Origin of the sequence: Eisenbergiella porci (assembly GCF_009696275.1) — a bacterium.
Lineage (GTDB): Bacteria > Bacillota > Clostridia > Lachnospirales > Lachnospiraceae > Eisenbergiella > Eisenbergiella porci.
This window is the reverse complement of record NZ_VUMI01000007.1, coordinates 56,732-114,402: the sequence shown is the minus strand read 5'-3', so window position 1 is coordinate 114,402 and position 57,671 is coordinate 56,732. Positions and strand designations below refer to the sequence as shown.

Genomic DNA, 57,671 nt, shown 5'->3' with positions numbered 1-57,671 from the left:
GATAACCGATATTACCTGAAGCATTTGTTCAGTGGTGAATGGAACGGATCCGGCTGCATCTTTCTGGACAGCAGAAACAGAGCGGATTTCTCAGACCGGCACAGCATCATCTATGGGCATCATATGAAAAATGGCAGCATGTTTTCCGGGCTTACGGAATATAAGCAGCAGGAGTTTAATGATTCACATTCTGTAGCTTTGCTGCTGACGCCGGATAAAAATTATGAGATGGAACTTTTCGCCGGATATGTGGCCAGTGTCCAGGATAAAGCCTGGGAGTTGGCTTTCCCCTCAGACCCAGATTTTACAGAGTGGCTGGATAAGACAAAAGAACGCTCATGCTTTACCAGCGGAATTACTCCGGCAGTCACAGACCGGATCCTGACGCTCTCCACCTGCAGCTACGAGTTTAACAATGCCAGGATTGTATTATTGGGCGTGCTAAAGCCGGAAGAAAAACAGAATAATTGATCGAATCGGGGGAATGCTATTACGAAAAAAGGTGCATTTCCCCGATGATTCGTAATGAAAATTATCTGCCCCTATATCAAGTGCAGATTACATTTCGTTTCCATAGCAAATGTTCAAATTCTGGTCGGGTTATGATAAATAAAGAGAGGAAACTATGTGGCAATTAACTTTTTTTGCGTTTTTAATATCTTTTTGTATATTTGCAGGAGTCATGGTGCGTGAGCCCAGATCATTATGGAGTGGACTGACATTCTAATTGTTATGGACACTGCCAGGGAGATGAATTATCAGCCAGGCAAAAACCAGAAAAAGAATCAGAAGACAGTTCGCAAAAGCGATGGCTTCCGTATTGGTGTGTTCTGGAACCTGCATTACATGGGGGGCCTTTTGGGCCAGTTCTATTCCGGATTTCAGGAGACGGTAAAGCAGTATCAGATAAAAGTGGAAATCGTTCTTCAGCCCTTTGAATATGATCATCTGAATGCTTTTGAGGATGCATTTTCCGGAAGGCAGTACGATGGAATTATTATAGGCGGCCTGTCGGAAAAGGACAGCGATTATCTGAGAGAGAACCTGTTTGAGATGCCGATTGTATTGATTAACCAGACATTGGAAAATTACAGCAGCGTTTATGTTGATGACTATCAGACCGGAAGACAGTGTGCGGAACTTTTTTACAAAAACGGGCATGAGCGCGCGGGAATTGTGTTCTCTGAAAACCGCAGCGCCGCCAGTGTTCTGCGGTATAATGGTTTTGCGGAGGAGTGCAGGAAATGCGGCATACAGCTAAAGGATGAATGGAAAGTATCGGGACCTGGAAACGGGATTGGCGGCTATGAAGCGGTAAAACAAATGCTGCAGTGCGCAGAATTGCCAACTGCCCTTTTTGTACAGACAAGCAGGATGAACAGCGGCATTCTTGCGGCGCTCCGTGATGGAAATATTGCGGTTCCGGGGCAGATGGAAATAATCGCCTATGGGGACGGAGATTTCAGCCAGTATCTTTACCCCACCGTAACAGTGCTTCATGTGTCGGTTTCGGAGATGGCGGCGAATGCCATGCATCTGCAGCTGACAATTCTGCAGAATGATCTTCATATCACCCTTTCCAAGCTGCATGTGACGAAATTGATTTATGGAGAAAGTTTTCAGAAAAAAACAGAACGGCAGGATCCGTAAACTGCTGTATCGTAAGATGTGAATGAAGCCGAAGGGGCGGAGCGCCCCTGAAAATGTTCCCGTATCAAGCGGCGGACTATCTGAAGATAGCGTCGCTTTTTATATAAACCGATGCTAAACTTTAGCAAAATTATTTGCCAAAACACCGGTTATGTTGGCCGCCAAAGTTAGGAGGAAAATACTGCTGCCCGCCAGAGGGCAAATTTCTAAAGAAATTGTATTTTTCTCCGTAAAACAAGGAGAAATAGGACATGGAAGACAAAAACAGTAACAATATGTTGAAAAAAGCAGTAGCGGAAGAGAGGCTGAAAGCGGTTCCCTTTTTTGAAGATGCACCCTGCTATCCGGTGGAAGAGCTGGTCCGGATGTGGCGTTTGGGACGGCAGCTTGAAGCGGAAACAGACAATAAAAACTGTATGGCACAGCTTCGGGAATTTTGCATGCTCAGGGATTCTCTTCAGAAAAAAGAAAATGCACCGCAAAGGATTTATCTGTGGCCGGATGGCAGGATGCCGGTTATGACGGAATACGAGGATAATTCAGAATGCAGATATAACCATAATCCGGACTTCAGGCCGTATCTCTATGAAATGCTGTTGCCGGAGGGCAAGGAGCCAAAGGGCGCTGTTGTAGTTTGTGCCGGCGGGGATCATGGAGATTGTGTCCTGAGTGAAGGATACCAGACCTGCCTGGATTTCAATGAGATGGGATATCACAGTTTTCTTCTGCTGAACCGTACTAACAGACGTCCCTGGACAGGGCAGGAATGCGGTGCGGATGTTGCAAGGGCAATCCGCATGATCAGGGCATCTGCCGGGCGCTATGGAATCAGGGAAAACCAGGTGGCCTTTGCGGGCTTTTCCAACGGCGGCCTGACCGGGGAAGCCTGTATCCGGTATTATTCCGGAACACAGAGAACGATGGAACATTTTCCGGATTACATGGAAGATGAACTGGACAGATACTATGGGGCGCCGGACGCTTTTCTGTGTATTTATGGTCCGCGTTATAAAGGGGCTGCATTTGATTATACAAATGTGGTGTATCCTCCCGTCTTTTTTGCAGTGGGAAGGGAAGATACGGCGCTGGATAACCTGAATGCGGTTCTTCCGGATCTGCTGGCCCATGGCGTGGAAATGGAGGTACATACTTTTGCCGGCGTACCCCACGGGCAGGGCGGAATCACTATAGTGGGAGAGAAAACGTATCCTAATTTCAAACTGTGGCTGCAGCTGGCGGATGCGTTTCTGCAGGATGTATTTCAAAGGCAGAGGCAAAAGTAAAACGAAGTAAAAGGGCAGAGGAAGGCTGAACTGCTGCAGGAAAATGACAGGGCAATGACAGAATAATAAGTAATGACAAAATAATAAGGTAATAACAGGATAAGGAAGGATAAAAGGAAGGATAGAAGGAATGCAATTAAACAGCAAGCTGAAATTATATTTGGGAACATCGGAATTTTATAAAAGGATGGGAATCATAGCTGTTCCCATTGCCCTGCAGAGCCTGATTTCCATAGGGGTCAATATGATGGATACCGTAATGCTGGGGGCGTTGGGGGAGGTGGCGTTGTCAGCCTCGTCCCTGGCCAACCAGTTCATTAACATCTACCACGTATGCTGTATGGGAATCGGCATGGGGGCTTCGGTTATGGTGGCCAGGTTCTGGGGGATGCGGGATTCCCAATCGCTGAAACAGTCCATTACCATCATGCTCCGATTGTGTATTGTATTCGGCCTGCTGTTTATGGCGGCTACGATTCTGGCGCCTGGGGCATTGATGCGGATTTACACACCGGATCCGGACATTATCAGGGAAGGAATCCGCTATTTTAACTGGTCCGTGCCCACCTATCTTTTGCTGGGGCTGTCGCTTACCTGTACGATTGTGCTAAGAAGCGTGGGGCAGGCAAAAATACCGGGATAAAAATATTGGCTATCGGGTAAAGGATCTGTTGATGGACTGCCATGGGCTGGTGAATGAATTCTATGCAGGCGATCCGCTGCTTTACGGTTTTAGGAAGGAAACTGCCCATATTCCCATGCTGGTAGGTTCCGTATTCGGAGAGATGGCTTCTTTTGTTCCGGGAAATGCTGATAAGAAGAAAATGCCGGAGGAAGCGGAAATAAGGGGCGTGGAGGAGGTGCTGGGAGCCGAAGCAGCAGCTTTGCTGATTCCCCTGTTTAAACAGGCATATCCGGAAAGACATATCAGCGATCTTACCCGTATGGATTACATTTTCAGGAATGGCATACATAAATATATCCGTATGAGAAGCGGACTCAACCAGTGTACCTATTCCTACATGTTCAACCACGATATGCCCATCGAAGGCGGTTCCACGCCCTGGCACTGTGCTGATATTTCATATGTGTTCCACAATACGGAGTTTGTGCCGTCCGCCCAGGAGGAATGCGCGGAGAAACTGGAAAAACTGATTTTCGATACGGTAATGGCATTTGCACACAGCGGTAATCCGAATCACCCCGGGCTGCCTGAATGGCCGGCAAGCACGCCTGAGAAAGAACAGACTATGGTTTTTGATGTAAAGCCGAAGCTTCGCTGTAACTATGATCATGAACTCATGCCATTATATAAGAAGTATTTACAGCCGGTATTTGAGAAAAACAGGGCTAAAATTACGGAGAAGGCCCAGCATTAGAATTAGCCAGATTGAATATGCAAACATCCGGGCAGGGTTTATTTCCTGCCCGAATGTTTACTGGGCTGTTTCGGGCAAATTTATGCGGAAGAAATTGCGGCGCTGAACATAGAACCTTCTGAAAATATGAAGAAGCTGACAATAGAGCATGCCCTGATGATGGCAAATGGAATGTCTGTACAGCCGCCGTCAGGGGAAGAGCTCCTTACCAATTATCTGTCATCTGACTTTGATCATGAACCCGGGACCAGATTCCTGTATAATACCACAGGTTCCTGTATGCTGGGAGCTGCCGTGGAAAAAGCAACGGGGAGAAATGTAAGAGAATATCTGACAGAAGAAATTTTGAATAAAATCGGTGTTGAATCAGATAAGCTGGAGTGGATGACTTTTCATAAAAATCATATCCATGCGGCGCCCGGTGTTGCTTCCAGCACGGAAAACAACCTGCGGCTGGGTATGCTTTATCTTCAAAACGGACAATGGGACGGAGAGCAGCTGATTGATCCGGAATGGATAAATAAAGCCACTACGCGAAGAATCCATACGGAAGTAATCAATAAAGAATCACATTTGGATAATGGCGCAGGTTATGGCTATCAGCTGTGGATTTGCCCTGAGAAAGATACGTTTAAGTTTGCGGGTGGCCATGGACAGGATGTGATTATGAGCAGAACGAATGATCTGACAATTTCAGTTAACCAGTCTGCTGATGACGGAGGCTCCCGTGCGGAAAATGAGATCATAAGTAAATATCTGCTGCGTCCGACGCTTCCCTCAGGGGCGCTGGCAGAGGATGAAGAAGGCTACCGGTTATTGTGTAATTACATTAGTACCCTAAAAGTTAAAAAACGCAAAAGCAATCGCATTCCGGAGAATTTAAACCGCTGGAACGGTATATATCGCGTTACCTCCGGGGCCTTTCATATAAATACGGAGCTGCGGCTGGTGGATGACAACAATGTATATACGGATTTTTATGATCACGAAGATGTAAATGTAAAGGAAGTTTCCATATATTATAAATAATATGCTTGAACTGGTTTTTGATGATGGGACATACAGGACATGTATCCATGCTTATCTGGACGGAGAATTGAGGCCCGTGTACAGCAAAGGAGCAATTCCAATCTATACATGGACGGTATCTACGGCCTTTGCTGATGCAGAGGAACTGGTAGTGGAAACAAAATTCCTGCAAACCTGTTTCTGGACGAAATTAATTTTCAGCGAAACTAAGGATGGAAAATATAAAGTACAGGTATATAAGGAACGCCTTCATGAGGATAATCCATACATTTATCTTGAAGCGGAACTGGTAAAAACGGAAAAATGGACAGGTTGAATTACACCTGTCCTTTTTCATGAGATAAAAAAAGAAAACATAGCATGAATAATAAACGGTGCAGTGTAGGGACGAATATGGTATTATAATTAATAAAATCCGTAAATATTAAGGTGACGGAATACCACTGAAAAAGAAAGGAAGATACAAATATATGGATATCAATATCAAACGAGACGGCCTGACCCTGCGGGGAAGACTGGAGCGGCCGGACACGGAAAGCAAATGTCCGGCAGTCATCATTTTTCATGGCTTTACCGGAGATTTGGGTTATGAAAGGGACGGACTTTTCCAGGCATTAGCAGACATGCTGACAGAAAACGGAATTGCTGTGGTACGATTTGATTTTAACGGGCATGGTAAGAGCGATGGCAGTTTTACGGATATGAATGTCCTGAATGAAATTGAGGATGCCATAGCAATTCTTGAATATGTGAGGAAGCTGGATTTCGTGACGGAAATCTATGTAATCGGACACTCTCAGGGAGGTGTGGTTGCAGGCATGCTGGCAGGTTATTATCCGGATGTGATTCATAAACTGGTCCTGCTGGCTCCGGCGGCTACGCTGAAGGATGATGCGCAGAAGGGTGTCTGCATGGATGCGGTTTATGATACGCAGCATATTCCGGATACGGTATGTGTGGGCGGCGAACATGTAGTGGGCGGCCATTATTTCCGGATAGCAAAGCTGCTTCCGATTTATGAAGTGACCGGTAATTACCAGGGACCTGCGTTGGTAATTCATGGCATCCATGATGCGGTGGTTGATGCATCTGCAGCCGTCCGGTATCATGAATGTCTGGAAAACTGCAGGCTGGAGCTGATGGAAGGGATTGATCATGGGCTTCAGGGGGATGAGTATGCGCAGATGGTTAAAGCTGTAGTTAATTTTCTGTGTACAGAATAATTATCAGGATAGTTTATATTAACTGATGCGCTTAAAGGAAGGCTGAAAGAATACGCCATATCCTGTTACAGCTACGGCTGCTGTCAGCCGCTGCCTTGCCGGATTGGCGCCCGGCCTTCCAACAGGATTGTGGGTTCCCGGCACCCTGCATCACTCCGCAAACACCAAATAATTACAATATGACATCATGTGGCAAGATGCCCGGATTCAAAGACAGGCGCATCTGCCCTCTCAGGAATCCGGCCGCGGTGTGCCTGACGTACCTTCGCCCTGTATTCGGCGAGCAAAGCCGGGAGCTCACCCCATTCCTCCAAATGGGCATTGGAGGTAAGCTTTTCTTCCTGCAGATGGGCCTGGATTACAAGATTATAGTATAACTGGGTATCCACATGCTCAGAATGGCATACTTTTGTCAGCAATTCTGTTATGCCCTTATACTTTTTCATCAGCTGCCTGGTTGCCATGGCACGCGTATAAGGAAAGAGCAGGCAGTTGATTACATATGCGACGGCAATCCCCGCCACTATATATCCGATACGAATAAGAAAAATATTTCCAACCGCCTGAAAATCAAAAGCGCTCATAAACACCGCGCCGCCCAGCGCGCCGATAGTAGAGCATGCAAAGGTTTCCGTATAATCCGTAAAATAAAAAGAAAGATAACCGGATAACATCATAACTGCAGTGCGTCCTGCGGAGGAAGGGATAAATGTGTAAATAACGACTGATAGCAGTCCTCCAATCACTGTAGCAAGGAATCTTTTTTTCATTTTCACGGGAACATCATCCGCGTAGGGAAGTGATACGGATGCCAGAGTAAACAAAAGCCATTTTCCATGCGGAAGTGCAAGAAGCTGCACCAATAATGTGGCGCAGGATAAAAGCAGTGCGATCCGCAGCGCATAGACTGCCCTCACCGGACTTAAATCCAGCGCTGCCTGGAGCCGTACTTTAAGTGAAAGAGCTGTTTTTCTGTAGTGTGTCCGGCTCTGGGGATCAGTCATATGAAGAAGGCGGTCCCGGATATAAACAAAGCTGTTATAAAGAAGCCGGGCAGTCTTATCATCTTTTAATTCATAAAACAAAGAAGTCTCCAGAGAAGGGAGAACATGGCCTTCCTGCTGAAGAAAAATACGCATCTGGTTCAGCAGCCTGACAATTTCTGAAAGAAATATTTTATCCTGCCCGGATAATGTTTCAGGAAACTCCTGTATCAGGATCATCAGATGCTCTAGTCCGCGTCCTGCGTCTATCATGGAAAAACCGGCATCGGAAACACATAAGGTTTTTTTCCTCCGCTCATAGACTGTCCGGCTTAAACGGCATAATTTGTGCCGCATGGCGGAAAGATCCGGCTTCTGCGGATTTCCGGCTGTCCGCTGTGATATATACTGACAAATATCATCAATCATTTCTGTTAAGACATCCCTGGCAGTTTCCTGCACACGTTTTCTTCCCATAACCCATTGATAGAGCATAATTGACACGGCGCCAGCGAGCATTCCGAGTATTCTCATGGGAAGCTGCCCGGCGTGTACAGGCGAAATAAAGATGAGAAACAGGTATGACAGAATATAAGGAAAATATATGTGATTGGAATATTCATAAGTAAAAGCATATAGAATCAACAGCAGCGTAAAAAAATTAATAAGAAAGGAAAATAAGGCGGGGAGGGTGGTGACCAGAAAGGTAGCGATACCCATCCATACCAATACTGCTGACTGGAGGAACAGATGCTTTACCGGAGTGGCCGTAAGGTCACGTACCATTGATGCAGACATCATAATAGTGAAAATGACAGCTACTATAGAGTTTTCAGGCCCGAATATCAGGGGAAAAATATTTACATAGGCAATAATAAAAATGAAACTCAAAGTACTGTGGCGGAAATTGCTTCGAATTCTTTCTGAGATTCCTGACAGTTTCATAATTACAGCATCTCCTTTATAATGGGTTTATTTATGGAAGTATGATTGACTTTTCGTCTTTTTAAAAGTAGAATAGAGAAAAATTGTAACATTTCTAAAAAAGTCATATTTTGTTTACTAATTTCTTAGAATATCACTGCGGAATTCTTTTGTCAACATGGAGCGAGGAGAATGGAAACGGAGTAGAGGGAATGGAAACAGAAAAAACTGCGGAAAAATTTGTACAGAATCTGCTTTTGGTCATGCCGGTATGGAATTCCAAACTGGTCCGGCCGTTTAAAGACAGCCTGAATGGAGAAATGAGCCTGGAAACCTATTATTGCCTGGAAACCTTAAAGTCTCTGGGAGTGGTTACGATGACAGAACTGGCGCAGCATTTGAAGGTTCCCAAGCAGCAGGTGACGAAACTGGTTGATAATCTGTATCAATACCAGTTTGTAGAACGGGCACATGTGGAAGGTGACCGGAGAAGGATATCAATTCGCCTGACTGCGAAAGCGGTTGACTATCTTGATGAGTATTACCTTAAGAATACGGCATTTATCCGGATGCTGGAAGAAAAGCTTACGGAGGAAGAGCTTCTAAGCCTTAACGATGCTATGCTGACGCTGAAACAAATCTTGCCCGAGCTGAAGTAGAAAGAGTACGGGAAGGTGAAAGAAACAGTGAAAAAATTGCGCTGGTAAAAACCAATTTGCTTGTATGCACCGTAATTATTCTGGGCTTTGCAGTCGCCTCGCTGATTAGCTATCACTCCAATCAGGGGTTATTTAAGCAGGAAACGGAAAATGTATCCAATCTGACTGCCGAGGGAATTTATCATAAGATTGAATCCATTTTTACAAAGCCTGTCAGTATTTCGCTTACCATGGCAAATGACAGCCTTCTGAAACAGTTTTTGTCGGAAGAAGCCGAGCGGAAGGACGAGAAGGAGTATATTGCAACCCTGCAGAACTATCTTCGTACATATAAAGATAAATACGGCTATGACTCTGCCTTTCTGGTATCAGCCGAAACAAACCGGTATTATAATTTTAATGGTGTTGACAGGGTCCTTTTCCCGGACAATCCGGAAAATGAATAGTATTTCAGCCGGCTGGATTCAAATCAGGAGTATTACCTTAATATAGACAATGATGAGGTCGCCACGGCGGATAATGACATCACAGTCTTTATCAACTGTAAAATCAGGGATGAACAGGGAAAAGTTATGGGTGTGGTAGGTGTGGGCTTCCGCGTCAATTACATCCAGTCCATTTTCAGGGACTACGAAGAACGGTATCACATAAAGGCATTTCTTGTGGATGATGACGGGACGATTGAGATTTCCACATCCCAAACAGGATATGAAAAGACAGAACTGTTTTCGGACATCGGCTATGCGCAGCTGAAAGAGCAGGTGCTTGAGGGAAAGGAAGATACAATGACCAACGAAGAACTGAATACCAAGCTCTATGAAAAAATGTTTGCGAACAGGAACAGTTCCGGGACTGGCTGCTCACCCAGCCGCTTGCAGAGATTTTGAACCATGCCTATGAATATACGGTGCGGGAGGACATTCTGCTGTCTTTGGAATATCACGATCTGGAGGATAAACAGGCCATGGCGCTCTTAAAATCTCCCCATCCTTTGAAACAGACCTTTACCCGCTGGGAGAATAAAGAAACATCCTATATGGAAAACATCTGGGATACCGTCCAGGAGCAGGCCAAAACGGCTGAAACCAGGCAAAGGTCCAAAGCACAGAAGGAACGGTAATTGCACATTTGTCATTGCACTGCGGGACAGGTATAGTATAATAAAAATCGCAGTGAGGAGTGATGATGAATGGACGATAACTACTGTTTGCTTCCAGAGCGTATATCTGAACAGTTTTCCGAAATTGACAGCGATATTGTGATGGATCTATCCGATGCCAACCCGGAATATGCCGCCCTGAAAAGGCAGATGAAGGAGCTGCTTCACTAATATCCTTTTATAGACGGTCTGCAGGAAAGCGATGGAGAATTTCATTGTTCAGCCGAGGAACATGAGATTTTGAAAAAATTCATCCGGCTGTATATGCAGGCCGACAATATGGAACGGGAGCACATCTACTTCCGGGGGCAGGCAGACGCGTTTGCCTATCTGAAAAAGATCGGCGCTTTCAAAACAGAATAATGGATCAAGACGGTGTAGAGCAATCTGCACCGTTTTTACATAGTATCTGCATATATTACAAAGAAAAATATGCAGAAAAACTGCCCATGGGATTGATTATCTGCATATAAAATGGTAATATTATATGCAGATATGAATGGAGGATGTGCCATGAAAAGATTTGATTATTCTTTTTTGAACAACGGATTACTCCCGGCGAATCTGGTCAACCTAACTTCCAGTATTGCTTCGTTAAAAACAATGGCGGGAGTTCGCAAGGATGAATACGCACAGATTTTTACTGAACTGGAATCCATTGCTAAGGTACAATCAGTTAAAAGCTCGAATGCCATAGAAGGTATCGTAACCAGTGATGAGCGTATCCATGCCATCGTCAACCAAAACAGCGCCCCCTTAAACCACAATGAGGCGGAGATTGCCGGGTATAGGGATGCGCTGAATACGATCCATTTGAGTTATGAGCACATTGACTTCCGTCAGAGTGATATTCTTAGGCTACACGAGATGATGATGTCCATTGCGGGATATGAATATGGCGGCCAGTATAAAACCGATGACAATGTGATTCTGGAAGTAGACGCCCATGGTCAACAACGGGTTCGTTTCCGGCCAACACCTGCAGCAGAAATACACCAGGCGATGGAACAACTGGAATTAGCCTATATGGCGGCCAGAGGCAACGCCAATATCAACCAGCTTCTGCTTATCCCCTGTGTGATCCTGGATTTTCTTTGTATCCATCCGTTTCGAGATGGAAATGGGAGAATGTCGCGGCTGCTTTCCCTGCTTTTACTTTATAAAAATGGATATGATGCAGGAAAGTATGTTTCTTTTGAGGAACAGATCAACAACTATAAAGCCTACTACTATGAGGCCTTACGGCAATCTTCCGAAGGCTGGGCCGAAAACGAAAACAGCTATTTCCCATTTATAGAGAATTTCCTTTCTACGCTTTATATGTGCTATAAGGAACTTGATAAACGCTTTGCTGTTGTCCACGGAAAGAAAATCACAAAGAAAGCCCGCGTGGAAGCCACTGTATTGAATAGCCTTACTCCAATTTCCAAAGGCGATATTTGCCAGATACTTCCCGATGTCAGCCCAACCACAGTAGAAGCTGTGTTGGGAGCTATGGTGAGAAACGGCAGCATTAAGCGGATCGGACAGGGGCGGAATACGCGGTATATTAAAGCATAGAGGCAAACAAGATTTTGAATTTAGGTGAATACTGTGAATATGATTTCAATTAAAGAAATTATGCATTTAGTAGGATTGAAACAAGAGGGCGAATACTGGGATTTCAAAAAAAGAGTGATATAAAAATAAACCCGACTTATTACACGATATTATATGTATGGCAAACAATCTTTCTAATCATGATGGGCTTATTGTCATTGGTATTGATGAAGAAACCGATTATTCTATTTGCGATGTTACAAACGACCCCAACAGAAGAAAAACGCAGGACATCGTTGCATTTTTGAGAGAGAAAAAATTTGCTGGAGGTATTCGTCCAACGGTATATGTGCAGCCGCTTTCTTTTAGGAAAAGTGAAATAGATGTTATTGTTATTAAGAATGATCGTAACACTCCTTATTATTTAACAGAACAATATCAAGGTGTATTTGCCAACAATATTTATGCTCGGATAATGGATACCAACACTCCTAAAAACTCGTCAGCCGATATAAATATAGTCGAAAGACTTTGGAAAAAACGATTTGGCATTGACGCAGCCGCTTTTGACCGTGCATTGTTGTTTTTACAAACTCCTTGTGATTGGGTGGATTCTGATGACGGTAAAAAGTTTTATAAATATGCTCCTGAATTTACAATAGAAGATATTTCTGCAGAAGAATATCGAAATGGTTACGAATTTTATTTGTTCAATCAATATGATTCTTATCCTCGGTGGTACGACATAAATATTTATCATCATCAAACTTTACCGGACCGATGGAATTTCTTTATACAAAGAGAGCTATCATAATTGGGATATTTCATATAATATTTTGTTAAAGATTCAATCGAATATATAGTTCATCTGTTTTATATTACTGATGGTATGGACGAGGAACGAATTGCACTACAAAGATTTTTTGAATGTGTACTTGTTTTTGAATCTGAATTTGAAAGGATGAAATTCAATGATTTTGTCATATACAATGTTGACGTATTCAGCGATCGACTGCCCCATTTTCCTGATTTAGAGGATTATAATATGGACGCATTCAAAAAAGACTACTTACAATCTCAACTTTTGCAACAAATGTTAAAGGATTTCAGAAGTTAAAGGAGGCTATGTTTATGAGCGAATCATTTATTCCAGCATCGGAATTTGAAACAGCGAGTAACGCTGTCAATAATATTTTAGGACAGCCTGTTGAAGAAATAGAAATTACAGACATATTGCCCCCGCTTAACGATATATCTGATTCAAATAAAGTGTTTAAGGGAAAACTTTCTGTTCTATTTGTAGATATGAGAAAATCCACCGATTTGACAGATGAATTGAAATCTAAAAAAATGGTGAAAGTTTATCGCTCATTTATTCGTATCGTTATTCAAGCGATTCGGTATTCGGGCGGATATACACGACAGTTTGCCGGTGACGGAATTATGGGAATCTTTCAGGATAGTAATGTGGATGATCAGATTATTTCTTCGTCTTATAAAGCCACAAAGGCAGCAAGATACATACATACTTTGATTGATTATTGCTTAAATCCTGCTTTGAAAAAATCAATGGATATTTGCATTGGCTGCGGTATCGGTATTTGTACTGGCACAATTATGGTTACAAAGGTCGGAATGCGCGGAAAAGAAAGTGACGAAACGGCCGAAAATGAAACAGGTATAGTTTGGGTTGGGTCAACAACAAATTACGCTAACCGCTATTGTGGTCTGGCACACCCTTGTGAAATATTTATTGATGAAAACACATATTCAGAAATTGAGGACTCAGAAGTATGGACTAAAACAAGCCGAACAAAGGGCAGTAAAATTTTTGAAGGATATACGGTCAGCGAATATTATCTGTCACTACCGGAAGAAATCACAACAGAAGCAGTTAAGGCAGATAAAGAGAATGATTCTGAAACTTCATTTATACAAGAAATTTTTGCTGAAACACAGGAAAAAACTCTGTTGCTCGTTGATGAGATCAGTAAAAAATCCGCAGAACTATCAGTTGCGTTAGAGAAAATCAAGCAACGGGAAAATCAAGTGATCGCCCGTGATAATGATTCTCGTAAGGAAAATATTAGATTGCAGCAATGGCAAAGTAGATTAAACTCCATGCAGGCAGATGTTGATCGTAAAGAGCAAGAGAATAAAGAGAAAGAATATTCTTTACATATGAGTATTTTTTCACAGACATTCTGCAAGGATAATCTGATTAAGCTATATGGAAAGGATTATTGGCTTGAACTGATTCAAAAGATGTATGAATTAGGAGCAAAAATTGGTAAATCAAAACTTCAAGTTGAAATAGATTTAGACTGCTATCTCGTTGACATATATATGTGTTTTACTATGTATGAAGAAGCGTACAACATCTTATGTATCCAAGCTAAATATTCAAGTTGGTTGAATTTACGGGTGTTTGAAAATGTAGTAAGGGAATCTGGGCATTGGATAGCGATAAAAGAAATTCTTGAAAAACGAGTTTACGAGAAAAAAGATTATCGAGAATGTTTAGATAAATTGAAATCTATGAGTTATTGAGGTGAATATTATGGAGAGTAAAAGAACACAAGAAGAACTTACAGGTATTCTCGATAGAAATACGGCGTGGATAGAAAATTGTGATTCTAAGACATCAATTATATTGGCTGGATTTGGCGTTATAGTCGGTATTCTTCTCGCTACTGATTATGCGTCCAAATTTGTAAGCATATTTCGTTATATGATAAACAATGTTAGCTTTTGGTCTGTTGTTTATCTGATTTTTTCTGTTTTTGTAATATGTCTTATATTTGCTGGTTGTGTATGTTGGATTAATGTGTTATTCGCAAGAATAAATCTCAATGAGTTTTCTGATAGGGGTATTAAATCCGACTCACTTATTTTCTTTTCTTCAATAGCAAAATATAACACCTTATTGTCGTATAAGAAGCACTTAGAGAAATGTGAAATAGAGCAGTTAAACGATGATTTAATCTCTCAGATATATATCTGCTCAATAATTTGTGATAAGAAATTCAAATATTACAAGCGTGGACTACTTCTTACTTCAATAGGCTCATTACTCTTTGTGACGCTGTTTGTTATCGGACTAATCATTACATAAAAAAGAAAATTTTAAATAGCCGAGAGGTTTTCTTTTCAGAGCCCCTCGGCTTTTTTCCTACCTGAAAAGGACAGCCCCCTTTACATAGTCAGCTACCCCACGCGGGCAGCAAATTTATGGCTATGGAAAGGGGGCTGTATTTTTTATGTCATTTTACGACTCAGAAACCATCGAACGGGCGCGGCAGGTGGACTTGTTCACCTATCCGCAAACCTGCGAGCCGCAGGAACTGGTTCATGTTTCAGGGAATATCTACTGTACCAGAGAACATGACAGCCTGCGCATTTCCAACGGGAAATGGTGCTGGTTTTCCCGTGGGATCGGAGGTTACAGCGCGCTGGACTATCTCATCAAGGTCAAGGGGTGCTCTTTTTTGGAAGCTATGGAGGCCGTTACAAATGGAGCCGCTATTGCTCCGACTTCCCATGCGTTTATTTCCAGAGAAGAAACGCCGAGACACCTGCTGTTGCCACAGGCTGCCCCCGATAACCGGGCCATGCTGGATTATCTCAAAGGCCGTGGAATTTCCATGGAAGTGCTTGACTTCTGCGTTCAGACCGGGCGAATTTATGAGAGCCGGAACAAGGGCCATGGAAATGTGGTATTTATCGGCTTTGATAAAACCGGAAAAGCGCGGTTCGGCTGTCTGTGCGAGATTGGTGAAGCACGGTTCCATGGAGATTTAAGCGGCAGCGACAAGCACTATTCCTTTGCCCTGCCCGCCTGCATGGAGAACCCGGCAGTTCATCTGTGTGAGTGCGCCATTGATGTCATGTCATACGCCACCCTCTGCGAGCTGGACGGGATTGATTGGAGGCGGAACAATCTGCTGTCTTTGGCCGGGGTGTACCAGCCGAAGAAAAAGATGGAGGAAAGCAAGCTGCCGGTGGCGCTTACCCGATTTTTGGAGGATCACCCTCATGTAAAAACGGTCTATCTTCATCTGGACAACGATACGGCTGGCCGATTGGCGGCAAAGGCAATCATGACGGTGATCCCCAAGGAGTACGAGGTCAAAAACCGCCCGTCGCCCAGGGGAAAGGATGTGAACGACTATCTGTGCAACCGGCTGGGGATTCCCATCCGTGGCGCGAAAGGAAAGGAGCAAGAACGATGAAGGAATACGATGTTACCATTCAAGAGACGCTGGAAATGACGGTTTCTGTGGAGGCGGAAAGCCGCGAGGAGGCCCGCCAGATGGTGGCCGACCGCTGGAAGAACGGTGAATATATCCTGGACGCGGACAGCTTCAAAGAAGTGGAGTTTTATCCCAAGGGCCGCAGCCGCGACCGGGGCGAGCGATGAATTGTTTTTTCGGGCGTTCGGTATTCCCCTAAGAAAAGCAGACTTTCCCATGAAGCGTATCTGCGCCACCTGATAAACGGCGTAGTTTCCCAGAACGCACCGCCCCCGGATTACTTTGATTTTATGCGTGAGCTGCACAGCGTGGGAAACAACCACAACCAGATCGCTCAGAAAGCCCATGTGCTGGGCGTTATGGATGAACGCCGCTACGATGAGGAAATGCGGAAGTTCGACCAGCTTGTCCGGGACATCACAAAGGCTGTGATCCTGCCAAAGTCTATGGAGTAAAGCTATGGCTACAACATCCATCTGGCGGGTGAATGGCTGACTGGGCAAGGTGCTCATCTATATCGAAAATCCGGACAAGACGGAAAACCCTGCTGTTTATGAGAAACAGGACATGGATGACAAATCGGTCCAGGGTCTTTCCGATGTGATCGAGTATGCCGTCCAGCAGAAGAAAACGGGAAAGGTTACGGTGGATGATGAGGAACTGCCCGTTATGCAGCAATTTGTTTCCGGGGTGAATTGCAGCCCAACCACCGCCCGCGACGAGATGGTGGCTGTAAAAAAGCGGTTTGGCAAGGAGGAAGGCACGGTAGCCTATCACGGCTACCAGAGCTTTGCGCCCGGTGAGGCTATTCCGGAAATGGCCCATGAGATTGGGCTGAAGCTGGCAAAGGCGCTGTGGGGCGAAAAATACCAGGTGCTGGTTGCCGCCCATTTAGATAAAGCCCACCACCTGCACAATCATTTTGTAGTGAACACGGTTTCGTTCTTGGACGGGATCAAGTATCACCGCACCGAAAAGGATTACTTCGATATGCAGAAGGAATCGGACCGTCTGTGCCGGGAATACGGCCTTTCCGTCATTGAACATCCCCAACGCGGAAAATCTAAGCACTACGGGGAATGGCGGGCCGAACAGGAGGGCCGCCCCACCTATCTCTCCCTTATCAAAGCCGATGTGGATACTGCCATCCGCCAATCTATGACGGAACGGCAGTTTTTTTATCGCTTGCGGCAGATGGGATACGACATCAAGGTGGGCAAGGACATCACAGTTCGTCCATTCGATTACCCCCGTGGACGCAAACTCATGCGAAACTTTGGCGAGGACTATTCTCTGGAAAATATCCGCAAACGGATTCTGGCCCAGAGCCGCCCGCAGCGGGAATTCAGGCCGGAGCCAAAACGGTGCAGACTTCATGGGGATTGGAAACAAGCCAAAAAGGTAACGGGTTTTCGCGCCCTTTACTTTCACTACTGTTATCTGTTAGGAGTGTTCCCACAAAAGCAGAACCGCCCGCCCAGGCGGGTATCTCATACTTGCCGGGAAGATTTGATCCGGGCGAAAGAGTTGACCGATGAGGCGCGGCTTCTTTCCCGCCGCCGTATCGATACCATGCAGCAGCTTACAGCGTATCAATCTGAGGCGGACTCCCAGCTTGCCAGCGCCGCAGAGCAGCGAAAAAGCCTCTATCGAAAACTGCGTACCAAGGCGGTGCTTGCCGATCCAGACCGGCAGGAACAAATACGGGCGGAGATCGAGGCTCTTTCCGCGCAGATCAAGGCCCTGCGCCGGGAAATAAAACTGTGCAGGGACATCGCGGCGCGTTCCCTCTCCCTCAAAGAGAAGATACGGGATGCACGGGAGGAACATCAGGATAAAAATGCGGAGAGAAACCGCCGGGAAGAACCGTTAAAAGGAAGGAGATGATTTGGCATGTATAACTCAGGCGAGGCAGCGGAGCAGATCGTGCGAATGAGTTTGGAGGGGACGGAATTTGCCCTGAAGATCACGGGCGCGGCTGCCAAGAATCTGGCCGCAGCCCTTTACACGATTTTGAAAGACCAGAAAAAGACCAAGGGGAAGGCGCGCATTGAAACCATGCTGCGGGAAAAGCGCCCGATGACGGTCTATACCATCAAGAAAGAAGACGCCCCGGAGTTTGCCAGACAAGCGAAAGGATATGGGATTCTCTATGCGCCCATTCCTGTTAAAAAGCATGATGATACCATCGACATTCTGGTATTCGAGGATGACGCGGCGAGAGCCAACCGTATCGTAGAGAAATTCAATCTCACAGTGGTGGACACCGCTTCGATCAGAGAGGATATTGAGAAGTCCCGTGAACAGCGCGGCAGTGAGCCAGCCGCTCCGGAACAGACCACCCCGGAAAAGAGCTAGGATGATAAACTTCTCGATGAGTTGATGGAGAAGCCGTCCCAAAAGGAAAAGGCACAGCCGGAAAACCCGGCAGCGGAGAAAAGCGCCCCTTTTGCTCCAGCGGAGGAAAAATCCCATCCGTCCGCGCCTATCTCAGAGAACAGCAGCAGATCCGAAAGGGGTACTTCTGATGGGGCGCAGAAGCCTTCTGTGCGCCAGGAGCTTCGTGATATTCAGGCCCAGAGGAAGAAAGAGGCGGAGGCTGCAAAGGTGGAAGAAGCTGTGCCCAGGAAGAAGCCTGCGCAGAAAACCACGCAGCACCAGCCGCCCAAGCCCAAAAAGAAACCCAAATCGAAAGAGAGGTAGTCTGTGAACAGCAGCCGCAGAAAGAGGCGGCACCGCAGAAGCAGGAAAGCCAAAAAGAGCGCCCCAAGCGCCAGTGGTGGCAGGTCCGCGAGGAAAAGCAAAGAAAAGAAGCCTATGCTACGCTGGATCGGGTATTTCATGAGTTTTCAGAGGGTCATGGTAATATGCAGGCATATCTGGATACGCAGAGCAGGTTCCCTTTCCACTCGGCGCGCAATGCGATCCTGATTGGAGAGCAGTTCCCATCCGCCCAGCGCGTGGGCGGCTATAAGGAGTGGGCTTCCCAGGGCATTGAGATTCTGGAGGAGGAAAAGCGCCTGCCAATCATCATTCTGGAACCGGGCAAGGCATACCGCCGCGAGGATGGCAGTGTGGGACAGAACTTCTATGCCAAGGAAGTGTTTGATATTCCCCAGACCACAGCGCGGGATGAGGCCCAGCCCCAGGTGAGCTATGATGACCGCCTGCTTCTAAAAGCGCTTATCAGTAATTCCCCGGTTCCCATCCGGGCGGTGGAGGAACTGCCCGTCCAGGGGCGCGGAGCCGTATTCGATCAGGAGCAGAACGCTGTCCTGGTGAAAAAAGGCATGGACGCGCCGGATATTTTCCGCTGTGTTTCTTTGGAGCTTGCCAATGTGCAGCTTTCCAGAAACAATGCCGGATATTCCCGTGAGACAGACGGGTATAAAGCCTATGCCGTCAGCTATATGCTCTGCCAGAGATACGGCGTTGACACAGGCGGCTACAACATTTCCCGGCTGGACAGCGTATTTCAGGGCAAAGACCCCAGGGAGGATTTCCCGGCAGCCCTTACGGATATGCACAATGCCTTTAAGGAGATCAACGGACGCATGGCCAGAAATATGGGGCTTACCCGTGTCGGCAAACAGAAACGGTGAAGGAGGTTTGAATGATGGAAAGACAGGATAAGGTTGTCCTCACCCTGGACAGTTACGAGCACGGCATTATGATCCGCGCCCTCAATGAACTGCGCAACGATATGCTGGAGGAACAGCGCGACCCCGGAGGACAGTGTAAAAACTGTCCTTATTTTTATTGCCGCTTACGGGCTGGGCATTGGCATTTATCTTTCATCCAGGCGCAACTACCGCAGGGGCGAGGAACACGGTTCCGCCGAATGGGGCGATCCGCGAGCCGTGAACAAGAAATACCGGGATAAAAACCCGTTTCAGAACCGCATTTTTACCCAGCATGTCCGCATGGGGCTGGACGGACGAAAACACCGCAGGACGCTCAATACTCTGGTCTGCGGCGGCAGCGGCGCAGGAAAAAGCCGCTTTTATGCAAAGGTCAATCTCTGCCAGGCGAACACCTCGTTTTTCATCCTGGATTCCTACCAATCCCCGCTGGACGATCTGTTTGAACGGCTGGAAATGCGTTTCCCCGACCATATCGCGGTGAAGTATTACAAGGACTACCGTTCCGGCAGCGCAAAGACCTTAAAATCCATCCAGATCACGCTTGCCTCACGGCTGGAGAAATTCAATCTTTCGTCGGTGGCAGCTCTTACCGCTACCGATGAACTGGAGCTGGCCAGCCTGGGAGAAAAGAAAGTGGCCCTCTTTGCCCTTATCCCGGACAATGACGGCAGCTTTAACTTCCTGGTGAGCCTTTTGTATGCCAGCACCTTTAAGGAATTGTTTTATTCCGCCGACCGTGTGCATGGCGGCAGCCTGCCCGTGCCGGTGCATTTTTTGATGGACGAGTTTGCGAATGTCAGTTTGAACGATGATTTTGACAAGCTGCTGGCAACCATGCGTTCCCGTAATATTTCCGTATCCATCATCATCCAGAATATCGCGCAGTTAAAGGCGCTGTATGAAAAGCAGTGGGAATCCATCATGGGCAACTGCGATGAGTTTCTCTATTTGGGAGGCAACGAATCGTCCACCCACAAGCTCATCTCGGAAAGTTATCTGGGCAAAAGCACCTTATGGCTGGACACCTACGGCAAGAGTGCCGGGCATTCCGGCAGCTATTCCACCAACAACCAGATCACGGGCCGGGAGCTGCTGACCCCGGACGAGGTGCGTATGCTGGACAACCGCCTGGCCCTGCTTTTTATCAGGGGCGAGCCGCCGCTGATGGATGAGAAATATGAACTGTTAAAGCACCCCAATGTAAAATACACCACCGACGGCGGCGCACCGGCCTACGCACACGGCGGTACAGAAAACGCGGTGGCGGGCATGACCATTGGCCGCCTTGCGCCGGGAGAGCTTGCAAAGCTCCAAGAGCCGGATACGACCTGTGAACTTCTGTCCGATGAGGACATGGAGAAAATCTTTCAATTCAAGGAGGAAAAGCAAAATGAAGCTGTTTAAGAAGGAAACCAAGAAGAACAAGGAAACCCACAGCTTGCCCATGGGCAAAAAGAGCCGGAGAATTTTTGTTGTTTACGCGGCGATGGTGCTCACCTTGTGCTGCGGCGCTACCACGGCTTTTGCCGCCGGGGACCCTCTCACGGTTATCAACAACCTGTCTGAATTTATTTTCGGGCTGATCCGGGCTGGCGGTATGATCCTGCTGGGCTTTGGTATCGTGCAGATTGGTTTGTCCCTCAAGTCACACGATCCCAGCCAGCGCGCTAACGGCTTTCTGACGCTGGCCGAAGGTGTTGTCATCACCTTTGCCAAGGAGATTTTGACCCTGATTACCGGCTGATTATTCCGGTGGAAAGGAGCCTGCTATGAATCTGAAATGCGAGTGCTATATCCACTCTTTGAAGCAGGGGGAGAAAAATGTGCTGGGAGAAGCCGCTATCCTCAAGCGCCTGGGGGATAACGACTACCTGGCCGAGTACAATGGTGTGAAATGCCACGCGATGTTCAACCCCTTTGTAGGGCGCAATTTTGTGGACGATGTGTACGGCATTGTCCACAGTTCGCCGGAGCGCGGTGAAAGGTAAAGTAAAATACGGCAGTACGGGGGCGGGCCGATGTGGTCCGTCCCTGGTTATGCCGGAAAGAGAGGAGGCAGCCATTTGAAAAAATATCAAATCATTTATGCAGACCCACCCTGGCAATATAAAGTCTATTCAAAAAAAAGGGCAAGGACGCAGTGCGGAAAGCCACTACCCGACAATGGCTCTGGAGGACATCAAACGCCTTCCAGTGCGGCAACTGGCTTCTTCAGACTGTGCCCTCTTTTTGTGGACGACGGTTCCCCTGTTACAGGATTGTTTCTCTGTCATGGAAGCCTGGGGCTTTATCTATAAAACTGTGGCCTTTGTGTGGATCAAGAAAAATAAGAAAGCCGATTCCCTCTTTTGGGGCATGGGGTACTGGACAAGGGCGAATGCGGAGCTTTGTATGCTGGCCACCGTCGGGCGGCCAAAACGCCGTTCCGCCAGTGTCCACCAGGTCATACTAAGCTCTATTGAGGAACACAGCAAAAAGTCGGATGTGGTGAGGGAACGAATCGTGGAGCTTTTAGGCGACCTTCCCTGCGTGGAGCTGTTTGCACGGAAAAAAACAGAAGGCTGGGACGCATGGGGAAATGAAATAGAGAGCGATTTTTCTATGCCGCCCGGCTTCGGGGGAATGGGAGGTGAGCGTTTTGTCCGATAACTGGGTTGTACAAAATCTGCAAAACGCCCTCGACACCTGGAACAAATATCTTTCGGAAATCTGGCAGCTTATCACACAAAGCCCGGAACAGTTTAAGGGCGGTTCCATCTGGAGCGTGATCGTCAATATTCATGACGCGGTGCGGGCTATTGGCCTGGTGCTTCTGGTGCTCTTTTTTGTGGTGGGTGTGATGAAAACCTGCGGCAGCTTTGCAGAGGTAAAAAAGCCGGAGCATGCCTTAAAGCTGTTCATCCGGTTTGCCATCGCCAAGGGGGTTGTAACCTATGGACTGGAACTGATGATCGCTCTGTTTAATATTGTGCAGGGCCTTGTCTCCACCATTATGAACGCCGCAGGGTTTGGGACCGCACAGCAGACGGTTCTCCCCCAGGAGATCGTTACGGCGGTGGAGGATTGCGGTTTCTTTGAGAGTATCCCCCTCTGGGCGGTAACGCTCATTGGCGGGCTGATCGTTACTGTGTTGTCGTTTATTATGATTATGACCGTCTACGGGCGCTTTTTTAAGATTTATTTATATACGGCCATCGCGCCGGTGCCTTTCTCCACTTTTGCGGGAGAACCCACCCAGAATGTGGGCAAGAGCTTTATCAAAAGCTATGCCGCCGTCTGTCTGGAGGGAGCCGACCGCGTGGTGCGCGAGATGATGGGATTATAAATAAGGAGGAAACCGAATGAGTTATCAAGTTTATGTGCTGCATTTGATTGACGGAACTACCATCCAAATGGCCGAAGATTACGACCTGCCTGTGGAAAAAGGAATCGTGGGCCAGTTCTCCAAGGCGGCGCAGGACGATGTTTTGACCGTAGGCGATCCGATTCTGGGTTTCACCTATATCCCGAAACGAAACATCGTTTATATGAAAACCGGTGATGTGATTGTGAGGTGAACTTATGGAAGTCAAGATCAACCGCGAAATCCGCAACTACACCGAATCTATGTTTTTCGGCTTGAGTATGCGGCAGTTTATATTTTCTATTCTGGCCTGCGGCGTTGCCGTGGGCCTTTATTTTCTCCTGCGCCCCTACTTTGGCGTGGAGACTCTTTCCTGGATGTGTATTCTGGGTGCGGCCCCTTTTGCCATGCTGGGGTTCATCACCTACCACGGCATGACGGCGGAACAGTTTATCTGGGCATGGCTGCGCTCGGAAATACTGGAACCCAAGGAATTCCGGTTTGAAGATAGAAACTACTACTATGCGGCTTTGAAAGATGTGATCGAGGGGCTGCAAACCGGGCGACCTGCCAAGAGACAGCCCAAAGGACCGAAACATCTCCACAAGCGGAAGGAGGAAAAACATGATTAAAACATTGAAAAACCTGTCCAAGCAGGAGAAAGAGCGATATACTGTTCCGAAAAAAGTGCAGGATGTGATCCCCGTCCGCCGTATCTGGCAGGACGGCATTTTTTTGAGTGGGAACAAGTTTTCCATTTCGGATATTAACTATCTGGTAGCCAGCCGGGAGGATAAAGAGAGTATGTTCCTCACTTATTCGGAACTGCTCAATTCGCTGGATTCCAGCGCGGTGACGAAAATCACCATCAATAACCGCCGCATGAACAAGGCGAACTTTGAACAATCCATCCTCATGCCGATGGAGGAGGACTTCCGGGACGAGTACCGCAGGGAATACAATCAAATGCTGCTGGACAAGGCCACCGGAGCCCAGGTGCTCTATGGCATTACCGGAGGGGACGGCGAGATCGTTACCATCGCGCTTTCCCAGGTGGGGAATGTCGGCGGCGAACCGTACTGGAGCTGGTATGGCTTTGGCAGCCGTATGGAATGGTGCGCCTACTTTGTGAGCTGGTGCGCGGATCAATGCGGCTATATTGAAGCTGAGGTTATCCCGAAATTTGCAGGCTGCGTGCAGGGTTCCCAATGGTTCAAGGACCGGGGGCAATGGCAGGATCGTAATTTTGAACCGTCTGCAGGGCAGATAATCTTCTTTGATTGGGAGGGTGATGGTGTAACCGACCATGTGGGAATTGTAGAGTGTGTGGAAAACGGAACGGTTTACACCGTTGAGGGCAATTCCGGTGACGCTTGCAGGCAAAACAGTTATTCCATCGGCAGCAGCGTCATTTACGGTTACGGCTGCCCGGCTTATTAACTCTCTCAAAAAAGAAACCCAGCCACATATGCGGCTGGGTACATAACGAAAAAGACAATCGCATATTTTCGTTTTTATTGTTTTTCGTATATAATAGATTGCGTATATAAGAAAAGTATGAAATAAAAAAACCTGAATTAGGACATTTCTGCAACATTTCAGCTTTAAGATAAGAGGTGCAGACGAAAAAGGAGAGGAAGTGAGTGCATGAGAAAAATATTGATTGTGGAGGACGATACCCTCCTGAACCGGACTCTGGGATATAACCTGGCGTCTGATGGCTATGAAATCACAGCGGCCTATAACCACAAGGACGCTGTTTCCCATTTGAAAGAAACCGAGTTTGATGTTGCGCTCCTGGACATCAATCTGCCGGATGGCAGCGGTCTTGATCTTTGCGAAGAAATCCGGGGGCGCGGCCAGCACACCTACATCATTTTCATTACGGCCAACGACAAGGAAAGCGATATGCTCAAAGGCTATGAGGCGGGCGGCGCGGACTATGTGACGAAGCCCTTTTCTGTGACAGTGCTGTGCAGGAAGGTGGCGGCGGTCTTTGCCAATCTGGAACTGCGCACGCCCCGGCACGATCTGTTTGACGACGGCTTTCTGAAAATCGACTTTTCCGAGCAGCGGGCGTCCCTTGCCGGGGAACCGCTGGACTTCACCCCAAAGGAATACCGCACCTTGTTCCTGTTTGTAAAGAATCCCCGGATTATCCTGACCAAGCGGCAGATTTTAGAGAAGCTGTGGGACATTGACGGGGACTTTGTGGACGAGCATACCCTGACCACCATCATCAGCCGTATCCGTAAGAAAATCGAAACGGACGAGCATAAGTATATCAAGACGACCTATGGCATGGGCTATCAGTGGATCGGCGGTGAGCAGGCATGAAGCTGGAAAATCTATCCGTCAAAAAGTTTCTGCGGCTCATTACGGTTGGCCTTCTGGCAACCTCTTTTCTGGTGCTGCTCTGCCTGTTTTTGGTCACGAAAAACCTGCGGGTAGTTTTGTACGGCGGGCTGCTGACCGCTGTGTTTCTGGTATGGGGCGGGATTTTCCTGCACTACTTTCAAAAGAAGCTGACATTGTTCACCGACAGCCTGTGCCGGACGCTGGATGACATGATGGACAGCGCCGCGCGGCCGGAAATGGACTATGAAGCGGAAACGCTGCTGGCGAGGATCAGCCACCGCCTGGAACGGCTCTACAACATCATACAGAAAGACCGGAATACCGTCGCAAAAGAAAAGGCCGTTCTGCAATCTCTGTTGTCGGACATTTCCCACCAGACCAAGACCCCCATTGCCAACCTGAAAATGCTCAATGAAACCATGCTGACCCGTCCGATCTCGGAGGAACAGCGACGGGAGTTTTTGCAGGCAACCGGCAGCCAGCTTGACAAGTTGGAATTTCTCATTCAGGCAATGGTGAAAACTTCCCGGCTGGAGGCCGGTGTGATTACGCTGGAGAAAAAGGACGCTTTAATAGAGGAAACTTTGGTGAACGCCATCAACGGGATTCTGGCTCCGATGGAGAAAAAAGGCATCGAACTGACCATAGATTGTCCAGAGGGATTGTCCATTTCCCATGACAGCCGCTGGACTTCCGAGGCGCTGTTCAATCTGCTGGACAATGCGGTGAAGTACACGCCTGCTGGCGGCAGAATCCATGTGTCCGTTCAGAATTGGGAAATGTACTGGAAAATTGATGTGACCGATACGGGCCGGGGCATCCCGGAACAGGAACAGGCTACCATCTTCAAGCGGTTCTACCGGGAAGAAGCGGTGCATGAGGTGGATGGCATCGGCATCGGTCTGTATCTGGCCCGTGAGATCATCACCATGCAGGGCGGGTATATTCTGGTGACTTCCGAGGTTGGGAAAGGTTCCACCTTTTCGGTGTTCCTGCCACAAGAATAGTCAAGCGGTGGCCTGTGTGGGTTGCCGCTTTTTAGCCTAAATTTTTTGGAGGATACTCTTGCTTGTTACGCTGCGTAATGAACTATACTGTAAATGGAGGTGTTATCGGAAATGGAAAAACATAATGCCATTCCACAAGGATATATGACTGTTGGTGAGCTGGCAAAAAAGATGGGAGTTACTGTTCGTACACTGCAACACTATGATAGAGAGGGATTGCTTCCACCATCATCTATCAGTGAAGGTGGCCGCAGACTTTATACAGATAGGGATGTTGTCAGGCTGCATCAGATTTTGTCACTCAAACATTTGGAGTTTTCTTTGGATGATATTAAAAATCGGGTGGTATCGCTTGATGATCCAGCCGAGGTTGCAAGTGTTTTAGCAGAACAAGCATTGGTCATACAAAAACGGATCGAGAATCTATCCGAAGTATTAAGAGAACTTCAGGCGCTGCGGGATGAAGTATTGCAAATGCGAAGTGTGGATTTTAAGAAGTATGCAGACATCATCGTAAACTTGGAAATGAAAAATGATTTGTACTGGATGATTAAGCATTTTGACAATCAAACACTGGACCATATCCGCCGTCGGTTTGACAAAGAAAGCGGAGAAGCATTTATGCAGAAATTCATGCAACTACAAAATGAGGCCATCGAACTTTCTGCAAACGGAATATCTGCTGCAAGCGAGCAAGGGCTACAATTTGCAGAGAAATATTGGGCGATGATCACTGATTTCACGGGCGGTGATATGAGCATACTTTCCAGATTGGTTGAATTTGGACAATTAGATTGTTTGGATCAGGATTGGAAAGAAAAGCAAGAGCTTGCCAATACGTTCATCGAGCCAGCACTAAATGCTTACTTTACAAAACTGGGAGTCGATCCCTTTCAGGAGGGTGCGAAATGAGTAGTGCGATACAAGTCAATGATTTGAAAAAAAGTTATGGAAATCATGTTGTCCTTAAAGGTCTAACCTTCAATGTTGAGCAAGGGGAAATATTTGCGTTTCTGGGAGTGAATGGAGCCGGGAAAACAACGACTCTGGAATGTATGGAGGGGTTAAGAAAGTATGATGGCGGAACCATCGCTATAAACGGCAAAATGGGAATACAGTTACAATCCGCTTCCCTTCCAGAACACATCAAAGTAATTGAGGCAGTTCGACTGTTCGCAAAGTGGAACAAAACAGCAATTAACCAGGCAATGCTGGCTGACCTCGGCATAAACGAACTGGCTAAAAAACAATATTTTCAGTTGTCAACCGGACAGAAAAGGCGGTTGCATTTGGCTCTTGCCCTGATTGGCAATCCAGATATTATTTTTCTTGACGAACCCACGGCGGGCCTGGATGTTGAAGGACGGATTTCTCTCCACAATCAAATCCGCCAATTAAAAAAGCTGGGAAAGACTATTATATTAGCCAGCCATGATATGACGGAAGTGGAAAGTCTGTGTGACCGGATTGCCATTTTGACAAATGGCAATATTGCCTTCATTGGAACGATTGAGGAATTGAATACCACCGTTGGGAAACATTACACCATTTCCATCCGAAGTGAGCAAGGTTTAGAAACTCTTGAATCGGACAATATAGGCGACGCCCTGTTAGGTTTGCTGAAATGCTATAAGGAAAAAGGGCTGACAGTTCAAGATATTCAAGTAAGCCGCGGTTCGCTGGAGCAGCATTTTATGAAGATTGCAAAGGGGGAATAAAAGTATGGCTGCGTTTCTGTATGGCGTATTGTTACAATGGAAACTGGATATACGGAGCAAAACCTTACTGATTACCTGTTACATAGTTCCGCTGTTGTTTTTTTTCATTATGGGGGGAATATTTACTTCTGTTATGCCAGATGCAAAATATACGCTGATTCAATCTATGACAGTGTTCGGCGTGACAATGGGCGCACTGATCGGTTTACCGCCTTCTCTGGTCGAAATTTACGGAGGCGATATAAAAAAAGTTTATTCTGCAAATGGAGTTCCAATGTATCTTGGCTTGATATTGACAAATCTTTCGGCCTATATTCATTTGTTCATTATGAGCATTATTCTATACATCGTTGCGCCGATTGTATTTGATGCTGTAATCCCGGAAAGCCCACTGTTGTATTTTTGCTCTTTGGCAATTTTTATTGCAGTATCACTCAGTATAGCAAGTATTATTGGATTAGCAGTTAAAGATCAGGCCAAAACTTCGATGTTTTCCATTTTGATTTTTTTGCCTTCAACAATGTTATCAGGAATTATGTTCCCGTCAGAATTTTTGCCACAAGCATTTATAACTGCTGGTAAGCTATTTCCGGCTTCGTGGGGATATTCGCTGATGTGCGAGAACTCTATGCGATTTGAAAATTTGCTGCCGCTGTTTATCATTTTAATTGCTGCGGTAGGCGTATGCGTTTTGTTGCTGAAAAAATTACAGTTGAAATAACAGGCAAGGTGAGATTTTCGGTGTTCCTGCCATAAGAGTAATCAAGCGGCGGCCTGTGCAGGCTGCCGCTTTTTTCAAAAAACATTGCAGCATAGATTTTAGGACATTTCTGCAACATTTGGGAGGTAGGCTTTTTACAAACAATGAAAGGAGTTAAAGTCACATGGCTATCACAAAGATGTTGATTCTCAATGCGATTCAGCTCTGCCTGCCGCCTATGATTGTCCTGGGTGTTTTCAAGTTCTTTTCTGTCCGGCATATCCGATGGGCAGCCGGAGTAGTGGCATTGATTGATGTTGCTGTCTTTCAGACACAGCTATTCTATTATGAGAGCATCTGGCTTGTGCTGTTCTTTTTGGTGATTCAACTGGCAATTACCGGCTTGCTTTCCGTTCGGCTTTACAAAAAATACTGTCAAAAATAAAATGTCCTAAAATTGAAGCAATTCAGTCCAAAACCAGATGGCATTTAGGACATTTCTGCAACAATTCAGTTTTAGACCATAATGGAAAGGAGATGGTAGGTATGATTTTACCATTTGAAAATGATACCCATAGGGTAGAACGGAAAATAGCGTATCATAGCTTGGCGGCAAATAAGCAAAGGAATTTTTTGAGTGGCATCATTATATTTGCTGCGGCTCTCTTGCTGTCCTTTGCTACGATCCTGTTGTGTAATGCCACGATAGACACACAGATTATCTCTCGTGTCAATAATGTGCAGGAAATGGTCGGCGTAATCTTGGGAATCGCTGTTGTACTGCTATTTACTGCGGGAATTGCAATCAAAAATATCATGTATATTTCCGTACTGCAACGCACACGGGAATTTGCACAGTTGAGAACCATCGGAGCGACATACCGGCAAATTAAAGCGATCATTCACAATGAGAGAAAGCAATTATCCCGAAAATTTATTTTGGGTGGTCTGCTTTTGGGATTCCTTCTTAATTGTGCGCTGCCCTTAAAACTGTATTTGGTTCCAAGCATTGCCTGTGCCATTTTCTCCGGTGCTTTTGTATGGTTTATTGTTTTCTGGTCATTCCGAACACCAGCCAAGATAGCCGCTTCTTTCTCTCCTATGGCGGCTCTGCGGGTGGAGCATTCAACAAGCATAGGCTCCAGAAGAAGCAAACACATTACTCCCAATGCCATTGCGCAAAAATATTTTTTCAGCAACCGGAAAAAGGCATTTTACACATTACTATCCCTCATATTAAGTGGCGTGCTTATGTTTACGGTATTTTCTGTCACTTCGGCTATTGATATTGAGGGACTTGTTCGCCAGTCATACTATGAGAATAGCAGCGTTTATCTCATGCTGAACTCAACTGCTGAAGAAAACTCCACTGCTAACTTGATGAAGAATAGTCCTTTTACAGAAGAACTGCGCGAGGAAATTGAGGCTATCCCTGGTGTATCAGGAATCTACCCATCAAAGAAGCTGGACTGTGAAATCACGGTTCCCGATCAGTCAATAAGCACTCAATTTGATATGTCCCTCATTAGCATCATCGGTACATCAAGTTTTGAAGGACAGTTAATCGAGGGGACGATGCCTTACTTACAAAACACGATTACCACCATTCCAGTAGTAATAAATCGTTCTTCACCTTACTATGAAGAAACCGGACTTAATTTGAAATTAGGGGATCACCTTTCAGCATCGGTACATACAGGCCAATCTATGAAACAGATGGACTTTTCTGTTTGCGGCTTCATTGAGAATAAGGATAAAGGCAGTGTACTCTATACTGCGTCTGAATACTTGGATTACATGGCAGAAATGAACTGTGATCTGGCGTGGTATATTTGCACGGACAACCAGCGAGATACCGCTGCTGTTGAGCAAATTAAAGCCCTTGTTACATCGGATAATCGTCTGGTTTCTTCTGCTTTTTCAGATGATTTGGCGGAAACAAACGCATACTTCCATAATGCAAAAATCATTATTGCGGCAGTATTGATGTTGATTTGCCTATTTTCCTTTATCAACTTGTTGAACACCTGCATTACAAATGCAGTCATGCGACGCCATGATTATGCGTTGTTAGAAGCTGCCGGCATGACAAAGGAGCAAATTCAACAAACGCAAAGTTCGGAAAATAGAATTTACTTTTCTGGCGGTTTGATTGGAAGCTGCATGATTGGGATACCGCTGGGGCTTTTGCTATGCAAGAAGATTGCAGAACTCCCTGGCTTGTCCTATATTTCCTATCAATTCCCGTGGGTGTTTTTGCTGTTGTATTTTGTAATTGTGTTTGCTGCAAATATCATCGTCACACAGTATCAGCAGAATTTCTTAACAAGATATTCCGTTGTAGAGCAGCTAAAAGCAGTAGAGTAAAAAGTTCGGAAATATCTCAAAATTGAAGCAATTTACTCTTGAATTAGAGCGTATTTAGGACATTTCTGTAACATCAGCGTTAGACTTCTTTTATCAAAAAATAGAAAGGCGGTATTCTTATGAGTATCTTGAAAACAACTGATCTGAAAAAATATTACGGCACTGAGCCGAACATTACCCGCGCTCTGGATGGCGTGACCTTTTCCGTGGAGGAAGGTGAGTTTGTGGCTGTGGTCGGTACATCTGGTTCCGGCAAATCCACCCTGCTGCACATGATGGGCGGTCTGGATACCCCCACTTCCGGCAGTGTGGTGGTTCGGGATAAGGAACTGGCGAAGATGAACGATGAGCAGCTTACCATTTCTCCAAACTGAGTGAAAGTGAATGGAGGGATTACCTGCATTACAGGAAGGTACAGGGCTTTAATGTTGTCCAGGTAAGCCTTTTCCCTCTGGATCATGACAATAGTGCGGATGAGAACGAATTGTTGCCGTTTATGAAAAATGAAGATGGCACTCCTGATTATTATGTGCGGAATGATGCTTATTTTAATAAAGTGGAAAAGATGATAGCTGTTGCAGCGGAATATGGGATTACAGTTGCACTTCACCTGGTTTGGGCGCACCATATTCCCGACAGCTGGGCGTCAAAGGGGCATGAGGAGCGGGCGATACCTGAAGCACAGCTTTATCCGATATACAGCTACGCAGTGGAACGGGTGAAAAAATATCATCCTGTTTATGCGATATCGGGAGATGTGCGTTTTGAAAATCAGGCTGTCACCGATTACTGCATGAAGGTGTTAAAAATTGTCAATGAACTGGATAATGGGGCGCTTACAACTCTGCATATTGCGCCAGGGGAGCAGCCTGATGACAGTCTGATTTATAATCCTGCCCTTAAATTTTATTCCTACCAGTCCGGTCACAGCTTTTTAGATCAGGATAATCCGGATAAATTTTCTGCCCAGTTTTTGAAGCAGCCGGTGAAACGTCCGATAGTCAATACCGAGCCTTCCTATGAAGGGCATAAAGACGGATTTCGGGAAGGGCGATTCAGGGCGGAGGATGTGCGGAGGATGGCGTGGAGCAGCCTGATGACTGGCGCAAAAGCAGGAATTACTTATGGCGCGCATGGGATCTGGTCCTGCCACAGAAGAGAGAATTTTTTCAATAATGCCTCTTTTTCCGGCATTCCCTATGATTTCGGAACGGCGCTCCGATTTCCCGGCGCATGGGATTATTCCTTTGCAAAGGCTATCTTCGAAGATGCAAAGCTATATGATATACAACCGGCGCAGGAACTGCTGGAAAATCCCATTCCGGGCTGCTATTGCTGTAAGGCGGAGGATAAGCTGGCTGTTTATCTTCCCTATAACAGCGATGTTTTATACCTGTTTAGCAGGAACTGAGCATAAAGCTCAGTTCCGTTTTGATTTTAAGGGACAGGCAGGCCTGGCTGAAGCCGATATGCTCCACATGGGATTCTGCGGCCGGATGTATATTGATATCTTAATCGGATAAAATCCGACAGGAGGGAAGGAATTGATTTATATCCTGTAAAGGCAGTATAAAAACTGTGATTTATGGATTGTACTGATTTTATACTTTTGCCTTCAATCCTGATGCTTTATGATAAGACTGAACGGAAAATGAAGTTAAAAGGAGATTGCTATGAAGGAGTTTATGCTAGGCGTTAATTATTGGGCCTCCCATGCTGGTACTGATATGTGGCGGGATTGGAACGAAGATATCGTGGAAAAGGATCTGAAGCTGCTTGCGGATAATGGGCTGAATGTTTTGCGCGTATTTCCCAACTGGAGGGATTTTCAGCCCGTGAAGCCTGTGCTGGGCGGCGGCCACAGTATGCGGGAGTATCGGATGGAAAATGATCAGTATCCCGGGAATCCCTGTTATCTGGATGAGGTGATGCTTGAACGGTTTGAACGGTTTTGCCGGATTGCTGAAAAAAACGGACTGAAGCTGATTGTCGGACTGATTACCGGGTGGATGAGCGGAAGATTGTTTGTTCCGGCGGCTTTATATGAAAAAAATATTTTTACAGATCCCACTGCGCTGTTTTTCCAGCAGCTTTTTATCAAAGGCTTTGTAGGACGGATGAAGGGACAGAAGGCAGTCTGTGCGTGGGATCTTGGAAATGAATGCAACTGTATGGATCAGGCGCATAAGCGTGAGGAGGCATATAGCTGGTCGTCTGTCATCGTAAATGCGATTAAGAGCTGTGATCAGACCAGGCCTGTTATTTCCGGCATGCACTCGCTGGAACTGGAAGGTGTCTGGAATATTCAGGATCAGGGGGAGCTGACGGATATTCTGACCACACATCCTTATCCGTTTTGGGTGGAGCATTGTCAGCGTACGCCGTTAAACAGCTTCAGGACCTTGATGCATGCAACCGCACAGACGCAGTATTATGCTTCTGTCGGCAGGAAGCCCTGTCTGGTTGAGGAACTGGGGAGTATGGGGCCTATGATTTGTGAGGAAGAAACTGCGGCAGATTTCCTGAAGGTGAATTTATGGTCCAACTGGGCCAATGGTTCGCCGGGGGTGCTGTGGTGGTGTGCCTTTGATCAGACGCAGCTGACAGCGCCGCCCTACGACTGGAACATGTGTGAAAGAGAATTGGGTATGGTGGACGTAAACAGGCAGCCCAAGCCATCCCTGCTGTGCATGAGGGAATTTAAAAAGCAGATGGATTCCCTGGAGCTTGAGCTTCCGGAAAAGCAAACGGATGGCGTCTGCATTTTAAGCAGGGGACAGGATCACTGGGGGATTGCCTATATGAGCTATATCCTGGCAGCACAGGCCGGGCTGACACTGGATTTTGCATACTGTGAGCAGGAGCTGCCGGAGTCCGGGATGTATTTTCTCCCTTCCATCTGTATGGATGTGATGAGTAAAAAAAGCTATTTTGATTTAAAAAAGAAAGTTTATGACGGCGCTTCACTGTACATTTCCATGAAGGACGGTTTTCTCACAGAGTTCGGGGAATTTACCGGATTGAAGGTGATAACCGCCGAAAAGTCCTCCAGACAGGGAACCTTCTGGTGGGAGGAGTCCAGCTTTGCTTACCGGAAACCGTATCATATCAGGCTTGCAGCGGAGCGGGCGGAGGTTTTGGCAGAGGATGACGGGGGCAATCCTATATTCAGCGTGGCTTCTTATGGGGCAGGCAAAGTATATTTTTTGAATTTCCCGATGGAAGAGATGCTTTTAGAAGAGGAAAGCGGCCTGGAAGCTCCCTGTTATCATTTCTATGAGAAAGCGGCGGAAGCGGTTCTGGGAAAAAGGAAAATCAGGAAAACAAATCCCTATGTTGGTATGACCCTGCATCAGGGAACGGATAACACCTATGCAGTGCTGGTGAATTATTCGGCAGAAATACAGGATGCGGGAATCCTTTGCCCGGGTTCCGAAAAGACAATAAGCTGCCTTTTCGGAAATGTGGAGCAAATAGAGCCTTTCAGCGCCGCAATCATCCGTTTTTAACGCGGTGCGGGAAGTTTTATCCGGCCGTATTCAGCCTCTGTTATTTCCGCGGGTAACGAGCCAAACGGATGCACTCGTGCATCCACTTGGCGACTGCCGCGAGGGTCAAATACTCCGCAGCTTGTGCGGGGTATTTGACTTCTTAACAGAGGCTGAATACAGCTTTGCGGCTGGTGGTACTGTCAGAACCGATGAATACCTCAAACCGGCCTGGTTCACTTACATAGTCCATAGTAATATTATAAAAACGGAGCATGTCCTCCGTAATCGGGAAAGCTACGACACGGCTTTCACCCGGCTCCAGAAATACTTTACAAAACCCCTTCAGCTCACGGACAGGACGGGTTACGCTTGCGGACACATCATGAAGATACATCTGGACGGTCTCTGTTCCGGGACGCTCTCCGGTGTTGGTCACGCGTACAGATGCGCAGATGCTGTCATCTTTGTGCAGGATATCCGAATCCAGGCTGATGTCTGAATATTCAAAAGCAGTGTAGGTCAGACCATACCCAAAAGGATAAAGCGGTTCGTTGGGGATATCCAGATATTTGGAGTTATAGCGGGTGGTACGGTAATCACCCGCAAAGGGCCTGCCGGTACTTAAATGGTTATAATGTACGGGAACCTGCCCCACACAATAGGGGAAGGACATGCTGAGCCTTCCGGAGGGGGATGAGTCTCCGTAGAGAATTCCGGCCAGCGCATTGCCGCCTTCGGTCCCGGGCAGCCAGGCTTCCAGGATGGCCTTTGCCTTTTGGTTTATTTCACGGATGTCCAGCGGGCGGCCATTAAACAGCACCACACAGACATTGGGATTTACTTCGCAGATTTTATGGAACAATTCCAGCTGGCAGGACGGCAGCGTTATATCAGCGCGGCTGGCGCCTTCGCCGGAATAGTCGCGGTGCTCTCCAAGGGTGAGAACGACTTTATCCGCCTTTTTTGCAAGTTCCACCGCTGTGTCCAATGCCTCCTGAAGATCAAATTCTTCTTTCGGGGGCGTTTTCTGGAAGCCGAGAACTTTTGTGCCGGGGTCTGCGGTAGGGCAGCCCTGGGCAAAAAAGACATCGGCATCAGGATAGTTTTGGGTCACTCCGGCTTTTACGGTAACACAGTCCTGCTCATCTCCAAAGAAGGACCAGGAGCCGTACAGCAGCTGATTGTCCGTAAAAGGCCCGATGAAGGCAGTGGATTCTTTCCCTTTTTTCAGGGGAAGGAAGCTGTCTTCATTTTTTAGCAGGACGAAGGATTTTTCCGCACAGTCCCTTGCGGCCTCCCTGTGGGAAGCACAGAGGAGCAGTTCTTTTTCGTCCGCCTCACTGCCGTCCTTATAAGGATTTTCAAATAGTCCCAGTTTGTTTTTTAAAGTGAGAATGCGCAGGACGGATTCATCAATCTGTTTTTCGTCGATTCGGTTTTTCTCCGCCAATTCTTTCAGGTTTTTCAAGTAAACGGGGCTGGCCATGTCAATATCCACACCGGCGTTCAGCGCGAGGACAGTCGCCTCTTTTTCATCCGCGGCGATGCCGTGGGGGATTAGCTCGCTCACCGCGCACCAGTCGGAAATCACCACTCCGTCAAACTGCATTTCCCCGCGCAGAACCTCCCGCAGGAGCCGGCGGTTTGCTGTGGACGGAATCCGGTTTAAGGTATTGAAGGAGGTCATTACCAGTGCGCAGCCTGCATCGATTGCTTTTTTATAGGCAGGGAGATAATCCTCAGCCAGCGTGCGTTCCGATAATTCCACGGTATTGTAATCCCTGCCGCCGTCGGGTGCGCCATATCCGGCAAAATGCTTTAAGCAGGCGGCGAGGGCTCCTTTTTTTGAAAAATCATTGTTTTCCCCCTGATAACCGCGCACCATGGCGGCAGCCATCAGGCCATTCAGGTATGTATCCTCTCCTGTGGACTCCATAACCCGTCCCCAGCGGGCATCACGGACCAAATCCGCCATGGGGGAAAATGTGACATGCAGACCGGCGGCGGCAGCTTCGCGGGCAGCGATGGAAGCGCATTTTTCCGCCAGCCCGGGATCGAAGGTACAGCCCTGTGCAAGGGGAATCGGGAATACGGTACGGTATCCGTTGATGATGTCCGCCATGAACAGCATGGGGATATGGTGCGGGTGTTTTTCGATATGCCTCTGCTGAATTTCATGAACCCTTTCCGCACCGGCGACGGACAGGCAGCTTCCGGAAACACGGAGATCATCCGGGGTGATTCCCAGTTCCCCGGCAGGGCCTGTAACCATGTCGCCGTTAAAAAAGTAAGAGGGAAGCTGAAACAGTTCCCCGATCTTTTCTTCCAGTGACATGTCTGAGAGCAGAGCTTTTATTTCTTGTTGCTGCATGAAGAAACCTCCTGGCTTTTTTTCTGGTCAGCTGCTGCGTCCCTCTCCTTCGATGAAAAGACGGAGCAATGATACATTGTAACTGTGAGGGTACAGAACAGCTACCATTAAGTATAATAAAAAAGTCAGGCCGAAGAAAGTATAAAAACGGCAGCCGATGGAAATCTGCTGATTTTTCAGTCACAGTCAGGACTATAAATTCGAGACAGCGCGGGGAATACGGATATTGAACTGTTTTTCACGATAGCCGTTTGATAAAATGGCTGTAAAACCAATGCGTAAACCAGGAGGAAAAGGCATGTTATATCCTATTGAAAACCGAGTCAGGGAAGTGAAAAATTTAAGCGGCATCTGGAACTTTAAAATTGATAAAAACAACTCCGGCATATCTGAAAGATGGTACGAAGCTCCCTTAAAAGACGCCGTATTAATGGCTGTCCCCTCCAGCTATAATGACCTTGTTACGGATGCGTCAGAGAGGGAGCATGTGGGTTATGTCTGGTATGAAACCAGTTTTATCATTCCGGCGGGCTGGGAGGGAAGGCGAATTGTAATCCGCTTCGGCAGTGCCGCACATCATGCGGTGTGCTGGATAAACGGACAGGAAATCCTCCGGCATAAAGGGGGATTTTTACCTTTTGAAGCGGAGATTACCGAAATTGTGGAAGCATCCGAAGAAAAAGAATTCCGCCTTACGGTTGCCTTGAGCAATGTCCTGGACTGGACCTGCCTTCCCAGCGGAGAAGTCGTGACAAAAGAAGGAAAGGGATATCCGGAAGGGTATCATTACCAGGATACTTTTTTTGATTTTTATAACTATTCGGGTATACACAGGCCAGTAAAGCTGTATACGACCCCCAAGAGATATATTGAGGATATCGTGATTACGACAAGCCTGAACCAGGAAATGACGCGGGCCGAAGTTGTATGCAGGATTACTGGAACGGATAAAATTAAAAAAATACAGATCCTTGATGAAAACGGACTGGCGGCTGCGGAAAGCACCGATACGGCGGAGACAGTCACTTTGACTGTTGAAAACCCGAAGCTTTGGAATCCGGGCAAAGCATATCTGTATCGCCTGCGTGTAGAAGGGGAGGAAGACTCTTACACGGAAACCTTCGGTATCAGAAGCGTAAAAGTGACGGATAAGGAATTCCTGATTAACGGGAAGCCCTTTTATTTTAAAGGCTTTGGAAAGCATGAGGACAGTGAGATTCATGGAAGAGGCATGGATCTGGCTTTGAATGTGAAGGATTTTAACCTGCTTAAATGGATGGGGGCAAATTCTTTCCGTACATCCCACTATCCCTATTCTGAGGAGCTGCTGATGATGGCGGACAGAGAAGGTTTTGTAATCATTGACGAGGCGCCGGCTGTGGGCATGTGTTTCTGGCAGGAGAAGAAGGTTTTTGACGGAACGAGGGTTAATGAAAAGACCCTGGAGCATCATCTGGACACTCTTAAGGATATGTATTCCCGTGATAAAAACCACCCCTGTGTTGTCATGTGGAGTGTGGCCAACGAAGCTGATACCAGCGAGGACGGGGCCGTGCCCTATTTTAAAAAGGTAATTGATACCATGCGCAGCCTTGATAATACCAGGCCGGTGACAATGGTTCATACCATGTGGCCCTCTGCGGACAAAGTCAGCCAGTGGCTGGATGTGATCTGCCTGAACCGGTATTTCGGATGGTATTCGGATCACGGACATACGGAAGTGATAAAAGAGCAGGTGACAGGTGAAATGAAGGAATGGTATGAAAAATACCACAGGCCCATGATTATGACAGAATATGGGGCGGATACGATACCAGGCCTGCATAAAATGCCTGCGGTGGCCTTTTCGGAGGAATTCCAGTGCGAATTCCTGAAGGAATATCATAAAGCGTTTGATGAGCTTGATTTTATGGTGGGAGAGCAGGTATGGGCGTTTGCGGATTTTCAGACCAAGCAGGGATTAAACCGCATTGACGGCAATAAAAAGGGCGTTTTCACCAGGAACAGGCAGCCTAAGATGGCGGCCTGGCTATTGAGGGAAAGATGGACCAGGGAAAAAGGGTGAAGCCCTGGAAGCCCCGGGATGAAAGGGCGGGGGATTACATCATAACCCGCTTTTCTTTCCGGTATTTATTCCCGCGAGCAACGAGCCAAGTATCCATGCTTGCATGGATATTTGGCGACTGCCGCGAGGGTCAAATACCCCGCTGCTCTGCAGCGCTGCAAGTTTGATACCCCGTTGCTTGCAGCGGGGTCTTTGATTGGGAGACATATGATAATATCATTATAGTACAAAAATTAGACATTGTTAAACAAGAAGACGCCGTCATGACTGTATTATACTTATTTTGAAATCAAAAAGAAAGGAATATATTCATGAAAAAATCAGGAATTGTTTTTGATATCCAAAGGTTTTCGCTGCATGACGGGCCGGGTATCCGGACAACCGTTTTTTTGAAAGGATGTCCGCTCCGCTGTATGTGGTGCCACAATCCGGAATCCTGGAGCAGGGAACCGCAGCTGATGTTCTATAAAGAAAAATGTGTACAATGCCTGGAATGTATCCGGAGCTGCTCCAAATCCGTACATCTGCTAAAGCAGGGGAAGCATGTCCTGGATTATCAAAAATGTGATGCCTGCGGAGAATGTATAGCTCATTGTGCCTATGGCGCGCTTAAGCTGTCCGGCGGAGAAATGGATGTGGATACCATTTTAAAAGAAGTTATTGCGGACAAAAGCTATTATGAAAATTCAGGCGGCGGGTTAACGGTATCCGGCGGGGAGCCGATGCTGCAGTTTCCATTTTTGGAAGCTCTTCTGGGTGAGGCAAAAACGCTGGGCCTGCATATTTGCCTGGAAACCAGCGGTTTTGCCAGGAAGGAACTATTTTCCCGGATTGCCGGTAATGTTGACCTGTTTCTATATGATATTTAGCATATAAATGATGAGAAGCATAAAAAATATACCGGCGTTTCCAACCAGATAATTCTTGATAATCTGGATTATTTATATCGTATGGGAGCAAAAATAAGGCTCCGGTGTCCGCTCATTCCCGGCGTAAATGATACAGACGAACATATTGGGGGGATTGCGGCGCTTGCGCGGAAGTATCCGAAGCTCACAGGTGTGGAGTTATTGCCTTATCATGATATGGGAAAAGGAAAATGGAATCAGATCGGGAAGGAATATGGACTTTGTGATTTGAAAAATACGGATCAGGAGCAAAAGGACATTCTTTGCAGACACTTTTTGGAGGCGGGCTGTGAAGTTATGATGAACTGACACTTTCAGGACAGCAGGAGGTAAGAGAGGATGCAGCAGTATGATTTTTTGGTAGAAAAAAACTTTACGGAAAGCTATCTGCGCTACAGGGACGCCCCGATTGCAATCAGGGAAGCGAAATGTCTGGAACAAATGTATCCGGATATTTTTGAGGACATCAAAGCCGGGGATAAGTTTGCAGGACGCATTAAAATGAGTTTGATAGGATTCAGCCCGGAACCGGGCGGGCTGGGCTATTATTGCAATACCCCGGCGATAAGGAGGCATTTGGAGGAAAACGAATATACGGACGTCTTCCGGGCGGAAATGGAAGACATGATTGCGTTCTGGGAGAAGGAAAAGACCCAGGTAAAAGTAAGGAATGCCTTTCCACCGGAAATTGCAAAAGCGCTGCCAAGTGACAACTGGGGCAAAGAACCGCTGGCGGCAGCGCCTTTGTACCGTATGGCCGGAAGCTATCTGGATTATGGGAAGCTTCTGGATAACGGAATAGAGGGACTTGAAAAAACAGTTGCAAAGAGAAAAGAGGCGGCTAAGGCGCAGGGGGAAGAAACAGAACTCTTTGAGGCGATGGAAATGGCGCTGCAGCTCCTTTCCAGGTGCTGTATGTATTATTACAGACAGGCGCTTGGGATGGCGGAAGCGCAGGAGGATGCAGAAAAGAAAGCGGAATGGGAGGAGATTTCAGGAGCCCTTAAGAATGTTGCGTCACAAAAGCCGCAGACACTGCGGGAGGCCATGCAGCTGATGTGGTTATACGCCCTGATCAGCGGCACGATCAACTATGGGCGGATGGATGTCCTGTTCGGGGACTATCTGGCGAAGGATTTGGAAGAACAGAGGCTCACCATGGAACAGGGACAGGAATTGTTCAACGGATTATGGCAGTTGATCGCAGACCGCAGGACTACCTGGAACGGAAGAGTGATACTGGGCGGCAGAGGCAGGAAAAATGAAAAGAATGCAGACAGGGCGGCCCTTCTTGCCATAGAAGCTTCAAGAGTGATCAAGGAGGGGGAGCCTCAGCTTACGCTGCGCTTTTACGAAGGAATGGACAGCAGGCTGATGGAAAAAGCGCTGGAGACGATTGGCGAGGGACGTACCTATCCCATGCTGTATAATGATGATGTCAACATTCCGGCAGTGAGCAATGCTTTTCGTATCAGCACAGAGGAAGCGGAGGATTATGTGCCCTTTGGCTGCGGGGAATATGTGATTAACCATAAGAGCTTTGGCAGCCCGAATGGTGTAATCAATCTGCTGAAGGTGCTGGAAATCATGCTGCATAACGGAATGGACGGTATGACGGGAATAGAGGCGGGAATACGGACCGGATATTTTTCGGAGTTCAAGTCTTTTGATGAGCTATGGGAAGCCTATACGAAGCAGGTACAGTATTTCATAGATGCGCTGGCGGTGCAGGAAGAGCTGGAATACCGTGTTATGGGTGAAACTGCGCCCTGTTTATATTTGAGCATGCTGTACGATGATTGTATAGAGCGGGGGAAGGCTATTTTCGCAGGCGGTATCAAATACCTTGGGGGTACGGTTGAAACCTATGGAAATGTGAATACTGCAGACAGCCTTACCGCAATCAAAGAGATGGTATATGATAAGAAGCTGTTGACACCGGCGCAGCTGCTCGCGGCCCTGGATGCTGATTTTGAAGGCTATGAAAAAGAAAAACACCTGCTGGAAAGCGTGCCGAAATATGGAAACGATGACTCTAAAGCTGACGATATGGCTGTGAAGGTTCATGAACATATATGCAATACGGTTAGGGCACAGATTGAAAAAGTAAAACTTCATTCGTATCTTGTCGTAATCATTAATAACAGCGCCAACACCACAATGGGACAATTGACGGCAGCCTCAGCGGATGGAAGGAAAAAAGGCCTGCATATGGCAAACGCCAATAATCCATGGAGCGGAAATGATAAAAAGGGTCTGACGGCATTGCTGAATTCCCTGGTAAAGCTCCGTCCTGATTTTCATGCCGGAGCGGTACAGAATATGAAATTTTCGCCGGAACTGTTCCGTGACGGAGGCGCTGTTGTAAAAAGTGTGCTGAAGACCTATTTTGATAACGGCGGCACTCAGGCCATGATATCTGTAGTCAATAGAAATGATCTGGAGCAGGCCATGATCCATCCGGAAAAATACAGTAATTTATTTGTCCGTGTGGGCGGCTTCAGCGCCAGGTTCGTAGAACTTGAAAAAGCTGTGCAGAGGGAGATTGTAAGCCGTACGTTGTATTAATGCTTTTGCCTTTCGCATTTTTGTCATACTGTTTTGAACTGGGAGGATATGGACTATTGGATCGCTCGTGCCTTACTCTTCATGAAAAAAACTGTAACACAGAAGTAAATGCTTGAAACCTCTGACACTTTGCATTATAATGAATTTAAAGAAAGGCACCTGCTGGTAACAGATGCCTCTCATTGGTAGCTGCCGATAGACGGTTAGCCCGAAACATAATAAGCAGAATTAGCCGCTCCGTTTTGCAAGGCCGGGCGGATATTTCTGTGTCTTGTTACTATCTTTACCGATAGAGTATCCTATACCGAAGCAGGTTAAGCCGAAACTCAGCACTGCAATAAGTCCTAAAATATCCATTGGCTCAGCCCTCCTTTCCCAGATTCCCTTGCGGGTTTCTATGTACACGGAGGGTCACAGTCCCTCCGGAGAGGGCTAACCGCCTACCATCCTGGCAGCACCTAAAAGGATTCTAACATGGTTCGACAGGAATTTCAATACAAACCATTTACGGTAGCACGCCTTTTTCTGTGCTGGTATTAGTCTCCCTGGCTGCCGGGGCCGGTCTGGCTGGCATGTCTGATAAAATTTCTGTAGAGAAGAGCTATTGTGACAGCGGCCAGATGCAGATCCGGTTGTATCCTGCTTTTAAACCTTCCAACGGACCGGGGACTGGTTTTAGCGCACGCTTTTGTCCAAGATAGTCGCGGTTCCACACGATGGGGCTGCCGTCCGGATTCTCATAGGGAACTTCCGTAATGCGCGGCATTTCCAGATCGGGGGTCGCATATAGGGAGGTTTCCATGTGAAAAAGCTCCTCGGGCAGGGTCAGTTCCAGCCAGACTGTCCCGTTTTCTTCTGCAGTGATTTTTACCTGCGGGTCGGCGGATGAGCAGAAAGCGCTTATCTCCCTGTCATAACCCTGCGCGCCGTTTAAATAGGCATTGCCATTGATGTAAGCGGGCTGTTTTACCTGCATGAACAGGTCTAAATCTCCGTTGCCGAGAGCCGCCACTTTTTCCGTGTATTCTTCCAGAGAGGCAGGGCAGCCGCAGTAGCCTTCCGTACCGTAACAGGAATTTTTGGCATTTTGGGGAGCGCCGCCGAGAAAAATATTCTGGTACAGGCGGTCATCGCCGCTGTAAACGGCAGCGCTTCCGGCAATAGCCGTGGTGTGTGCAAAGTGATAGGGCGTGGAGCGATCCAAAGCACCCACACGCCGCATGATGCCGCAGCAAAGGTTATGCAGGTAAGCGCCGCCCTGCGCCACATTGTCAAAATTGAAGGCGGAAGCGAAAATGTTGTTGTCCGCCAGGTAGGGACCATGGGTGGCTTCCACCATCAGATCTCGGTTATTGGCATAAAAGAGGGACTGACTGACTCTTGCGCCCTGTGCCTGCCAGTCCAGCCAGATACCCAGACGGCAATGGTGGATGCAGTTGTGGTGCAGTTGTACATCAACGGCGGCATGCAGCTTGATACCGGCAATTTCAAAGCCGCAGAATTCGCGCTTCATGGCAATGTTATAGATGTGGTTGTGGTGGATCTCACTGAAGACACAGCCCATATGGCCTACAATGCCGTTCTGGCCGCAGTCATATATGGTATTGCCGCGGACAACATGGGAGCCGATGGTTTCTTTGCTCCACCCGATCTGCCTTGCGCGGAAAACGGCTTCCATCTGGTACTGGTAACCGGGCTTTCTGTGGGTGAGGGTGCTGAGATTATGTCCGGTGGAGGCTTCCTTTCCCAGGCTGATGCCGCTGCACTTTGCGTCGTGGATGATGTTGTTTTCAATAATCCAGCCTTTGCTCCAGTTGACGCCCAGCAGTCCGGGCTGGTCGGCGGTGGGCGGCGTCCAGGGACATGCGGCCTGCGCCATTTCAAAGTTTCTGACCGTGATATAATTTAACCCGGTTTTCTCCGGATAAAAGCAGCACTTGCGTACATTGATTTCCACCAGCGCTGCGTTGGGGTCGGCGCCATGGAAATTGGCATAAATTACGGTATGATCTTTTTCCTGGCGGGTGTACCACTGGTAAATGGAATCCCCGGGATGCAGCAGTGGTTCTCCCCTGCCAAGCCAGGGAAGGAAGACGCCCTCCATACGAAGCGCCGGATGTTTCACTTCCTCCAGGGAAGCGGCTTCATAAAAAGCTTTTCCGTTTAAATACACCTCTCCGGGGTGTATTTTTTTATCTGTGGGGGCGGCGAACCAGTCTCCGCCCAGAACTTCGGTATAGGGATTATAATCGCCAAAAAAACTGTTGGGGAGCATTGCTTTCCAGACGGTCCCTTCTATATGGCGCCAGCTTTGGATGCGCTCAGAGCCTTTGATGATCACTTTTTCACCGGGAGCGGCTTCGTAGGTGATGCGGCTTGTACTGCTGTTCCCGCCGTGGGCGGGCTTTACCCATTCCCTGTATTCTCCTTCATGGACAATGACGCGGTCGCCTGCGAGGGCGAGGGCAGCGGCTTTTGAAATCGTGCGGAATGGATTTTCAAGTGTGCCGGCGGCCTTATCGCTGCCCGTGCATGCTACATGATATTCCTTCAAACTTTTTTCCTCCGAATAAAATTAAAATTACCGGTAAGCTGCCGGTAAGGGGTTTGGTCTGTCTGTCCTGTCTCCATGCTGTTTCGTAACGCGTATGGCAGAACGACTCCGATACAGTTTTATTATGGGACAAAGGGCTGAAATTCCTAGTCAAAAAAGGAAGAAAATGCCGGAAGTACAAATATTAAACCCTGACAGAGAGCAGATTACGGGTATAAAAATCCAGAGAAAGAGGAAGGTGCCGGATTTATACTTTCAGGAAAAATGAGAGAAATGTTATGATGTCCCTGAAAAGAGAAATAAAGTGATCGATAAAGGCCCTGCATCGCACGAAAAAAGGAGTGTCACAGCAGCAGGTCTTGAAAAGGAGACGTATATGAAACAATATAAAGCAGTCATTTACGGTGCTTCCGCCAAGGGCATCGGAATTGCGGCACAGCTGCCGGATCAGGTTCTGGTTGTAGAGAAAACAAGCCTGGCTGCAAGAGAATTTGCAGGTGCGCTGGTCATGGGAGAAGGAAGCTGGGAGGCAAAGACAGAGCCTGGGAAAAAATTGACGGAGCGCTATCGTCAAAAAGGGATTTTAATGGAAGGAAGGCCGATTCAGATTGCGGCTGCTGCGCCCGTAATGTTTGAAACCATCCGGGAGGCCAAAATCCAGGTATTGTTCGGGACGGATATCAAGGTCAGCCGGACAGACGGAAAGCATATTGTTACCTGCTGTAATGATTCCGGGGTTTTTCAGGTCTGCGCGGAGCATGTCTATGATTGGGAGCAGGAAGCCTCGTCACAGCCGGAGTACGGGAAATACATCAATGCAATGCTTTACTGTGAAAACCCGCAGCAGGCGGCTGCCTGGGAAAACGGCTGCGGAGGAATCCGGGTTCTGGAATATGCACATCCGGATATGAAAATCCTGTGTTATCCGCTCCACCGGGAGGACGGCTGGATTACGGCGAGGGAAAAGCTGCATAGCTTCTGGAAAAACCGCCCGGCGCAGCTGGCGTCATGGAAAATGGTATCTGTGGCCTCCGCCTTTGCATGGCTGAAGGAAACAGGAGAGGATGGTAAAAAGCTGCAGCCGTTGTACGGTAATTTACTGGGCGCCTTTGAAAGCGGCGTGGAATTGGGGAAAAAATGGAGGGAAGAAGAATGCTGTTAAAATTCAAAACTCAAAACCGGCGGGAGAGTGTTCCTTTTTTACAGCCTGTGGAAGAACTCCCTGTCTATGACCTGATCGTGGCAGGCCTGGGAACCGCCGGTGTGTATGCGGCGCTGACGGCGGCAAAACAGGGATTGCGCGTGCTGGGGATAGAAAAATTGAACTGCTGCGGCGGTACCGGTACTGCAGGGGATGTGCATGGCTACTATTTCGGAACGCCCGGCGGAATCTATGAGGAGCTGGATGAAAAGGTCCGGGAGATGGAATCGGATGGATATATGCCTGTGGTGGGACTTAATCCGGAGGCAAAGAAATATGTCTGTGAACAGGCATTAATCGACAGCAAGGTGGAAATCCATTATGAAAGCAGGGTCACGGGCGTTTTGATGGAAGAAAATACTGTCTGCGGCATCCAATGGATAGAAAACGGGGAAGAAAAAACAGCCCTGGCCAAAATCACGCTGGATTGTACAGGGGAATCGGGAATTTGCGATACAATCGGATGCCGGATGGAACGGGGCCGTGCGTTTGACGGGCAGGTGCAGCCATATTCCGTTGTGCAGCCTGAGATTGTCAATGGTCTGGTTGAATTTTATCATTACCTGGATTGCGGATATATGGACGCGCTGGATGCAGGGCAGTATGCAAAAGCTTGTGTGGATGCCGCCTGTCTGTTACATTATAATTTAGAGGATTACAGAACACGCAGGGTGCTGGGGATTTCCATATTGCTGGGGCTGCGGGAAGGCCGCCGTATTGTGGGGGAAGAAACCGTGGAGCTTCAGGACTATCTGGAGGATCGTATGACAGATCATCCGGCCTTCTATGCCTATTCCAATCTGGATAATCATGGAAGGGACCTGGCATTTGAAAGCGAGGGCTTACAGGACTGGCTGGTCGCTTCCAGCCTGTGGGGAATCAATATTTCCGTGCCGGTGCCTCTGGGCTGCTGCATCCCCAAAGGATATGAGGGCATTTTGGCGGCAGGAAGAAATATTTCCATCGGCCATGATATCGCCTCCTGTGTCAGACAACGCCGGGATATGCAAAAATGCGGGGAGGCGGTCGGCTGCGCGGCGGCACTTGCCATCAGGAAGGGGATTTCTGTCAGAGAGGTTCCTTATGAAGAGCTGAAAAAGCAGCTTCTGGCAACCGGCTGCCTGAAGAAGACGGACGACAGCGGCATCTGGGACATAGAAGAGGGCAGATGGCACAGGACAGCGTGGCTTAACGAGGCCGGGGATATTTATCAGGGGCTGAAATCCAACAGGCCCGGCATTGCCATCTGGTCCGCCAAAAGAATGGGAAAATGCGTGGAACACAAGCTGGAAGAATGGCTTTCGGACAGTGACCGGAATGTGGCGCGAAACAGCGCGCTGGCGCTGGGAATCCTGGGTAACAGGAAGGCATTGCCTGCGTTGCGGTGTATGGCAGAGGAAAGAGATCCCTATGTACCAAAGACCAGCAGAAAATACAACCAGCTGCGGGGGCTGTCCGCCGTTTACCTGCTGGGCAGGCTTCGGGACGGAGAAGCTGTGGGGATACTGGAAAAAATCATGGAACATCCGGAGGATAACCGCGGACAGGAATACCAGTATGATAGTTTTATCCGTAGTCAGAAGGAATATGGTTTTCAGTTTTTCACCCATGCAGTGATGGCGCTTTCCAGGATTGCCGCTGCCCATCCGGAACTGAGCGGAGAAATTACCGGGAAAATACAGGAGGCAATGAAGGGGCCGTTTTTTGAAAGCCTGTTATCCGATACTTCTGAAGATGCAATTTATATCAGCTGCGTTGCGCGGAATATGCGGGAGTTAATAAAGTGAGGAAAGAGATGAACAGAATCGTAATTCTGGATGGATATACAGAAAATCCCGGAGATTTAAGCTGGGAAGGATTTGGTAAATACGGAAGCTTCACGGTTTATGACAGAACAAAACCGGAGGAGGCGGCAGAAAGGATCGGAAATGCTGAAATTGTCCTGACAAATAAGACGGTGCTGGATGAGGGCATTATGGAACAATGCCCGAAGCTGCAATATATCGGGGTGCTGGCGACAGGATTCAATGTGGTGGATGTGGCTGCGGCAGCCAAACGCAATATTGTGGTTACGAATATTCCGGGATATGGGACAGATACCGTTGCACAGTATACAATGGCGCTGTTGCTGGAACTTTGCCACCATGTAGGGGCGCATTCGAACAGTGTTAAAAATGGAGAGTGGGATGCAAACCCTGACTTTTGTTACTGGAAATTTCCGCAGATGGAACTGAGCGGCAAGACAATGGGAATTGTGGGTTACGGCAGAATCGGAAAGAAAGTGGCGAAGCTGGCAGAGGCCTTTGGCATGACGGTGCTTGTTTACTCCGGCCATGTTGTAAAAGAGGAAGAGCTGTCGGAAAGAATCCGGCAGGAATCTTTGCAGGAACTGCTTCGCAAATCCGATGTGATTTCCCTTCATTGTCCGCTTACACGGGAAACAAGGGGATTGATCAACCGGGAAACAATTGCGCAAATGAAGGACGGGGTTTTACTGCTCAATGACTCCCGCGGCGCTTTGATTGCAGAAGAAGATTTAAAAGAAGCTTTAATCAGCGGAAAAGTGGCAGGGGCGGCAGCAGATGTGCTTTCTGTGGAGCCGCCGATGGGAAATCCGCTGCTGGATGCGCCAAATATGCTGATCACACCCCATATCGCATGGGCAACAAAGGAAGCGAGGCAGCGTTTGATGCAGATGGCGGAGGAAAATTTGGGAGCGTTCCTGGAAGGGACACCTATACATGTTGTTTCATAATTAAAAAATATTAGATGCAAAGGTAATTTACAGGAGGAAAGTAAAATGGCAGGATGGACTACCCTGGAAAAGCTGTTAAAAGGAGAAATTATTCAGAGAGAGGAAGAAGGCTGCGATGTAACAGGATTTGCGCAAAGGCTGGAGGAAGCGGCAGGGGATAACGGCAGGCTGAACCGTTTATATGACGAGCTTATGGAATTAAAGCCAGGGGAGGATTTCCCTTTTGAAGAACCGGACAGCCTGGAGGAAATCAGGGCCTGCCAGCCGAAGGCAGAGCCATGGAAGCCGGCGGCAGGGGAAATTGACTATGACTTTTTCTATGGCGCATGGCTTGGCAGGTGCTGCGGCTGCGCTTTAGGAAAACCGCTGGAAACCGGGGTGTTTATGAGCGGCAAGGACGGAATTCCCGGCTGGAAACTGGCATATGAGTGGTTCCGGCAGGCCGGTCAGTATCCGGTGAAGACCTATACGCCCATAGCTTCTCCTGCAGGCAGCGTTTATGGGATAGAAACTGTGGACTATGGCAGGAAGAGTACCCTGGAGAATATTGAGTATATGGAAACGGATGATGATATCCGTTACACCGTGCTGGGGCTGAAGCTGATGGAGGAAAAAGGAACGGATTTTACCACGCTGGATGTGGGGCATTTCTGGCTGGCCAACCTGCCCTATGAGATGGTATGCACGGCGGAAAAGCAGGCGTATCTGAATCTCTGCCAGGAATATGATCTTTTAAAGGAAGGCAGAGAAGAGGAATTTATCCAGTGGGTAAGAAGCTATCGGAATCCTTACCGTGAATGGATTGGGGCACAGATCAGAGTGGACGGCTATGCCTACGGTGCCGCGGGAAATCCCGAGCTGGCCGCAGAGCTTGCTTTTAAGGATGCCTCTCTTTCCCATGTGAAAAACGGTATTTACGGCGCCATGTTCTGCAGCGCCATGATTGCGGCCGCTTTTACGGAAAAGGACAACCGGAAAATCATAGAAGCAGGTCTTTCACAAATCCCTGTAAACAGCAGGCTTGCAGCCGATATTAAAACAGCCGTCCGGATTGCGGAAACAGCAAAGAGCCAGCTGGATTTGCTGGAGAAAATCTGGAACGAATTTGAACATTATAATGCGGTTCATACCAACAACAATGCAGCGCTCTGCGCGGCGGCAATCCTGTTTGCAGGAGATGATTTTGAAACAGCCATCACAACGGCTGTCCTGGGCGGCTGGGATACGGACTGCAACGGCGCTACGGTTGGTTCCGTCATGGGAGCGAAGCTGGGGGCAGGGAAGATCCCGGAACGCTGGAAGGCCCCGCTGCATGATACCCTGTATTCCGCAGTGCCGGGTTTCCACCCGATAGCGATTTCAGAATGTGCAAAGAGAAGTCAGGACGTTTACCGGAAAGTAACGCAGAAATAGTAATAGTTCAGCCCTGTCTGAATTTTTACCGGAAATAAGAAAGGAGCAGGACATGAGAAAGGTATTGAGCCGGCAGGAGGTTATCGATGCGGTGGAGCGGAGGGGCTGTAAGAATCCTCCGGCATTTCTGCATAAGTTTTGGGGAATGGGTTTACAGGAAAAATATGGGGAACAGTTGAACAAACTGGCGGATTTGTACCCGGATGATATTTGTTCTGTATTTTATACGGAGCCCGGCTATGATGTTTCACCTACGCAGAATCCGGAGTACCGGTTTGGTTTCAAGGACTATCGGAATGCGGAGCGGCACAGCATTGGGGAAAGCGCGGTGCTGCTGGATGACTGGAGCGAGCTTGATCAGTTCCTGGCACATTTTCCGAACCCTTCCGAGCCGGGAAACTTTGATGTGGTACAAGAGGCGGCAAAGAAGGCGGATGGCCGTTATAAGCTGGGCTGCTTCTGGAGACTGTTCCATGAACGGTTCTGGTCTGTCAGGGGGATGGAAAACCTGATGTATGATTATTATGACGAGATGGATAATTTGAAGCTCATCGGGAAAAGGCTGGTAGAATTTTATAAGGTGATTATAGACAAATTCGCGGCAGCCGGCTTTGACGGCATTTTCACCTCCGATGATCTGGGGCATCAGCACGGGCCGATGATGTCGCCGGAGATTTTCAGGGAACTGTATTTCCCTCTGTATCAGGAAATTATCGGTTATACCCATGAAAGGGGAATGCATTTCTGGCTGCATTCCTGCGGTGACAATACGCTTCTTATGGATGATTTGATTGAAGCGGGCCTGGATGTGTTCCATCCGGTACAGAAGGGATGCATGGACGGGCAGGAAACGGTGCGAAGGTTTGGCGGCAGGATTACCTTCCTGGCGGGAATCGACGTACAATATCTGATGCCCAACGCTTCCGCAGATCAGGTACGGCAGGAAATACGGCAGATGAAGAAGCTGTTTAACGTGGATGGAAAAGGAATGCTTCTGGCTATGGGGAACGGCATTATGCCGGATACCCCTCTTGAAAATATCAAAGCTGCCCTGGATACAATTTTTGAGGAGGGCTGAAAAAGGCGGCGGGAGCGCTGCTCTCACCGTGCCGTGTAACAGTTCAGCCTTCGGCCGAACTGTTACGGGGCCGGCCTTTTAGGCGGGCATAATCTTGACTTGCCCGGACGATTCGGGTATGGTAATACTGGCGCGGCACTTTCGGAAAAATGGAGGAATGGTTTCTATGAACGGATTACGGAAAATGGTTATGGAGAATAAACATCTGAACCGGATTATTTTTGCATCCACTGCGAGTCTGGCGGTTATCGTGCTTCTGCTGACTTATATTCTGTCTTCTCATTACGAAACCATGGCATGTGAGGAAATCTACCGGAATGCGAGCAGCAGCATCAACCAGACCACCAGCACGGTGCGGTTTTTGTCGGAATCCGTAAACAGCCTGCTTCTTCAGTGCGCCCAAAGCCCGGAGGTCAATAAGCTTTTCCTGGCGCAAAAATACAGTGGTACGGAGCTTTACAATGTCAAGCGGAAGCTGGATACCTTGCGTTTTAATAATTCCAAGATTTATTCAATTTATGTATATGACAAATATGGAAAGACAATTTTTGAATCAGGGGAATTTTCCCAGGGGTTTGAAAGCTCGGCGGAGGATTTTTATGATACGGGCTTTGTGGAATATCTGGATAAGCTTGATACCGTTAAGGTGTTTACCCCTGTTGTCAGAACCGTGCCGGTCATCCGCAGCAATGCGCCGGAGTCTTCCATTAAGGTGCTTACCTTTTTTTATTTTGAACCCTATTTCGGGGCGGAGGAGAAAAATACCATCCTGGCCTTCAATGTGGATATGCGCTGGATGAGCGACGCGCTGGGCTATTTTAACGGAGCCAGTCCCAACGGGAACAACATTGAGATTGTGAGCAGGGACGGAACCGTGATTTTCTCCGGGAAAGAGGCGCAGATCGGAACGCAGTACGGGGACGCGGAGGTGCTGGAAAAAATCCGGAATGTGGAAACAAAGTATGGCTATTTTGTAATGGATGGCGCTAAAAGGCTGATTTCTTACTCCCGCCCCAATCAAACCGGCTATGAAGACTGGATTTTTATTTCCAGCAGTGATTTGGAGATGGTCCTGAAGCCTATCCGGGAGGTCAAGCATTTTGTGTACCTGTTTACGGGCATCATTCTGCTTGTCAGCATGATTGGTCTTGCGGGGATTCTGCTGCATCTGGGCATGCCGATCAAGCAGGCTTTTAACAAAGCGAAGCTTTTGGAAAAGGAGCAGGAGGAAAAACGCAGGCGGGAAGCGGCAGAATATATGAAGCTGCTTTTAGCGGGAGATATGGAAGAAAATACGAACCTGATCCGTGAGCGTTTTGAGCAGCTGCATATCGCTTATGATTTTTCCGCAAAGAACCGTTTGGTCCTGATTTCCATGGATGACAGGAACAGTCTCCGGCGGAGGTTCAGGAGCGGCTATCCGGAGGTAGTGCAAAAGAACAATGAAAAGCTGGAAGAGGTTTTTGGCCGGTATTATGAAAATCCAATCCGGGTGGACTGGCAGGATGGGATTACATTGATGGTAGTCTGCTTCCAGGATATGGAAGAAGAGGAACAAAAGGCGCGTCTGCAGGAAATTTTTGATGAAATTACGGATGCGCTGCAGCAGGAGGTACAATGCGGCGTCAGCTTTTCCTTAAGCAGTACGGGGCAGTCCATCAAGGATCTGCCGTTCCTGTTGGCGGAGGCGCTGGAGGTACATACCTATCGTTATTTATACGGTTACGGCCAGCTTCTGACGAATGATCTGATCCGGGATGAGAAAGAGACGGCCTATGTATATCCGAAGGAACAGGAAAAAGAAATACTGTCCGCCCTGTTTGCGGGAAAGGAAGAGGAAGCGCTTGCCGCTTATGGGAAATATGTGGAAATGCTGTATCCCATGACGGTGCCGGAAATCAAGATTTCCTTTTTGCTGCTGGCAGATGCGGTTAAGTATGCCTCCCGCAATACGGTGGTGGAAACCTCCAATGTACTGCTGAATTTTGAACAGTTTTTTGCAAAAATACAGTCCCTGGAAACCATTGAGGAGGTCAATCATCTGTTCACGAACCTGTTTCGGGAAATTGCAGAGATAATCGGGGCGCAGAAGAGTACCAGGTACGCGGAGCTGGTGGATCAGGTGAAGCGTTATGTAGGTGAGCATTATGGAAAGATCGATCTGTCCATCCAGGAAATTGCGGAAAGCATGGATATGTCAGGGGCATATCTGGGAAGAATTTTCAAACAGCATACGCAGATGGCATTTACGGAGTACCTGACGCGGTATCGTCTCAAGGTGGCGTGTGAGGAGCTGCTTGGCAGTGAAAAAACGATCAATGAGATTTCAGACAGCATCGGCTTTACCAATAGCTCCTATTTTTACCTGGTGTTTAAAAAGTATCTGAATTGTACGCCTACACAATATCGGAAAAATGAAGCAAAAGAATGAAAAAAGAGGAACCAAAATGCGAGAAACACGCATTTTGGTTCCTCTTTTTTCATCAGGACAGGCAACCTGGCAGCGGGCGAAGGGGCATCCGCATGTGCGAAGTTTGAGGCAGGGGAAAAGCGGCACTGCAATTTTCGTAGATTCCATGGATATCCCCATTTTAGTGTTTCGTTAAGGCGCCTGCTGCGGGAAAATAAGGTGGGAGGAAGAAAAGATGGACGAAAATTTTTTACTTCAGACGCCGCTTTCCAGGCGGCTGTACCACGGGTGTGCTGAGAAGCTGCCGGTGATTGATTACCACAACCACCTGAATATAAAGGAACTGGCAGAGGGGACGAATTACCCTGACCTGGCCCGGCTGTGGCTTATCAGCGATCCGTATAAGCACAGGGCAATGCGCATCTGCGGCGTAGACGAGTTCTATATTACCGGCGGAGCCTCCGATTATGATAAGTTCAGGAAATGGATGTCCGTTCTGCCCAGGCTGATTGGAAATCCATTGTATGACTGGTCAATCCTGGAAATGAAGCGGTGTTTCCGGATTGAATTACAGCCCTGCGTGACGGATGCGGACCGGCTTTGGGAGACGGCAGGCAAAATACTTGCCCGGCCGGAATTTTCTGTGCAGGCGTTGCTTGACCGTTTCCATGTGGAATATGCGGCGCCCTGTGCGGCAATTACGGAGGATATAGCGGTATTGGAGAGGATGGGGAATGCCGCGCCGTCACTGCGCGGGGACGGCCTGACGGACACGGTCCGCCAAACGGCAGACGGCCTGGAGCAGCTGCTGCAGCTGCAGATCCGTACCCTGGAGGATTATTATGCCGCGATCCGCCGCAGGCTGGAGGACTTTGCCCGCGCGGGCTGCCGGTTCTCGGATCATGCCCTGGATGATGGCTTCTTATATAAAAAGCCGGTGCAGCCGGCGGAGGCGCTGTTTGAAAGGAGCAGAAACGGCGGACTGCTGACGGAAGAGGAAAAACAGGGGCTTTCTTCCGAAATCCTCCGGTTCCTTTCCGCAGAATATGCAAAGCTCGGCTGGACCATGCAGCTGCATATCGGGGCGCAGCGTTTTACCAGTTCCAGGCTGCGTGCGGTGGCGGGCCCGGCAGGCGGCTTTGCCGGAATCGGAAATTGCTGCAATGTCAAATCCCTGACGCAGATGCTGGATGATTTTGAAAAAGGGCCTTACGGTATGCCGGGAGTGATTCTTTTTACGCTGAACCCGGCGGATAATGCGGTTATGTCCGTTCTGAGCGGATCCTATAGCCGGGACAGTGCGGAAGGGATGGTACAGCAGGGGCCGGCCTGGTGGTGGTGCGACCATTTGTACGGGATGCGGGAGGTATTTGAGAATCTGGCGTCCTTTGGAGTCCTGTCTGTTTTTGTGGGAATGACGACGGATTCCAGAAGTATTCTCTCCTTTGTGCGGCATGAGTATTTCCGCAGGGCTTTTTGCGGATGGCTGGGAGAAAAGGCGGAAAAAGGGGAATGGGACGTTTCAGAAGCGCAGTTAAAAAAGCTGGTGGAGGATGTGTGCTATTTCAATGCCAAAAAGAGGCTCCGGTTGTAATAAATGAAAGGAAGAAGGTAACTGTGAAGGAACTGAAGAAGTTACGGAAGAGGGAAAAGATATGCATTTTAATGTAAAAGAGGACATTATACAAATAACATCCCTGTGGCAGGGAGAACGGTTTGAGGACGGAAGGCCGAGAGTGCCGGACAAATATTTAAAGGCGCTCCATTCCCTGACCCTGGAAGAGGTATGGAAGCCAATCTTTGTAAAGGGCTATGAAAATCAGTTTGAAGGCAGGCTGAAGCTGCTGCATAATGACGGCAGGAAATTGATTGGCAGAGCGGTAACGGCTTCCTTTCTGCCGACCAGACCGGATTACAATCAAACGGTAATGGAAATCGGCAGAAGCGAAGGGCGGACAGGAACATACAACCAGTGGGTGATTGACAGCCTGACAGAGGGCGATGTGTGCGTGGTGGATATGTATGACAAAATATATAAGGGCACCTTCCTGGGAGGAAACCTGACCACGGCCATTGCCGGGAAAACCAAAACGGGAGGCGGCGTAATCTGGGGCGGAATACGAGATGTGGAGCAGATGAAGCAGATTCAGGAGGTACAGGTTTATTACAGGGGAATTGATCCCACTCCTATCCGGGAATTTGTGATGGCGGGCTTTAATACGCCGACTAAAATCGGAAACGCGGTCTGTCTGCCGGGGGATATTGTTTTCGGGACGGACGCCGGCGTTTTATTCATTCCGGCGCATTTGGTGGAGGAAGTGGTTGACGGCGCGGTAAAAACAAAGGTAAAGGATATGTTCGGCTTTGAAATGATTACGCAGAACAAATTTACCACGGCACAGATTGATAAAAATGTATGGACGAAGGAAATGCTGGATCTCCTGGTGGATTATATCAATACCAATGAGGCTGCGGCCAAATACCGGGATATTGACTGGTCGAAGGAATACGGCCTGGCAGCCAACGGGGATCCGACGGACACCCAGTCCGCATTATAAGACAGGGAGGAAATTCAAATGAGTCATTTATTTCAGGATCAGACAGCGGTGATTACAGGGGCGGGAGGCGTGCTCTGCTCGGAAATTGCAGTAAAGCTGGCGGCGGAAGGCGCGAAAACAGTGCTGGTAGGCCGGACGGAGGAGAAGCTTAAAAAAGTGGAAGCACAAATCCTTGCGGCAGGCGGAGCCTGTATGGTCCGCACCGCGGATGTGACGGACGAAGCCGCCATGGAAGCGCTGGCGGATGAGGTGGAAAGGACCTGTGGTCCCTGCCGCTATCTGATTAACGGGGCGGGGGGAAATAACAATAAGGCAATTACCACGAATTTTACCTATGAGCCGGAGGAGCTGCAGGAGAACAAGCCGGAGGATATGGTGGGATTTTTTGACCTGGATATGGGGGTTTTTGAAAGCGTTGTCAAAATCAATACCCTGGGAACGGTGATTCCAGCCAGGGCGTTTGCCAGACAGATGGCAAGAGCGGGAAGGGGCAGTATCCTGAATTTTGCATCCATGAACAGCACCCGTCCGCTCACCCGTGTTCCGGCCTACGCTATGAGCAAGGCCGCCGTGGTCAACTTCACACAGTGGCTTGCCACCTATCTGGCGCCGGCGGGAATCCGGGTCAATGCGGTGGCGCCGGGATTTTTTGTCAATGACAGAAGCAGGAAAATCCTCTTTGCAGCCGACGGCAATCTGAGCAAAAGAGGGGAAAATATTATGAACCATACGCCGATGGGACGTTTTGGCGAGGCGAAGGAGCTGTGGGGCTGCGTGTCCTGGCTGCTGGATGATGAAAAGGCCGGTTTTGTAACAGGGATTACAGTGCCGGTTGACGGCGGTTTCCTGGCGCACAGCGGCATCTGAGGCAGGAGAGGTTACGATGATTATTACAGACTATCTGAGGAGCAAAAGGGATCTGACCTGGGATTATGCAAAGCAATGCGGCGTAGGGCACGGTGTCATCCGCCTGCCGGAGGATCCGGCGTTTGATATCTGCGATTTGTCCCATTGGCAGAGTGTTTATAAAGAATTTACGGATTTTGGGATCAAACCGATAGTGGTGGAGCCGATGCCGAAT

The 57,671-nt window shown here is 47.9% G+C and carries 57 protein-coding genes and 4 pseudogenes (2 of these 61 running past the window's edge); 57 read left to right on the top strand and 4 right to left on the bottom strand.

The features are described 5' to 3' along the window. The 8 genes from srtB to FYJ45_RS06305 form a co-directional block, all read left to right on the top strand. Positions 1 to 471 carry the 3' portion of a class B sortase gene (gene srtB, locus FYJ45_RS06340; protein ID WP_276924693.1) on the top strand. Its footprint begins 303 nt before the window's first position, so 471 of the gene's 774 nt are visible here — the last part of the coding sequence; the start codon falls outside the window, past its left edge; it ends in the stop codon at positions 469 to 471. Between the two features lie 234 nt (positions 472 to 705). Further along, positions 706 to 1,650, top strand: a complete 945-nt coding sequence (locus FYJ45_RS06335) for a substrate-binding domain-containing protein (RefSeq protein WP_154463925.1) — start codon at positions 706 to 708, stop codon at positions 1,648 to 1,650. A 251-nt stretch (positions 1,651 to 1,901) separates the two neighbouring features. Beyond that, positions 1,902 to 2,933: an alpha/beta hydrolase gene (locus FYJ45_RS06330; RefSeq protein WP_154463924.1), complete on the top strand. Its 1,032-nt coding sequence runs from the start codon at positions 1,902 to 1,904 to the stop codon at positions 2,931 to 2,933. 130 nt (positions 2,934 to 3,063) lie between these two features. Next, positions 3,064 to 3,576, top strand: coding sequence for an MATE family efflux transporter (locus FYJ45_RS06325; RefSeq protein ID WP_235930629.1), 513 nt, complete (start codon positions 3,064 to 3,066; stop codon positions 3,574 to 3,576). A gap of 31 nt (positions 3,577 to 3,607) precedes the next feature. Further along, a complete protein-coding gene (locus FYJ45_RS06320; RefSeq protein WP_154463923.1) occupies positions 3,608 to 4,312 on the top strand; it encodes a carboxylesterase family protein in 705 nt (234 codons plus the stop codon). Positions 4,313 to 4,438: 126 nt separating this feature from the next. Then, the gene (locus FYJ45_RS06315; RefSeq protein ID WP_154463922.1) at positions 4,439 to 5,341 is read left to right on the top strand and encodes a serine hydrolase domain-containing protein; all 903 of its coding nucleotides are present in this window, start codon (positions 4,439 to 4,441) and stop codon (positions 5,339 to 5,341) included. A gap of 76 nt (positions 5,342 to 5,417) precedes the next feature. Then, on the top strand, positions 5,418 to 5,657 hold the full coding sequence (locus FYJ45_RS06310; RefSeq protein WP_154463921.1) for a hypothetical protein: 240 nt from the start codon (positions 5,418 to 5,420) through the stop codon (positions 5,655 to 5,657). 154 nt (positions 5,658 to 5,811) lie between these two features. Next, positions 5,812 to 6,564: an alpha/beta hydrolase family protein gene (locus tag FYJ45_RS06305; RefSeq protein WP_154463920.1), complete on the top strand. Its 753-nt coding sequence runs from the start codon at positions 5,812 to 5,814 to the stop codon at positions 6,562 to 6,564. A 185-nt stretch (positions 6,565 to 6,749) separates the two neighbouring features. On the opposite strand, the gene FYJ45_RS06300 is transcribed toward FYJ45_RS06305, so the two are convergent. Beyond that, positions 6,750 to 8,492 (bottom strand): FUSC family protein, encoded by a 1,743-nt coding sequence (locus FYJ45_RS06300; protein WP_154463919.1) that lies wholly within the window; start codon positions 8,490 to 8,492, stop codon positions 6,750 to 6,752. Between the two features lie 191 nt (positions 8,493 to 8,683). On the opposite strand from FYJ45_RS06300, the gene FYJ45_RS06295 reads away from it, so the two are divergent. From FYJ45_RS06295 to FYJ45_RS06140, 35 genes and pseudogenes are all read left to right on the top strand, one after another. After that, entirely contained in the window at positions 8,684 to 9,130 is a 447-nt protein-coding gene (locus tag FYJ45_RS06295; RefSeq protein WP_154463918.1) for a MarR family winged helix-turn-helix transcriptional regulator, read from the top strand. A 56-nt stretch (positions 9,131 to 9,186) separates the two neighbouring features. Further along, positions 9,187 to 9,576, top strand: a complete 390-nt coding sequence (locus FYJ45_RS06290) for a cache domain-containing protein (RefSeq protein ID WP_154463917.1) — start codon at positions 9,187 to 9,189, stop codon at positions 9,574 to 9,576. A 126-nt stretch (positions 9,577 to 9,702) separates the two neighbouring features. Next, positions 9,703 to 10,017: a cache domain-containing protein gene (locus tag FYJ45_RS30445; protein WP_235930628.1), complete on the top strand. Its 315-nt coding sequence runs from the start codon at positions 9,703 to 9,705 to the stop codon at positions 10,015 to 10,017. Then, positions 10,014 to 10,250, top strand: coding sequence for a DUF3848 domain-containing protein (locus FYJ45_RS06285; RefSeq protein WP_235930627.1), 237 nt, complete (start codon positions 10,014 to 10,016; stop codon positions 10,248 to 10,250). The genes FYJ45_RS30445 and FYJ45_RS06285 overlap by 4 nt, the downstream gene beginning before the upstream one ends. 69 nt (positions 10,251 to 10,319) lie before the next feature. Next, positions 10,320 to 10,460, top strand: a complete 141-nt coding sequence (locus FYJ45_RS30440) for a hypothetical protein (RefSeq protein WP_235930626.1) — start codon at positions 10,320 to 10,322, stop codon at positions 10,458 to 10,460. Positions 10,461 to 10,469: 9 nt separating this feature from the next. Further along, the gene (locus FYJ45_RS31375) at positions 10,470 to 10,652 is read left to right on the top strand and encodes a hypothetical protein (RefSeq protein WP_408609489.1); all 183 of its coding nucleotides are present in this window, start codon (positions 10,470 to 10,472) and stop codon (positions 10,650 to 10,652) included. Between the two features lie 150 nt (positions 10,653 to 10,802). Then, positions 10,803 to 11,849 (top strand): Fic family protein, encoded by a 1,047-nt coding sequence (locus FYJ45_RS06275; RefSeq protein WP_154463916.1) that lies wholly within the window; start codon positions 10,803 to 10,805, stop codon positions 11,847 to 11,849. A 157-nt stretch (positions 11,850 to 12,006) separates the two neighbouring features. After that, positions 12,007 to 12,642: an RNA-binding domain-containing protein gene (locus FYJ45_RS06270; RefSeq protein WP_154463915.1), complete on the top strand. Its 636-nt coding sequence runs from the start codon at positions 12,007 to 12,009 to the stop codon at positions 12,640 to 12,642. 317 nt (positions 12,643 to 12,959) lie between these two features. Continuing rightward, entirely contained in the window at positions 12,960 to 14,378 is a 1,419-nt protein-coding gene (locus FYJ45_RS06265; protein ID WP_195841692.1) for an adenylate/guanylate cyclase domain-containing protein, read from the top strand. A gap of 10 nt (positions 14,379 to 14,388) precedes the next feature. Continuing rightward, a complete protein-coding gene (locus FYJ45_RS06260; RefSeq protein ID WP_154463913.1) occupies positions 14,389 to 14,943 on the top strand; it encodes a Pycsar system effector family protein in 555 nt (184 codons plus the stop codon). Between the two features lie 145 nt (positions 14,944 to 15,088). After that, positions 15,089 to 16,060, top strand: coding sequence for a toprim domain-containing protein (locus tag FYJ45_RS06255; RefSeq protein ID WP_154463912.1), 972 nt, complete (start codon positions 15,089 to 15,091; stop codon positions 16,058 to 16,060). Further along, on the top strand, positions 16,057 to 16,248 hold the full coding sequence (locus FYJ45_RS06250) for a DpnD/PcfM family protein (RefSeq protein WP_154463911.1): 192 nt from the start codon (positions 16,057 to 16,059) through the stop codon (positions 16,246 to 16,248). Before FYJ45_RS06255 ends, FYJ45_RS06250 begins: the two co-directional genes overlap by 4 nt. A gap of 123 nt (positions 16,249 to 16,371) precedes the next feature. Next, complete coding sequence (locus FYJ45_RS30435; protein ID WP_235930625.1) at positions 16,372 to 16,536, top strand: hypothetical protein; 165 nt, start codon at positions 16,372 to 16,374, stop codon at positions 16,534 to 16,536. Positions 16,537 to 16,648: 112 nt separating this feature from the next. Next, positions 16,649 to 17,968 (top strand): relaxase/mobilization nuclease domain-containing protein, encoded by a 1,320-nt coding sequence (locus FYJ45_RS06240; protein ID WP_235930624.1) that lies wholly within the window; start codon positions 16,649 to 16,651, stop codon positions 17,966 to 17,968. A 6-nt stretch (positions 17,969 to 17,974) separates the two neighbouring features. Beyond that, positions 17,975 to 18,439, top strand: coding sequence for a PcfB family protein (locus tag FYJ45_RS30430; RefSeq protein WP_235930623.1), 465 nt, complete (start codon positions 17,975 to 17,977; stop codon positions 18,437 to 18,439). Positions 18,440 to 18,463: 24 nt separating this feature from the next. Then, positions 18,464 to 18,784: a hypothetical protein gene (locus FYJ45_RS30425; RefSeq protein WP_235930622.1), complete on the top strand. Its 321-nt coding sequence runs from the start codon at positions 18,464 to 18,466 to the stop codon at positions 18,782 to 18,784. Positions 18,785 to 18,948: 164 nt separating this feature from the next. Continuing rightward, complete coding sequence (locus FYJ45_RS06230) at positions 18,949 to 19,683, top strand: hypothetical protein (RefSeq protein WP_235930620.1); 735 nt, start codon at positions 18,949 to 18,951, stop codon at positions 19,681 to 19,683. A 129-nt stretch (positions 19,684 to 19,812) separates the two neighbouring features. Continuing rightward, a pseudogene (locus FYJ45_RS06225) lies at positions 19,813 to 21,129 on the top strand (VirD4-like conjugal transfer protein, CD1115 family); the annotation flags it as partial. After that, on the top strand, positions 21,116 to 21,469 hold the full coding sequence (locus FYJ45_RS06220) for a glutamyl-tRNA amidotransferase (protein WP_154463910.1): 354 nt from the start codon (positions 21,116 to 21,118) through the stop codon (positions 21,467 to 21,469). The pseudogene FYJ45_RS06225 and the gene FYJ45_RS06220, both read left to right, overlap by 14 nt. Positions 21,470 to 21,494: 25 nt before the next feature. Further along, complete coding sequence (locus tag FYJ45_RS06215; RefSeq protein ID WP_154463909.1) at positions 21,495 to 21,713, top strand: hypothetical protein; 219 nt, start codon at positions 21,495 to 21,497, stop codon at positions 21,711 to 21,713. A gap of 75 nt (positions 21,714 to 21,788) precedes the next feature. Then, a pseudogene (locus FYJ45_RS06210) lies at positions 21,789 to 22,374 on the top strand (MT-A70 family methyltransferase). Then, positions 22,364 to 23,017 (top strand): annotated as a pseudogene (locus FYJ45_RS06205) (hypothetical protein); the annotation flags it as partial. The pseudogenes FYJ45_RS06210 and FYJ45_RS06205, both read left to right, overlap by 11 nt. Positions 23,018 to 23,066: 49 nt before the next feature. Continuing rightward, complete coding sequence (locus tag FYJ45_RS06200; protein ID WP_154463908.1) at positions 23,067 to 23,282, top strand: hypothetical protein; 216 nt, start codon at positions 23,067 to 23,069, stop codon at positions 23,280 to 23,282. A gap of 4 nt (positions 23,283 to 23,286) precedes the next feature. Further along, a complete protein-coding gene (locus FYJ45_RS06195) occupies positions 23,287 to 23,700 on the top strand; it encodes a PrgI family protein (protein WP_154463907.1) in 414 nt (137 codons plus the stop codon). Further along, positions 23,693 to 24,508: a CHAP domain-containing protein gene (locus FYJ45_RS32120; RefSeq protein WP_330588562.1), complete on the top strand. Its 816-nt coding sequence runs from the start codon at positions 23,693 to 23,695 to the stop codon at positions 24,506 to 24,508. The genes FYJ45_RS06195 and FYJ45_RS32120 overlap by 8 nt, the downstream gene beginning before the upstream one ends. A gap of 207 nt (positions 24,509 to 24,715) precedes the next feature. After that, on the top strand, positions 24,716 to 25,405 hold the full coding sequence (locus FYJ45_RS06185) for a response regulator transcription factor (RefSeq protein WP_154463906.1): 690 nt from the start codon (positions 24,716 to 24,718) through the stop codon (positions 25,403 to 25,405). Then, on the top strand, positions 25,402 to 26,433 hold the full coding sequence (locus FYJ45_RS06180) for a sensor histidine kinase (RefSeq protein ID WP_154463905.1): 1,032 nt from the start codon (positions 25,402 to 25,404) through the stop codon (positions 26,431 to 26,433). Before FYJ45_RS06185 ends, FYJ45_RS06180 begins: the two co-directional genes overlap by 4 nt. 111 nt (positions 26,434 to 26,544) lie before the next feature. Next, positions 26,545 to 27,345, top strand: a complete 801-nt coding sequence (locus FYJ45_RS06175; RefSeq protein ID WP_154463904.1) for a MerR family transcriptional regulator — start codon at positions 26,545 to 26,547, stop codon at positions 27,343 to 27,345. Continuing rightward, positions 27,342 to 28,151 carry an ABC transporter ATP-binding protein gene (locus tag FYJ45_RS06170; protein WP_154463903.1) on the top strand — a complete coding sequence of 270 codons (810 nt, stop codon included), beginning with the start codon at positions 27,342 to 27,344 and terminating at the stop codon, positions 28,149 to 28,151. The genes FYJ45_RS06175 and FYJ45_RS06170 overlap by 4 nt, the downstream gene beginning before the upstream one ends. A gap of 4 nt (positions 28,152 to 28,155) precedes the next feature. Continuing rightward, positions 28,156 to 28,872: an ABC transporter permease gene (locus FYJ45_RS06165; protein ID WP_154463902.1), complete on the top strand. Its 717-nt coding sequence runs from the start codon at positions 28,156 to 28,158 to the stop codon at positions 28,870 to 28,872. A 163-nt stretch (positions 28,873 to 29,035) separates the two neighbouring features. Continuing rightward, positions 29,036 to 29,296 (top strand): hypothetical protein, encoded by a 261-nt coding sequence (locus FYJ45_RS06160; protein ID WP_154463901.1) that lies wholly within the window; start codon positions 29,036 to 29,038, stop codon positions 29,294 to 29,296. 101 nt (positions 29,297 to 29,397) lie between these two features. Then, positions 29,398 to 31,218, top strand: a complete 1,821-nt coding sequence (locus FYJ45_RS06155) for an ABC transporter permease (RefSeq protein ID WP_195841691.1) — start codon at positions 29,398 to 29,400, stop codon at positions 31,216 to 31,218. Between the two features lie 119 nt (positions 31,219 to 31,337). Continuing rightward, positions 31,338 to 31,580: pseudogene (locus FYJ45_RS06150) on the top strand (ATP-binding cassette domain-containing protein); the annotation flags it as partial. Between the two features lie 8 nt (positions 31,581 to 31,588). Continuing rightward, positions 31,589 to 32,629: an apiosidase-like domain-containing protein gene (locus tag FYJ45_RS06145; RefSeq protein WP_154463899.1), complete on the top strand. Its 1,041-nt coding sequence runs from the start codon at positions 31,589 to 31,591 to the stop codon at positions 32,627 to 32,629. A gap of 262 nt (positions 32,630 to 32,891) precedes the next feature. Next, on the top strand, positions 32,892 to 34,727 hold the full coding sequence (locus FYJ45_RS06140) for a glycoside hydrolase 5 family protein (protein WP_154463898.1): 1,836 nt from the start codon (positions 32,892 to 32,894) through the stop codon (positions 34,725 to 34,727). Between the two features lie 142 nt (positions 34,728 to 34,869). On the opposite strand, the gene bglX is transcribed toward FYJ45_RS06140, so the two are convergent. Beyond that, a complete protein-coding gene (bglX, locus tag FYJ45_RS06135) occupies positions 34,870 to 37,080 on the bottom strand; it encodes a beta-glucosidase BglX (RefSeq protein ID WP_154463897.1) in 2,211 nt (736 codons plus the stop codon). Between the two features lie 298 nt (positions 37,081 to 37,378). Here bglX and uidA point away from each other — a divergent pair, with 298 nt between their 5' ends. From uidA to FYJ45_RS06115, 4 genes are all read left to right on the top strand, one after another. Beyond that, positions 37,379 to 39,145 (top strand): beta-glucuronidase, encoded by a 1,767-nt coding sequence (gene uidA, locus FYJ45_RS06130; protein ID WP_154463896.1) that lies wholly within the window; start codon positions 37,379 to 37,381, stop codon positions 39,143 to 39,145. 311 nt (positions 39,146 to 39,456) lie between these two features. Then, entirely contained in the window at positions 39,457 to 40,014 is a 558-nt protein-coding gene (locus FYJ45_RS06125) for a glycyl-radical enzyme activating protein (RefSeq protein ID WP_154463895.1), read from the top strand. Positions 40,015 to 40,095: 81 nt separating this feature from the next. Further along, positions 40,096 to 40,362, top strand: coding sequence for a hypothetical protein (locus FYJ45_RS06120; protein WP_154463894.1), 267 nt, complete (start codon positions 40,096 to 40,098; stop codon positions 40,360 to 40,362). A 30-nt stretch (positions 40,363 to 40,392) separates the two neighbouring features. After that, positions 40,393 to 42,621 (top strand): pyruvate formate lyase family protein, encoded by a 2,229-nt coding sequence (locus FYJ45_RS06115; protein ID WP_154463893.1) that lies wholly within the window; start codon positions 40,393 to 40,395, stop codon positions 42,619 to 42,621. Positions 42,622 to 42,849: 228 nt separating this feature from the next. Here FYJ45_RS06115 and FYJ45_RS31370 read toward each other — a convergent pair whose 3' ends face one another. Together FYJ45_RS31370 and FYJ45_RS06110 are read right to left on the bottom strand one after the other, a co-directional pair. Further along, positions 42,850 to 42,978 carry a hypothetical protein gene (locus FYJ45_RS31370; protein ID WP_268890913.1) on the bottom strand — a complete coding sequence of 43 codons (129 nt, stop codon included), beginning with the start codon at positions 42,976 to 42,978 and terminating at the stop codon, positions 42,850 to 42,852. A gap of 244 nt (positions 42,979 to 43,222) precedes the next feature. Beyond that, entirely contained in the window at positions 43,223 to 45,175 is a 1,953-nt protein-coding gene (locus FYJ45_RS06110) for a right-handed parallel beta-helix repeat-containing protein (RefSeq protein ID WP_154463892.1), read from the bottom strand. Positions 45,176 to 45,551: 376 nt separating this feature from the next. On the opposite strand from FYJ45_RS06110, the gene FYJ45_RS06105 reads away from it, so the two are divergent. The 10 genes from FYJ45_RS06105 to FYJ45_RS06060 form a co-directional block, all read left to right on the top strand. Further along, positions 45,552 to 46,337 (top strand): hypothetical protein, encoded by a 786-nt coding sequence (locus tag FYJ45_RS06105; protein ID WP_154463891.1) that lies wholly within the window; start codon positions 45,552 to 45,554, stop codon positions 46,335 to 46,337. After that, positions 46,328 to 48,163, top strand: a complete 1,836-nt coding sequence (locus FYJ45_RS06100) for an FAD-dependent oxidoreductase (RefSeq protein ID WP_207708396.1) — start codon at positions 46,328 to 46,330, stop codon at positions 48,161 to 48,163. Before FYJ45_RS06105 ends, FYJ45_RS06100 begins: the two co-directional genes overlap by 10 nt. Positions 48,164 to 48,171: 8 nt before the next feature. Next, a complete protein-coding gene (locus FYJ45_RS06095) occupies positions 48,172 to 49,131 on the top strand; it encodes a D-2-hydroxyacid dehydrogenase (RefSeq protein ID WP_154463970.1) in 960 nt (319 codons plus the stop codon). Between the two features lie 45 nt (positions 49,132 to 49,176). After that, on the top strand, positions 49,177 to 50,544 hold the full coding sequence (locus tag FYJ45_RS06090; protein ID WP_154463889.1) for an ADP-ribosylglycohydrolase family protein: 1,368 nt from the start codon (positions 49,177 to 49,179) through the stop codon (positions 50,542 to 50,544). A gap of 52 nt (positions 50,545 to 50,596) precedes the next feature. After that, complete coding sequence (locus FYJ45_RS06085; protein ID WP_025489166.1) at positions 50,597 to 51,622, top strand: methylcobamide--CoM methyltransferase; 1,026 nt, start codon at positions 50,597 to 50,599, stop codon at positions 51,620 to 51,622. Positions 51,623 to 51,788: 166 nt separating this feature from the next. Beyond that, the gene (locus FYJ45_RS06080; protein WP_195841689.1) at positions 51,789 to 54,053 is read left to right on the top strand and encodes an AraC family transcriptional regulator; all 2,265 of its coding nucleotides are present in this window, start codon (positions 51,789 to 51,791) and stop codon (positions 54,051 to 54,053) included. Between the two features lie 214 nt (positions 54,054 to 54,267). Next, positions 54,268 to 55,626 carry a glucuronate isomerase gene (locus FYJ45_RS06075; RefSeq protein ID WP_154463887.1) on the top strand — a complete coding sequence of 453 codons (1,359 nt, stop codon included), beginning with the start codon at positions 54,268 to 54,270 and terminating at the stop codon, positions 55,624 to 55,626. 61 nt (positions 55,627 to 55,687) lie between these two features. After that, positions 55,688 to 56,590 (top strand): RraA family protein, encoded by a 903-nt coding sequence (locus tag FYJ45_RS06070; protein WP_025489170.1) that lies wholly within the window; start codon positions 55,688 to 55,690, stop codon positions 56,588 to 56,590. Between the two features lie 18 nt (positions 56,591 to 56,608). Further along, a complete protein-coding gene (locus tag FYJ45_RS06065) occupies positions 56,609 to 57,457 on the top strand; it encodes an SDR family NAD(P)-dependent oxidoreductase (protein ID WP_102289424.1) in 849 nt (282 codons plus the stop codon). 16 nt (positions 57,458 to 57,473) lie between these two features. Further along, positions 57,474 to 57,671: the start of a mannonate dehydratase gene (locus tag FYJ45_RS06060; protein WP_154463886.1), read on the top strand. 747 nt of this gene lie beyond the right edge of the window; 198 of the gene's 945 nt are visible here — the first part of the coding sequence; its start codon is at positions 57,474 to 57,476; the stop codon falls past the right edge of the window.

Coding starts and splice junctions, on each gene's coding strand:
- FYJ45_RS06335 (WP_154463925.1), top strand. CDS start 706: ATGGAGTGGACTGACATTCTAATTGTTATGGACACTGCCAGGGAGATG.
- FYJ45_RS06330 (WP_154463924.1), top strand. CDS start 1,902: ATGGAAGACAAAAACAGTAACAATATGTTGAAAAAAGCAGTAGCGGAA.
- FYJ45_RS06325 (WP_235930629.1), top strand. CDS start 3,064: ATGCAATTAAACAGCAAGCTGAAATTATATTTGGGAACATCGGAATTT.
- FYJ45_RS06320 (WP_154463923.1), top strand. CDS start 3,608: ATGGACTGCCATGGGCTGGTGAATGAATTCTATGCAGGCGATCCGCTG.
- FYJ45_RS06315 (WP_154463922.1), top strand. CDS start 4,439: ATGAAGAAGCTGACAATAGAGCATGCCCTGATGATGGCAAATGGAATG.
- FYJ45_RS06305 (WP_154463920.1), top strand. CDS start 5,812: ATGGATATCAATATCAAACGAGACGGCCTGACCCTGCGGGGAAGACTG.
- FYJ45_RS06300 (WP_154463919.1), bottom strand. CDS start 8,492: ATGAAACTGTCAGGAATCTCAGAAAGAATTCGAAGCAATTTCCGCCAC.
- FYJ45_RS06295 (WP_154463918.1), top strand. CDS start 8,684: ATGGAAACAGAAAAAACTGCGGAAAAATTTGTACAGAATCTGCTTTTG.
- FYJ45_RS30445 (WP_235930628.1), top strand. CDS start 9,703: ATGGGTGTGGTAGGTGTGGGCTTCCGCGTCAATTACATCCAGTCCATT.
- FYJ45_RS30440 (WP_235930626.1), top strand. CDS start 10,320: ATGGACGATAACTACTGTTTGCTTCCAGAGCGTATATCTGAACAGTTT.
- FYJ45_RS06275 (WP_154463916.1), top strand. CDS start 10,803: ATGAAAAGATTTGATTATTCTTTTTTGAACAACGGATTACTCCCGGCG.
- FYJ45_RS06270 (WP_154463915.1), top strand. CDS start 12,007: ATGGCAAACAATCTTTCTAATCATGATGGGCTTATTGTCATTGGTATT.
- FYJ45_RS06265 (WP_195841692.1), top strand. CDS start 12,960: ATGAGCGAATCATTTATTCCAGCATCGGAATTTGAAACAGCGAGTAAC.
- FYJ45_RS06260 (WP_154463913.1), top strand. CDS start 14,389: ATGGAGAGTAAAAGAACACAAGAAGAACTTACAGGTATTCTCGATAGA.
- FYJ45_RS06255 (WP_154463912.1), top strand. CDS start 15,089: ATGTCATTTTACGACTCAGAAACCATCGAACGGGCGCGGCAGGTGGAC.
- FYJ45_RS06250 (WP_154463911.1), top strand. CDS start 16,057: ATGAAGGAATACGATGTTACCATTCAAGAGACGCTGGAAATGACGGTT.
- FYJ45_RS30435 (WP_235930625.1), top strand. CDS start 16,372: ATGCGTGAGCTGCACAGCGTGGGAAACAACCACAACCAGATCGCTCAG.
- FYJ45_RS06240 (WP_235930624.1), top strand. CDS start 16,649: ATGGATGACAAATCGGTCCAGGGTCTTTCCGATGTGATCGAGTATGCC.
- FYJ45_RS30430 (WP_235930623.1), top strand. CDS start 17,975: ATGTATAACTCAGGCGAGGCAGCGGAGCAGATCGTGCGAATGAGTTTG.
- FYJ45_RS30425 (WP_235930622.1), top strand. CDS start 18,464: ATGGAGAAGCCGTCCCAAAAGGAAAAGGCACAGCCGGAAAACCCGGCA.
- FYJ45_RS06230 (WP_235930620.1), top strand. CDS start 18,949: ATGCAGGCATATCTGGATACGCAGAGCAGGTTCCCTTTCCACTCGGCG.
- FYJ45_RS06220 (WP_154463910.1), top strand. CDS start 21,116: ATGAAGCTGTTTAAGAAGGAAACCAAGAAGAACAAGGAAACCCACAGC.
- FYJ45_RS06215 (WP_154463909.1), top strand. CDS start 21,495: ATGAATCTGAAATGCGAGTGCTATATCCACTCTTTGAAGCAGGGGGAG.
- FYJ45_RS06200 (WP_154463908.1), top strand. CDS start 23,067: ATGAGTTATCAAGTTTATGTGCTGCATTTGATTGACGGAACTACCATC.
- FYJ45_RS06195 (WP_154463907.1), top strand. CDS start 23,287: ATGGAAGTCAAGATCAACCGCGAAATCCGCAACTACACCGAATCTATG.
- FYJ45_RS32120 (WP_330588562.1), top strand. CDS start 23,693: ATGATTAAAACATTGAAAAACCTGTCCAAGCAGGAGAAAGAGCGATAT.
- FYJ45_RS06185 (WP_154463906.1), top strand. CDS start 24,716: ATGAGAAAAATATTGATTGTGGAGGACGATACCCTCCTGAACCGGACT.
- FYJ45_RS06180 (WP_154463905.1), top strand. CDS start 25,402: ATGAAGCTGGAAAATCTATCCGTCAAAAAGTTTCTGCGGCTCATTACG.
- FYJ45_RS06175 (WP_154463904.1), top strand. CDS start 26,545: ATGGAAAAACATAATGCCATTCCACAAGGATATATGACTGTTGGTGAG.
- FYJ45_RS06170 (WP_154463903.1), top strand. CDS start 27,342: ATGAGTAGTGCGATACAAGTCAATGATTTGAAAAAAAGTTATGGAAAT.
- FYJ45_RS06165 (WP_154463902.1), top strand. CDS start 28,156: ATGGCTGCGTTTCTGTATGGCGTATTGTTACAATGGAAACTGGATATA.
- FYJ45_RS06160 (WP_154463901.1), top strand. CDS start 29,036: ATGGCTATCACAAAGATGTTGATTCTCAATGCGATTCAGCTCTGCCTG.
- FYJ45_RS06155 (WP_195841691.1), top strand. CDS start 29,398: ATGATTTTACCATTTGAAAATGATACCCATAGGGTAGAACGGAAAATA.
- FYJ45_RS06140 (WP_154463898.1), top strand. CDS start 32,892: ATGAAGGAGTTTATGCTAGGCGTTAATTATTGGGCCTCCCATGCTGGT.
- bglX (WP_154463897.1), bottom strand. CDS start 37,080: ATGCAGCAACAAGAAATAAAAGCTCTGCTCTCAGACATGTCACTGGAA.
- uidA (WP_154463896.1), top strand. CDS start 37,379: ATGTTATATCCTATTGAAAACCGAGTCAGGGAAGTGAAAAATTTAAGC.
- FYJ45_RS06125 (WP_154463895.1), top strand. CDS start 39,457: ATGAAAAAATCAGGAATTGTTTTTGATATCCAAAGGTTTTCGCTGCAT.
- FYJ45_RS06120 (WP_154463894.1), top strand. CDS start 40,096: ATGGGAGCAAAAATAAGGCTCCGGTGTCCGCTCATTCCCGGCGTAAAT.
- FYJ45_RS06115 (WP_154463893.1), top strand. CDS start 40,393: ATGCAGCAGTATGATTTTTTGGTAGAAAAAAACTTTACGGAAAGCTAT.
- FYJ45_RS31370 (WP_268890913.1), bottom strand. CDS start 42,978: ATGGATATTTTAGGACTTATTGCAGTGCTGAGTTTCGGCTTAACCTGC.
- FYJ45_RS06105 (WP_154463891.1), top strand. CDS start 45,552: ATGAAACAATATAAAGCAGTCATTTACGGTGCTTCCGCCAAGGGCATC.
- FYJ45_RS06100 (WP_207708396.1), top strand. CDS start 46,328: ATGCTGTTAAAATTCAAAACTCAAAACCGGCGGGAGAGTGTTCCTTTT.
- FYJ45_RS06095 (WP_154463970.1), top strand. CDS start 48,172: ATGAACAGAATCGTAATTCTGGATGGATATACAGAAAATCCCGGAGAT.
- FYJ45_RS06090 (WP_154463889.1), top strand. CDS start 49,177: ATGGCAGGATGGACTACCCTGGAAAAGCTGTTAAAAGGAGAAATTATT.
- FYJ45_RS06085 (WP_025489166.1), top strand. CDS start 50,597: ATGAGAAAGGTATTGAGCCGGCAGGAGGTTATCGATGCGGTGGAGCGG.
- FYJ45_RS06080 (WP_195841689.1), top strand. CDS start 51,789: ATGAACGGATTACGGAAAATGGTTATGGAGAATAAACATCTGAACCGG.
- FYJ45_RS06075 (WP_154463887.1), top strand. CDS start 54,268: ATGGACGAAAATTTTTTACTTCAGACGCCGCTTTCCAGGCGGCTGTAC.
- FYJ45_RS06070 (WP_025489170.1), top strand. CDS start 55,688: ATGCATTTTAATGTAAAAGAGGACATTATACAAATAACATCCCTGTGG.
- FYJ45_RS06065 (WP_102289424.1), top strand. CDS start 56,609: ATGAGTCATTTATTTCAGGATCAGACAGCGGTGATTACAGGGGCGGGA.